48 protein-coding genes and 2 tRNA genes (2 of these 50 running past the window's edge) are annotated in these 57671 nt (G+C 43.6%); 16 read left to right on the top strand and 34 right to left on the bottom strand.

Translation table 11 applies throughout. The annotated features are described in order from the left end of the window. The 5 genes from gldM to G5B30_RS11065 all read right to left on the bottom strand — a co-directional run. On the bottom strand, positions 1-1328 hold the 5' portion of the coding sequence (gene gldM / locus G5B30_RS11085) for a gliding motility protein GldM (protein WP_165320061.1). Its footprint begins 196 nt before the window's first position; 1328 of the gene's 1524 nt are visible here — the first part of the coding sequence; it begins with the start codon at positions 1326-1328; its stop codon lies beyond the left edge, outside the window. A gap of 39 nt (positions 1329-1367) precedes the next feature. Then, a complete protein-coding gene (gene gldL, locus G5B30_RS11080) occupies positions 1368-2009 on the bottom strand; it encodes a gliding motility protein GldL (RefSeq protein WP_165320060.1) in 642 nt (213 codons plus the stop codon). A 20-nt stretch (positions 2010-2029) separates the two neighbouring features. Next, positions 2030-3328 (bottom strand): SUMF1/EgtB/PvdO family nonheme iron enzyme, encoded by a 1299-nt coding sequence (locus G5B30_RS11075; protein ID WP_165320059.1) that lies wholly within the window; start codon positions 3326-3328, stop codon positions 2030-2032. A 160-nt stretch (positions 3329-3488) separates the two neighbouring features. After that, positions 3489-4256, bottom strand: a complete 768-nt coding sequence (locus G5B30_RS11070) for a uroporphyrinogen-III synthase (RefSeq protein ID WP_165320058.1) — start codon at positions 4254-4256, stop codon at positions 3489-3491. Between the two features lie 16 nt (positions 4257-4272). Further along, positions 4273-5265, bottom strand: coding sequence for a DUF4271 domain-containing protein (locus G5B30_RS11065; RefSeq protein ID WP_165320057.1), 993 nt, complete (start codon positions 5263-5265; stop codon positions 4273-4275). A gap of 54 nt (positions 5266-5319) precedes the next feature. Between G5B30_RS11065 and G5B30_RS11060 the strand changes: the two genes are divergently transcribed. Continuing rightward, entirely contained in the window at positions 5320-5886 is a 567-nt protein-coding gene (locus G5B30_RS11060; RefSeq protein ID WP_165320056.1) for a DNA-3-methyladenine glycosylase I, read from the top strand. On the opposite strand, the gene G5B30_RS11055 is transcribed toward G5B30_RS11060, so the two are convergent. Both G5B30_RS11055 and G5B30_RS11050 read right to left on the bottom strand, forming a co-directional pair. Continuing rightward, a complete protein-coding gene (locus G5B30_RS11055) occupies positions 5876-6415 on the bottom strand; it encodes a phosphoribosyltransferase (protein WP_165320055.1) in 540 nt (179 codons plus the stop codon). The two genes, G5B30_RS11060 and G5B30_RS11055, sit on opposite strands and share 11 nt — an antisense overlap. After that, positions 6393-8456, bottom strand: coding sequence for a transglycosylase domain-containing protein (locus G5B30_RS11050; protein WP_240903186.1), 2064 nt, complete (start codon positions 8454-8456; stop codon positions 6393-6395). The genes G5B30_RS11055 and G5B30_RS11050 overlap by 23 nt, the downstream gene beginning before the upstream one ends. Positions 8457-8580: 124 nt before the next feature. Between G5B30_RS11050 and G5B30_RS11045 the strand changes: the two genes are divergently transcribed. Further along, positions 8581-9642, top strand: a complete 1062-nt coding sequence (locus G5B30_RS11045) for an Mrp/NBP35 family ATP-binding protein (RefSeq protein ID WP_165320216.1) — start codon at positions 8581-8583, stop codon at positions 9640-9642. Between the two features lie 78 nt (positions 9643-9720). On the opposite strand, the gene G5B30_RS11040 is transcribed toward G5B30_RS11045, so the two are convergent. From G5B30_RS11040 to G5B30_RS11030, 3 genes are all read right to left on the bottom strand, one after another. Further along, positions 9721-10257: a hypothetical protein gene (locus tag G5B30_RS11040; RefSeq protein WP_165320053.1), complete on the bottom strand. Its 537-nt coding sequence runs from the start codon at positions 10255-10257 to the stop codon at positions 9721-9723. A gap of 120 nt (positions 10258-10377) precedes the next feature. Next, on the bottom strand, positions 10378-11733 hold the full coding sequence (locus tag G5B30_RS11035; protein WP_165320052.1) for a SusD/RagB family nutrient-binding outer membrane lipoprotein: 1356 nt from the start codon (positions 11731-11733) through the stop codon (positions 10378-10380). An 18-nt stretch (positions 11734-11751) separates the two neighbouring features. Then, positions 11752-14805 (bottom strand): SusC/RagA family TonB-linked outer membrane protein, encoded by a 3054-nt coding sequence (locus tag G5B30_RS11030; protein ID WP_165320051.1) that lies wholly within the window; start codon positions 14803-14805, stop codon positions 11752-11754. A gap of 272 nt (positions 14806-15077) precedes the next feature. Between G5B30_RS11030 and trmD the strand changes: the two genes are divergently transcribed. From trmD to G5B30_RS10995, 7 genes are all read left to right on the top strand, one after another. After that, positions 15078-15755 (top strand): tRNA (guanosine(37)-N1)-methyltransferase TrmD, encoded by a 678-nt coding sequence (trmD, locus tag G5B30_RS11025; RefSeq protein ID WP_165320050.1) that lies wholly within the window; start codon positions 15078-15080, stop codon positions 15753-15755. A gap of 245 nt (positions 15756-16000) precedes the next feature. Further along, positions 16001-17404 carry an anthranilate synthase component I family protein gene (locus G5B30_RS11020; RefSeq protein WP_165320049.1) on the top strand — a complete coding sequence of 468 codons (1404 nt, stop codon included), beginning with the start codon at positions 16001-16003 and terminating at the stop codon, positions 17402-17404. Between the two features lie 25 nt (positions 17405-17429). Next, complete coding sequence (locus G5B30_RS11015; RefSeq protein WP_165320048.1) at positions 17430-18005, top strand: anthranilate synthase component II; 576 nt, start codon at positions 17430-17432, stop codon at positions 18003-18005. A gap of 79 nt (positions 18006-18084) precedes the next feature. Further along, positions 18085-18885, top strand: a complete 801-nt coding sequence (gene trpC, locus G5B30_RS11010; RefSeq protein WP_165320215.1) for an indole-3-glycerol phosphate synthase TrpC — start codon at positions 18085-18087, stop codon at positions 18883-18885. Between the two features lie 275 nt (positions 18886-19160). After that, positions 19161-20222: a fatty acid desaturase family protein gene (locus G5B30_RS11005; RefSeq protein WP_165320047.1), complete on the top strand. Its 1062-nt coding sequence runs from the start codon at positions 19161-19163 to the stop codon at positions 20220-20222. 274 nt (positions 20223-20496) lie between these two features. Continuing rightward, entirely contained in the window at positions 20497-21609 is a 1113-nt protein-coding gene (locus G5B30_RS11000; protein ID WP_165320046.1) for a DEAD/DEAH box helicase, read from the top strand. A 36-nt stretch (positions 21610-21645) separates the two neighbouring features. Next, on the top strand, positions 21646-21840 hold the full coding sequence (locus tag G5B30_RS10995) for a cold-shock protein (RefSeq protein WP_165320045.1): 195 nt from the start codon (positions 21646-21648) through the stop codon (positions 21838-21840). Between the two features lie 76 nt (positions 21841-21916). Here G5B30_RS10995 and G5B30_RS10990 read toward each other — a convergent pair whose 3' ends face one another. After that, positions 21917-22348: a cold-shock protein gene (locus tag G5B30_RS10990; RefSeq protein WP_206367089.1), complete on the bottom strand. Its 432-nt coding sequence runs from the start codon at positions 22346-22348 to the stop codon at positions 21917-21919. A gap of 117 nt (positions 22349-22465) precedes the next feature. Here G5B30_RS10990 and dusB point away from each other — a divergent pair, with 117 nt between their 5' ends. After that, positions 22466-23461 carry a tRNA dihydrouridine synthase DusB gene (dusB, locus tag G5B30_RS10985; protein ID WP_165320044.1) on the top strand — a complete coding sequence of 332 codons (996 nt, stop codon included), beginning with the start codon at positions 22466-22468 and terminating at the stop codon, positions 23459-23461. 16 nt (positions 23462-23477) lie between these two features. Here the strand turns inward: dusB and G5B30_RS10980 are convergent, their stop codons facing one another. The 12 genes from G5B30_RS10980 to G5B30_RS10925 all read right to left on the bottom strand — a co-directional run bounded on the left by G5B30_RS10980 (position 23478) and on the right by G5B30_RS10925 (position 40280). Further along, positions 23478-23951, bottom strand: a complete 474-nt coding sequence (locus G5B30_RS10980; RefSeq protein WP_165320043.1) for a hypothetical protein — start codon at positions 23949-23951, stop codon at positions 23478-23480. A gap of 147 nt (positions 23952-24098) precedes the next feature. After that, a tRNA-Val gene (locus G5B30_RS10975) sits at positions 24099-24176 on the bottom strand. Between the two features lie 11 nt (positions 24177-24187). Continuing rightward, positions 24188-24265 (bottom strand) — tRNA-Val (locus G5B30_RS10970). A gap of 120 nt (positions 24266-24385) precedes the next feature. After that, complete coding sequence (locus G5B30_RS10965; protein WP_240903185.1) at positions 24386-26362, bottom strand: putative porin; 1977 nt, start codon at positions 26360-26362, stop codon at positions 24386-24388. A gap of 49 nt (positions 26363-26411) precedes the next feature. Then, complete coding sequence (locus G5B30_RS10960) at positions 26412-27932, bottom strand: sodium:solute symporter (protein WP_165320041.1); 1521 nt, start codon at positions 27930-27932, stop codon at positions 26412-26414. A 3-nt stretch (positions 27933-27935) separates the two neighbouring features. Continuing rightward, positions 27936-28760 carry an N-acetylmuramic acid 6-phosphate etherase gene (murQ, locus tag G5B30_RS10955; RefSeq protein WP_165320040.1) on the bottom strand — a complete coding sequence of 275 codons (825 nt, stop codon included), beginning with the start codon at positions 28758-28760 and terminating at the stop codon, positions 27936-27938. A gap of 86 nt (positions 28761-28846) precedes the next feature. After that, positions 28847-30322, bottom strand: coding sequence for a glycoside hydrolase family 10 protein (locus tag G5B30_RS10950; RefSeq protein ID WP_165320039.1), 1476 nt, complete (start codon positions 30320-30322; stop codon positions 28847-28849). Between the two features lie 27 nt (positions 30323-30349). Further along, on the bottom strand, positions 30350-31804 hold the full coding sequence (locus G5B30_RS10945) for a DUF4623 domain-containing protein (RefSeq protein ID WP_165320038.1): 1455 nt from the start codon (positions 31802-31804) through the stop codon (positions 30350-30352). 26 nt (positions 31805-31830) lie between these two features. Continuing rightward, positions 31831-33639, bottom strand: coding sequence for a RagB/SusD family nutrient uptake outer membrane protein (locus G5B30_RS10940; protein WP_165320037.1), 1809 nt, complete (start codon positions 33637-33639; stop codon positions 31831-31833). 17 nt (positions 33640-33656) lie between these two features. Further along, positions 33657-37124 carry a SusC/RagA family TonB-linked outer membrane protein gene (locus G5B30_RS10935; RefSeq protein ID WP_165320036.1) on the bottom strand — a complete coding sequence of 1156 codons (3468 nt, stop codon included), beginning with the start codon at positions 37122-37124 and terminating at the stop codon, positions 33657-33659. 229 nt (positions 37125-37353) lie between these two features. Next, complete coding sequence (locus G5B30_RS10930; RefSeq protein ID WP_165320035.1) at positions 37354-38619, bottom strand: exo-beta-N-acetylmuramidase NamZ domain-containing protein; 1266 nt, start codon at positions 38617-38619, stop codon at positions 37354-37356. A gap of 32 nt (positions 38620-38651) precedes the next feature. Continuing rightward, the gene (locus G5B30_RS10925) at positions 38652-40280 is read right to left on the bottom strand and encodes a glycoside hydrolase family 10 protein (protein WP_165320034.1); all 1629 of its coding nucleotides are present in this window, start codon (positions 40278-40280) and stop codon (positions 38652-38654) included. A 172-nt stretch (positions 40281-40452) separates the two neighbouring features. Between G5B30_RS10925 and G5B30_RS10920 the strand changes: the two genes are divergently transcribed. Both G5B30_RS10920 and G5B30_RS10915 read left to right on the top strand, forming a co-directional pair. Continuing rightward, positions 40453-40839, top strand: a complete 387-nt coding sequence (locus G5B30_RS10920) for a RidA family protein (RefSeq protein ID WP_165320033.1) — start codon at positions 40453-40455, stop codon at positions 40837-40839. Positions 40840-40929: 90 nt separating this feature from the next. Continuing rightward, positions 40930-41334 (top strand): hypothetical protein, encoded by a 405-nt coding sequence (locus G5B30_RS10915; protein ID WP_165320032.1) that lies wholly within the window; start codon positions 40930-40932, stop codon positions 41332-41334. 12 nt (positions 41335-41346) lie between these two features. Here G5B30_RS10915 and galE read toward each other — a convergent pair whose 3' ends face one another. Then, positions 41347-42375, bottom strand: coding sequence for a UDP-glucose 4-epimerase GalE (galE, locus tag G5B30_RS10910; RefSeq protein WP_165320031.1), 1029 nt, complete (start codon positions 42373-42375; stop codon positions 41347-41349). A 13-nt stretch (positions 42376-42388) separates the two neighbouring features. Continuing rightward, positions 42389-43324, bottom strand: coding sequence for a UDP-glucuronic acid decarboxylase family protein (locus G5B30_RS10905; RefSeq protein ID WP_165320030.1), 936 nt, complete (start codon positions 43322-43324; stop codon positions 42389-42391). Between the two features lie 71 nt (positions 43325-43395). On the opposite strand from G5B30_RS10905, the gene G5B30_RS10900 reads away from it, so the two are divergent. Then, entirely contained in the window at positions 43396-44661 is a 1266-nt protein-coding gene (locus G5B30_RS10900) for a 3-deoxy-D-manno-octulosonic acid transferase (RefSeq protein WP_165320029.1), read from the top strand. On the opposite strand, the gene hemW is transcribed toward G5B30_RS10900, so the two are convergent. From hemW to G5B30_RS10860, 8 genes are all read right to left on the bottom strand, one after another. Then, positions 44651-45772: a radical SAM family heme chaperone HemW gene (gene hemW / locus G5B30_RS10895; protein WP_165320028.1), complete on the bottom strand. Its 1122-nt coding sequence runs from the start codon at positions 45770-45772 to the stop codon at positions 44651-44653. The genes G5B30_RS10900 and hemW overlap by 11 nt on opposite strands. A 9-nt stretch (positions 45773-45781) precedes the next feature. Beyond that, entirely contained in the window at positions 45782-46486 is a 705-nt protein-coding gene (gene lipB, locus G5B30_RS10890) for a lipoyl(octanoyl) transferase LipB (RefSeq protein WP_317164338.1), read from the bottom strand. A gap of 22 nt (positions 46487-46508) precedes the next feature. Beyond that, on the bottom strand, positions 46509-46865 hold the full coding sequence (locus tag G5B30_RS10885; RefSeq protein ID WP_165320026.1) for a four helix bundle protein: 357 nt from the start codon (positions 46863-46865) through the stop codon (positions 46509-46511). Positions 46866-46929: 64 nt separating this feature from the next. Then, the gene (gene hflX / locus G5B30_RS10880; RefSeq protein ID WP_165320025.1) at positions 46930-48123 is read right to left on the bottom strand and encodes a GTPase HflX; all 1194 of its coding nucleotides are present in this window, start codon (positions 48121-48123) and stop codon (positions 46930-46932) included. Positions 48124-48236: 113 nt separating this feature from the next. Further along, a complete protein-coding gene (recG, locus tag G5B30_RS10875; RefSeq protein WP_165320024.1) occupies positions 48237-50342 on the bottom strand; it encodes an ATP-dependent DNA helicase RecG in 2106 nt (701 codons plus the stop codon). 97 nt (positions 50343-50439) lie between these two features. Further along, positions 50440-51420 carry a hypothetical protein gene (locus tag G5B30_RS10870; protein ID WP_165320023.1) on the bottom strand — a complete coding sequence of 327 codons (981 nt, stop codon included), beginning with the start codon at positions 51418-51420 and terminating at the stop codon, positions 50440-50442. 236 nt (positions 51421-51656) lie between these two features. Further along, positions 51657-52208, bottom strand: a complete 552-nt coding sequence (locus tag G5B30_RS10865; protein WP_165320022.1) for a DUF6252 family protein — start codon at positions 52206-52208, stop codon at positions 51657-51659. Positions 52209-52254: 46 nt separating this feature from the next. After that, positions 52255-54117, bottom strand: a complete 1863-nt coding sequence (locus G5B30_RS10860) for a PQQ-binding-like beta-propeller repeat protein (RefSeq protein WP_165320021.1) — start codon at positions 54115-54117, stop codon at positions 52255-52257. A gap of 187 nt (positions 54118-54304) precedes the next feature. Here G5B30_RS10860 and G5B30_RS10855 point away from each other — a divergent pair, with 187 nt between their 5' ends. Continuing rightward, a complete protein-coding gene (locus tag G5B30_RS10855; RefSeq protein ID WP_165320020.1) occupies positions 54305-55117 on the top strand; it encodes a hypothetical protein in 813 nt (270 codons plus the stop codon). A 33-nt stretch (positions 55118-55150) separates the two neighbouring features. Further along, positions 55151-55663 (top strand): porin family protein, encoded by a 513-nt coding sequence (locus G5B30_RS10850; protein WP_165320019.1) that lies wholly within the window; start codon positions 55151-55153, stop codon positions 55661-55663. A gap of 97 nt (positions 55664-55760) precedes the next feature. Here the strand turns inward: G5B30_RS10850 and G5B30_RS10845 are convergent, their stop codons facing one another. After that, positions 55761-56387 (bottom strand): response regulator, encoded by a 627-nt coding sequence (locus G5B30_RS10845; RefSeq protein ID WP_165320018.1) that lies wholly within the window; start codon positions 56385-56387, stop codon positions 55761-55763. A 127-nt stretch (positions 56388-56514) separates the two neighbouring features. On the opposite strand from G5B30_RS10845, the gene G5B30_RS10840 reads away from it, so the two are divergent. Continuing rightward, positions 56515-57671, top strand: the 5' portion of a protein-coding gene (locus G5B30_RS10840; RefSeq protein ID WP_165320017.1) for a sensor histidine kinase. The gene runs 742 nt beyond the window's last position; only the first 1157 of its 1899 coding nucleotides appear in the window; the start codon lies at positions 56515-56517; the stop codon falls past the right edge of the window.

Below are 57671 nucleotides of genomic sequence, written 5' to 3'. Positions count from 1 at the left end.
TTAAATTTAGTCACACTAAATTTGGCATCGAAATCGAAATTATCCAACGACGCTGATACGACCGTTTGTCCACGTAGCTGGGCAGCTGAAATTCGTCCGCCTTCTTTTCCCGCTACCCGGGCAGTTGGTTTTGGAATACGCTTCACACGGAATTTAGAAGTACCTAAATTTTGCACCTTCCCGTCTATTGTTGCCGTAACCTGCAACGAGACATCACCTGGTGACGACACGCGGGCAATATATCTCGCATCACCCCTATCTTTCAGGTTGACTCCCGCCCCCGAAATATGTAAGCTCTCCGCCGGCACACCCGGTGCGGATATAGAAATAGGATTATCGACGCCAATATACAAGACGTTCATCGCGTCCGGCGAAACTACTGCAGAAGGTTTTGCCACCTGAAATGTCATTGGCTCCGTTTCATACATCTTAAAAGTACCATCCGTTTGCTGTACTCGGATAGCCCCTTTCCAGGTATGTGTCCCCACTCCTGGTGTCAAGGTATAGGTACCTTGTCCATCAATTACCGGAATGGGTGAGCCATTTACCATAATTTCAGGGTTGGATTTAGAATCATACGCCGTTAAAAACACTTTAGCCGTATAAGATTGCCCTGCAATCAGATAGGATGTTGGCGCTACAGCAACAGCAGCGAATTTATCCAGATTAACGACCGCCTGATCCATCTTACCGAAAATATGCTTCACCACTGCCGATTCGGCATTCTTCGCATCTGCACTGATCTTTTCCAACGCCGTGATCGCTGCTGTCAATGGTATCCCATCGCCAAAGCTAGTTTCTTCCCAACTTTTTCGCACGCCACCACGAGGAGAAGGATCTTCAGCAGCTAACGCAAAGCTTACTTCATTATTCGTCAGTTTCTTCAATTCTGCAGCTGTCGTATTGATCAGCTCCCGGAGTTTCTTGCCTCGCCCCTGGTTAATCATCAAACGCGCGGAGATATCCGTACTGCCACGAAAGGTCACATCGCCAGTCTCTTCATTGATACCACCGCCTTCTTGTGTCAATAATTGCTCATATTCACGCAATTTATTGGTCAATGCGGTAACCAATCGTTGGGCCTGTTCGGCTCTATCCAATAAAGGCTTAGCACGTTCGGGATTCTCCTTCATTTTGGTTTCCCGAAAAGCCAAAAACATATTATCAATTCCCGCCTGTGTATTCTGTGTCGACGTGTTCAAACTATTACCAAGGTTCTTAAAAGCATCCAGAATAGAATCACTTACATTCAATGCTACTAATCCTAGTAGCACCAAATAAAGAATGCCGATCATCCGCTGCCTTGGTGTCTCTTTGCCTCCTGCCATAGTATGCTGTGCTCTTCCTTAAAAATTCAGATAAAACAATTATGAACGATTTGCACTCATAGCAGACAACATATTGCCATAGATAGCATTTAATGAAGATAGATTCTTATTAAAAGTACTGACCTGTTCTTTAAACTGTTGCATATCTGCTGCGGATTCATTGAATGTTTCCAAATCTGCGGCAGCACGGTCGAAAGCATGGCTCAGTTGAGCTGCTCCCGTCGATGCAGCATTCAATCTATCCGCAAACTGATTGGTAGCCACCGCGGTATCTGCTACCGTAGAGATTGTAGCAACCTTATCCCCAAATGCGCGCAGGCCATCTCCTAAATTCCCGATCAGGTTTTCGTCGATTTTTGCATCTTGGAGTAATTTATCCAACGCAGCTGTATTGCCGACAGCCGCGGGCTGCGCCTGCTGCGCAGCAACACTACTTTTAGGCAATTCGCCTGCAAAATCTTCATCCAGCTCTGGATAGACCCGTGTCCAGTCGACCTCCTTTTCCGCAGCCATAAAGCCCATCAGAAAAAATAAGCAGGCTTCGACAGCTAATCCGATGCCAATCATCCATTCCCCGCCTTTAAAATGTAATATTTTAAACATTAAACCGATAATGACCACAGTGGCACCCCAATTGATCAAGGTATTAATTCCAAAGCCAAACTTCTTTTTCTTCGCCATTTTTCAAAAATATAATTGTACTAGTAAGTAACTCCTGCAAAATTTGTCACAGACCTAAATCCTATATACGATTTAGACGTATCCTGATATTCGTATTGTCTGGTACCATTCTGTAAAAAGAAACCGATGTCTTTCCATGATCCTCCACGAATAACCTTACGTTTCATCGATAAATCATCTCCTGCTTTTGCGTGATATGTATAGGTAGGGTTCATATCATGTACAAAGGAATATGCAGACTCATCGTAGCTAGATTGTGTCCATTCCGCCACATTCCCTGCCATGTTATATAATCCAAAGTCATTGGGAAAATAGGAATATACGGGAGCTGTGTAAGCCACGCCGTCGTCCATATAATTTCCACGCCCCGGCTTGAAGTTCGCCATCAGACAACCCCGTGCATTTCGTGCTGTGGGGCCTCCCCAGGGATATTGCATACCTATTCTTCCCCCTCGTGCTGCATACTCCCACTGTGCTTCGGAAGGAAGCTGATAATCAAGACGTGGCTGTTGACGGGTTTTTTGTGCAACGCTATTGAACAACTGGGTCCGCCAAGAATTGAAAGCCTGTGCCTGTCTCCAGGTTACACCCACCACGGGATATTCATTATAGGAAGGATGGGAAAAATATCCGCGGACCATAGGTTCATTCTGAGCATAGCTAAAATCAGCAAGCCACACCGTTGTATCCGGATAAACTGAAATCGTGTCACGGCGAATGAAATCGGACCGTCTTTTATTGGGATCTCCCTTGCCTTCTACCGCCGCCCGCAGGTCATACCATTCATAATGATAACGCAACAAACGGACGTCCAGCTCATTCTTTCCGAAAATACGATCCTCACCTTGGTAATACATACTATTCAGCTTCTCACGTGCCGCATCATCTTTCGATTTCCAAGGAGAGTTCTTACTGACTTTATCCCAATCGATGTACTTTACGTCACCATCAGCTGAGGTTATGAAATAACTATCGTCGCCTAAAAAGTTGTGGATCAAAATTGAATCTCTCACCCAAAATACAAACTGTCGATATTCACTATTTGATATCTCCGTATCATCCATATAGAATGGAGCAATAGTTACCTGTCGGTTTTTTGCCGTTTGAGAAAACGTAATATCCTCGTCCGATTGTCCCATGATAAAGGTTCCGCCCGGTATTAAAACCATGCCATAAGGCGTCTTATTCGTTTTCAGCTTATTCAGCGAAACACCCACTAATTCTCCCGAATTTCGAGGTCCTTTACAACTGGAATATAAAAAAACAACGCCGACAAACAGGACGAAACAATAGGCAAAATTGTATCTTTTTAAGTTCATAAATTTCTATCTCGCCATGAAAACACTCATTTTCAAGCTTACTAAAATAAGTTTAAGTACGTAAATGTACAGGATAAAATGTTACATTTTAAGGTTTCCACAAAAAAAAAGAAAAAAATGTAACAATTCATTAGCATTTAACATCTTTTAACAACCACCTTTACTTATTCACTTGTTTGATATACTCCTCCACAGCCATAGTCATACTTGGTGCACTCGGCGTCGGGGCAGGAATATCCAATATTAAACCTTTATCTAACAAGGCCTGCTGCGTACTCGAGCCAAATGCTGCTATCCGTGTATTATTTTGAACGAAGTCTGGAAAATTCTCATACAATGACTGTACACTTGAAGGGCTGAAAAACACGATAACATCATAAAAAACATCTTTCAAATCTGTAATATCCGTGATAACAGTCCGAAATAGCACAACCGGTGTAAAATCATAACCATTGTCCTGCAGCCATTTTTGCGTCTCTTCATTAGCTACGTCCGAGCAAGGAAATAGGAACTTTTCATCGCTATGCTTCTTCAGGACATCTTCCAGATCTTTTGCCGTTTGCTTTCCAAAGAAGATTTTGCGTTTCCGGTATTGGATGTATTTTTGTAAATACAATGCAATGGCTTCTGAGATACAGAAATATTTCATTTCTGAAGACACTTCAAAGCGCATTTCCTCACAGACCCGAAAGAAATGGTCAACCGCATTTTTACTCGTGAAAATTATAGCTGTATAATCCGCGAAATTTACGCGCTCCTTCCTCACATCTTTGGCTGAAACCCCTTCCACATGAATAAAACCCCGAAAATCCAACTTTAAATTGTATTTTGAGGCCAATGTAAAATAGGGTGACTTATCATTCTCAGGTTTAGGTAAAGTAACTAAAATACTTTTTACTTTTTTTGCTCTCGCAACATCAATCTGCATAAATTCTCTCCTTAATTTAATTATTTAGCATCTTCACTAAAATTAAAATCGGTGCTATTTCTAAGCTGCAAAGATAAAGAATTAAATAAAAGATCGAAAACTTTAATTGCCCTAGCAGGGATAAGGCTGCCACGACAAACCGGTATAGAAACAACATAAACACCACTCCGGCGAACAAAATTAACAAAAATTTAAAGTAAAAGGCAGGCACAAAAAGGAGGACCAATAATACCGGCATAAGGATCAGCATGCTATTGAAATATACCAGATACAAGATCAATACATATTCCCGGATAATCTTTTCGATTTCGAAAATCAATGCAAGCCCTCGGACAAATAGAATCTTCAATACAAACAATAAAGCGACAATCCCGGATAGATTGAAAAAATTCTTTAGCGTCAGCACTTCCATTGCATGAAAAGAGGAAGTATATACCAATAAAAATAGCGCTAACGAAAAGCTAAAAAGTATATAAAGAAAGATATAAGGCCAAGACGTGATCATATTATCCTCCTTGCTCATATTCTGCAATATTTGCTTGTCGTAATAGGCCAATACAATATTTCGGAACATGGCTGCAAAAAACAGCCTGACCATAGCTATACCCAGTGCCAGCGCGATGAATACAACCACTACCCAGGTTGGTCGGACAGGTTTATAAGCGGCTGTGGTCTTACTATATCCCACAGTATCTGCCTGAGTCAATGCGTCCATGTCATGCATCCAACGGATAAAATCATTTCCTTCCACTGTAATATACTTGCGGAGGCTGTCCAACATTGGGTTGCCAGCAGAAGGCGCGGGGTAAATATATTGTTTGGCGAGTGAGTCTTGCAGAACAGCAAACAAAGCCGCTGAATCCGCTTGTTGTACAACGCTGCTATCACGAAGAACAGGACTTATTTCTTGCGCAACGCCAAGAGATGAGGAACAAAAGAATAAAAAAAGAAGCTTTATCCATCCGCCTTTTTTATTAATTTGCACCTGTCTGAATATCTTTTGTAGCATGGCGTACCAAAGGTATGATTTTTTATCGATTCCAACTTGAATACATCAACAAATATGGCAGAACCAATAATACGTTGTCCTTGGTGCGGCAACGATCCTGAATACATGAAATATCACGATGAAGAGTGGGGCAAACACACCAAAAGCGAACGTACGCTTTTTGAATTTTTGATCCTGGAGTCCGCTCAAGCAGGTCTAAGCTGGATAACCATATTGAAGAAAAGAGCCGGATACCGAAAGCTTTTTGCTGACTTCGATGTCCACCGCGTTGCCGCCTTCGACGATGAAGAAATTGACCGTATTTGTCTGGATCCAGCTGTTGTACGCCATCGGGGTAAAATCGCTGCTGCCGTACAAGCAGCACGTATATATATTGCTCTTCAGCAGGAATATGGCAGTTTTTACAATTACCTCTACTCCTTTATGCCCAATGAGCAACCCGTCATACAGCTCTTGGACAACATGCAGCAAGCCCCTACCTCCAGTGCCGAATCGGATGCTATCGCCAAAGATCTAAAAAAGCGTGGCATGAAATTTTTCGGCACTACCATCTGCTATGCCTACATGCAAGCTGTAGGCATGGTCAACAATCATCTGGCGAATTGTAGCTTTAGGTCTTAAACTTTCGGTATATATCCGGCAGGTTGCGACATTGTCCGTTATAGTCCATACCATAGCCCACGACAAACTCAGGCTCAATTTCAAAGCCTACATACATCACGTTGTCAAAGTCATGCTGCAAGCATGTGGGCTTGAGCAACAAGGCGCAAACACTAACGCTTGCGACACCTAATTTTTCCAGACTATCCATCGTGTATTTCAGCGAATTACCCGTGTCGACGATATCTTCCACAATGATAACGTGTCTTCCTTTCAAATCCATGCCCACACCTATCAACTCTCCGATCTCTCCTCCTCTCATACCATCGTAGGAAGCGAGCTTGACAAAAGACATTTCACAGGAGATATGTATCTGTTTCATCAAGTCGGCCATAAACATAAAACAGCCGTTCAATACGCCTAGAAAGACCGGGTGCTGATGCTCAAATTTCATATTGATATCGATGCCGATCAACCGTATGCGCTTTTGTATCTGATCGTAATCGATAAAGCGCTGAAAATGGAGGTTATCTATCTGAATCTTGTCCATCGCTCTTTTGATGTAATAATTTATCAAGAATGGATTTCTTCACCTGCTCGTCAGCTTCCATTTCCCGAATGACCTGTTCATGATACTCTACAATATCAGGTGCTACGGTATCGATAGTATCCACAAACGCAGGGCGTGCAGGTCGCAGACGAGGTTGCAGCACGACTTCATAGAACCCATAATTCTCCGGCACTGCCACATTGTTCAAGTCCCCCACTTTGGACATAATATATCCGTAGGTATTGAAATGACGCTGTACCCAAGGTTTGAGATGTCCGGTATAATCAAAAGATGACACTCCCGTCTTAGGCCGGGGAATGATACTGGACAAAAACAAACTTTCTCCCAGCGTCAGCTGCCGGGCGTCCTTATCAAAATAATAGCGTGCAGCCTCCGATACACCGTACACGCGCTTGCCCCATTCAATGATATTGAGGTAAATTTCCAGCAGTCGATCTTTGCTGACTTCCCCCGACGCCTCCATCAACCACACGAGTAGGATTTCTTCGATCTTCCGATCCATAGTTTTCTTTCTATTGAGAAATACATTCTTCACCAATTGCATCGAAATCGTACTCGCTCCCCGTTTAAATTTTCGTTCTTTCAGGTTAGTCGCGATCGATAGTTTGAAAGCTTCCTCCTCGAAGCCATTATGCCGATAGAAAAAAGGATCTTCCGTATTGCGCACTGTCGTTTTCAAGACGTAAGGAATTTCCGCCAACGGCACAAAATTCGGATTTTGCGGAGCGACAAGGATATCCCGGACAAACGTCGTATCGTCGTACGCTGGATATACAAATGGAAATTTCAAGGAATCTACCCGTGCTTTTCCCCACTTGACAATCTGAAGTGCTTCATCGTCGATAGACGATCGGAACAGCACATGATCGGGGGTATCCAGATCCACCGAAAAATCCAGATCATAGGCGATATCTCCTTTTACCTCTATGCCTTCCAATGATTCGAACAAGCCTTGCGGAATAGCGTCAAAGAAATCTTGGGCAGCAAATTTTCCGGTATGCACAGCAAGCTCCAACAGTTTTTTCGGAGATCGGGAAAACTTGATGTGAGGTGTTATCCGAAAATCCTCCACCGCTACGGAGGATCCTTCGCTCAATGCTATATAATCGCTGGAAATATCGAGTCCGCCTTCTGCTTTAATCTGGGGAATAAAAATATCCGCGGCTGACAGTCTACGGTGGTTGATCAATAGGTTGTGATAGGCCATCTCCCCTTCCAGACTCAGCAGATCTTTTGCCCGCCGCTTGATATGGTGGAGGTCAAAGATCAGTTTGTCAAAACTCACCGACAGACCGTATTTATTTTTCAGAAAAGGCAGTTCTGTACCCTTTTCCTTCGAAGAGACCTCAAGTCGCAACTGCTGATGATCGCCATCCACATGCCCTTTTAATATCCATTCGGCGTCGTGATCGTTCAAAAACAAACTGGTCTCAAAATTCCCCCGGGCCATTACCGCATCGGGTATACGAATTTTTTGAACACCATTTTTATCGCGGTATGAAACTTCAACATCCTTCATGTTTAAGTTCCGCGGAATTTTTGAAAAAACTTCCTTTGCCAATTTTTCGGTCCACGTTGCAAAATTTTTCTCTGAAGGTTTCTCTACTACGGTCGAGTCCTTCTCCTTTTTACGAAAGAGAAAGTCATAGTTACTCGTGGAGTCAGCTTTGACAAAAGACACCTTTCCGGCAGTAACTTCCAGATTGCCAACTTTGACCTCTCCCCACAATAAAGGCAGCAAACGGATGCCGACCACCAATCGATGTATATCCGCAAGTGTATCACGTCCCGCGGGAATCACGGTCACTTCATCCAGAAAAACGGTAGTCAGCCCATCAAATCCATAGCTGCCGATATGCAAGTCAACAAGGTAATCTGTCTTCAGCTTCTTTTGCACCTTCGTCATAGTGCGTTCGAGCATCACTCCTCTTTTAGAAAGTCCAATGGCCAATCCGATGCCAAGCAGAATAATAAATATACCCACACCCGCTATCAGTACTTTCTTTTGTCTATCGCTCATCCTCATGTTGTTCGAAAAAAGCTTTTATTTTTTTATTTAAAAGTAGCAAAAAATAGAATAAAACATGAAAATGACACGATTATCTGACACATTCGGTAACTTCGTGAAAAAAATTACGCAAGTAATGATTACCAAAGAACAGATATTACACGCCTTAGGCCATGTCGAAGAACCCGATCTAAAAAAGGATCTGGTTACCTTAAACATGATCCAGAATATTGAAATTTATCCAGATAAAATTAAGTTTGACGTCGTACTGACTACGCCTGCCTGTCCTTTAAAAGGACATATTGAGCATGCCTGTCGGAATGCGATTGCCCTTTTTGTGAGCAAGGAGATTGCGGTAGATATCAACATGACATCTCGTGTCATAGGGGTAGATCAAAATCAACTCAAGGGTATAAAAAATATCATCCTCGTATCGTCCGGTAAAGGCGGCGTAGGGAAATCCACTGTCGCATCCAACCTCGCTTTAGCGCTTGCGGCGACGGGCGCCAAAACGGGGCTGCTGGATGCCGATATCTACGGTCCTTCGCTACCTATCATGTTTGGCTTGGAAGGCGCAAAGCCCGCTGCCACGCAAGGCCCGGATGGTAAAACCCGGATAGAACCTATCGAAAAGTATGGCCTGAAGCTATTGTCTATTGGTTTCTTTACCGATCCCAACCAACCCATTCCCTGGCGGGGACCGATGGCAACGTCAGCGATCAAACAACTGTTCAATGATGCCGATTGGGGCGAATTGGACTATATGGTCGTCGATATGCCTCCGGGAACCGGCGATATACACATTACCGTAGCACAGACCTACCCCATATCCGGAGCGGTGATTGTCTCTACACCACAGCAGGTCGCCCTTGCTGATGCCAAGAAGGGAATTGTGATGTACGGCATGGAAGGCATTAATATCCCTATTGTGGGTGTCGTAGAAAACATGTCTTACTTCACACCGGCTGAACTGCCAGACAATAAATATTACATCTTTGGAAAAGATGGTGGAAAGCAGCTTGCGGAAGAATATAAAGTACCTTTCTTAGGGGAAGTGCCTTTGGTCAAGTCTATTGCTGACGCAGGGGATAATGGCTTTCCTATCGCATTAGATCAGGACGATCCTACAGCAAAGGCTTTCGCCGATCTTGCCGGTCGTGTAGCCCAGGAATTGAGTATCCTGGCGAATAGAGCGTAAGAAATTTCAAAGTTAGGTAGCAGATATTTCAAAGTAAAGTCCCGGATATTTCAAAATTGAAAGCCAGAAATTTCAAAGTTACCCTAAAACCGTTACAGAAGCAATTGCTTTTGTGCCGGACACAGTACAGTTAGCGTCAGACACACCACACTTTGGTGCAAAGTGTGGTGTGTCTGAGTCATTTCCTATTGTGTTTGCGTCATTCCCTGTTGTGTCTGAGTCATTCCCTGTTGTGTCTGAGTCATTCCCTGTTGTGTCTGAGCCATTCCCTGTTGTGTCTGGGTCATTCCCTGTTGCGTTTGCGTCATTCCCTGTTGTGTCTGAGCCATTCCCTGTTGCGTTTGCGTCATTCCCTGTTGTGTCTGAGCCATTCCCTGTTGCGTTTGCGTCATTCCCTGTTGTGTCTGAGTCATTCCCTGTTGTGTCTGAGTCATTCCCTGTTGTGTTTGCGTCATTCCCTATTGTGTCTGGACCGTTCCCCGTTGTGTTTGCGTCATTCCCTGTTATGTTTCCGTCATTCCCTGTTATCATTGCCGCATTCCCTGTTATGTCTACGTCATTCCCTATTATCATTGCCGCGTTCCCTGTTGTGTCTGCGTCACTCCCTGTTATCATTGTCTCATTCCCTGATGTGTCTATGTCATTCCCTGTTGTGACTGAGTCATTCCCTGTTAACAAAAAATCGGCTGCTCCAATAGGAACAGCCGATCTCTTTCATGCTATGACTTCTTCAAACTATTCAGCCCACCAGACGGGAACGTCTAGTTTTATGAATTTTGCATTAGGATTATATAACGTTGTTTCTTTGGGAAAAGGCAACCGCTTAGGAATAACATCCAGTTTCGCGCCAAGGGATTCTGCTCTAGGGGTAAGTGCAGGTATCCCAGTACGTCTATAATCATTGTAAGATTCTATAGATTGATTGTACATCGCTACCCATTTCTCTGTCAAAATATCAGTTTTAGAAGGGTTAACATACGTTGCTATAGAACTACCATCTTCCTCTCCGTCCGTCACATATTCAACGGATGCCTCTATCGCATCGTTTAGCGCATCCGAAGCATCAGTCCCTTGCCGTTCTAACACTTCTGCTTCGATAAACTTCGCTTCGTAAAACGTAACAATAGGATAGCTTCTAGTTGAAGCAAAGAAGCTACCAACTGTAGAAATGTTAGCACTGATCTGTGATTGTGTAATATCGCCTCCGACATAAAGATCATCTTCATTTTTTTCTAGAAAATAAGAGATTCGGGGATCGTTAGTGGAATTTAGTCGATCAACAAATACTTTGTTAGCCCCAATATATCCCGCTCTTTGACTTTGAAAAGCATCCCATTGATTAGGCTGATCCTCATCATGCACTGCCTCGGCATTTTCAGTATTTGCTGATATACCTTTGGACAAGTAGTCTAAAATATCCGTATCGTAATCCGCCTTATTCGACAGTCTGTTCAGATAACGTGCACGTAAAGTATATGCCGTTTTTGTCCATAACCCAACATTTCCTCCATGAATCAAATCATCGTCACCGGGTAAATAGAGATTGCCGTCTTCGCTATGTTGAAAATCAGCTATCGCATCTTCCAATAAGGCGTCAATACTTGCATATATTTCCTCCTGCGCGTCCAACTTTGGTGTAAGAATGCCCTCATCATGTCGGAAGGCTTCCGAATAGGGGACATCTCCCCATAGATCGGTAGTCATCGCTATATTAATCGCCAAGACAATCTTCCCAATACCCGCGTAATAAGGATTTTCATCTCCCGCCTGATCAATCAAAATCTTTGCATTCTGCATAGTTCCCGTATACAGTCCTATCCATGAATTGGCATAATCCCCTTCTGTGATAAAATAGTCCTGCACATCAGTATATTGGTTACTGAGTCCTACAGAATGCTGTACAAAAATACTGCTCTGCCGTGCCAACTCACCTTCAACATTTACGAATGTGTTGACCTGCAACGCGGTCAACAGGGTAGGCAGGTTCGCTTCAACAGGGACGGTAGGATCGATATACAGATCATCTCCCGTCTTACATCCGACAAGCGTTGCCAGACATAATATATATATAAATCTAAAATACTTTTTCATCTTATTACGAGTTTTGAATTAAAAACCTATACGCAAATTAAGCGAATACGAACGAGTCCCTGGATTATTGTAATAGTCATATCCTGCAAAATTCTGGCTGGATCCCGTCAAACTGGTTTCGGGGTCTACACCTCTATACTTTGTAAATAACAATGGATTACGCAAATTTACACCAAGCTGCAAGTAATCTATAGCTTTTGAAATCTTTTTGAAACGATAGCTCAAATCTACAGATCTTAACCTTACCCAAGAACCATCCTCAATGGCAATTTCAGTGTTTGCGTTTCCTAAATATTTGGAGCTAAAATAATCAGCACCACTTATCGCTGTAGTATTCTTAGTGCCGTCAGCATAAACACCATCAATCACATAAGTTCTGTCTCTATCTGCGGTGATATCTGCCCTTCCCCGTTGAACCAATGTCGCATAGGTACCATTCCATATCTTGCCTCCTTTTCTTATATCCCAAAGAAACGAAAATGACAGGTTTTTATAGTTGAATTCATTGTTGATATTCATCAGCCAATCCGGAATAGTACTTCCTACATTCCCCAACGCATCCTCATATTCCGGAAAACCATCGGGCGAAACTATGATATTGCCATTTCCATCTCTTTTAAACTTCTGCGAGTACATCACACCAAAAGGTTCACCGACAATGGCATACGACTGAGGAGCCGAGAACGCGGAACCGATACTTAATTCTGTAACACCCTCGGCCAACTCTAACACTTCGTTGTCATTGGTAGACCAGTTCACTCTGGCGTTCCAACTGAAATCAGAAGATTTCACGATCGTACCTTCCAAACCCAATTCAATACCTTTGTTTTTCATCTTGCCTATATTATTATAGTAGTCGGAATAGCCTGTTGTAGGGTCTATTGGTTGTACGATTAATAGGTCAGATGATATTTGCTGATAATACGTAAAGTCGAGTCCTAATCGGCCCTTAAAGAATTTCATCTCTAACCCAGCCTCATAACCCTCGTTTCTTTCCGGGCTAAAATTGTCAGACACTGCTACAGCTCCTCTTGCATAACCAGTTCGGCCAATATATGGAAAAGAAAAACCATTGGTCATGCCGTCAGCAATAAACGGCGTTTCGTAATATGTTCTATCGGAATATACACTAGGAGCTATACCCACATTCGAATAGGCTAATCTGACTTTACCATAATCGATAATATCCTGGTTTTCTAACAGATGAGAGAAGACGTAAGAAATATCGGCTTTAGGATAGAAGAAGCCTTTTGCATTCTTACCGAAGGTTGTTGACCATTCATTACGGCCCGTCAACGTCAAGAACAATATATTTCTATAGTCGAATGTAGCATCCAAAAATATCGCTTTACTATTTTGGTATTCTTCAGAATTACTTCCATATAAGCTACTTGCGGAAGCCAAATTGTAATACCCTGCAATCGATAGATTTCTACCACGAGTGAAAGTAGAGCTATATTGTTTATAATTAAAGTTCCCTCCTAAGAGTGCATTTACAGTAAAGTCTGAAGAGATTTCTTTTTTATAGTTCAGCAACAAATCAGTATACAGATTCCTGTAATTAATACTTCTATATTTAACCTCTCCCCATCCTGCACCAAAATCATCCCCATTTGAACCTACTGCATAGATCTGTTTACCAGATGTTGAATAAGAATCCAAACCTGTTTTCCAATTGATTGAGAAGTTTTCATCCAATTTAATATCTGTATGCACATTTCCTGTGATACGATTATTTTCTTCTGTATAGGGATTATATTTCAACGACCAAAGCGGGTTGTCATAATTAGCAAAATACGTATTTTGGCTTCCATCCTCCTTGTTCTCGTAATCCGCAATATTAAACTCTGCTGGATTTCTCAACAAAGCAAGCATCACACCAGCTGGATTACTACCATTTTGAGCCGCCCTTGTATTGGAATTAGTATAACTTAAAGTTCCACCAACATTCATCCAATCCGATAATTTCGTGTCCGAACTTAATCGAGCGGTGTATCTATTGAACTTCGTGAAAGGAACAACACCTTCATTGTTTGTCGATCCTATAGAGAACCGAAAAGAAGTTCTTTCCCCTCCGGAAGTAATCGCCAAATTATTCGTATAGTTCATTCCATTTTTGAAAAAATCACCAACATTATCGTACGTTGGGGTGTTACTAGTCTCCAAGTTTGGACCCCAGCTATTTGGGTCTGCAGGGGAATACACCCCGCCTGCTCCTTGTCCATATTTACTTTGCAATTTAGGTAATCTATTGACTTGCTGTATCTCGGCTCCTGTAGAAAACGTAATACCTAATCCTGAACCTAATTTACCCTTTTTTGTAGTATATATAATAGCCCCATTACCAGCAGCCTGTCCGTAAAGTGCGGCAGCAGCCGGACCTTTTAGTATAGTTACACTTTCTATATCCTCAGGGTTTATGTCTAAAGCCCTGTTTCCAACTTGCACACCCGCTAGATATTGGTTGTATGGGTCATCGCCTGCTCTAGGAAAGTTCACACCATTGTCAATGGGCACCCCATCCACTACAATTAGAGGCTGATTGTCTCCCGAAAAAGTCGCAGGTCCACGCAAGACTATCTTGGAAGAAGCACCAGGTGTACCACTGGAAGAAGTGATCTGTACTCCTGTGGCTTTAGCGGCCAGACCTTGAATGATATTGGCTTCACCGGATTTCGTTAAATCTTCTCCGCTGACATTCGAAACCGAATATCCTACGGATCTCCTTTCTTTCGAAATCCCCAAAGCTGTCACCACCACTTCCTCCAAAGTCTCCGACTCATCTACCAACTGCACGTTGACCACAGATTGATTGCCTACTGTAACGCGCTGGCTGAGATAACCGATGTAGGAAAAGTTCAATACCGAACCATTCGATACCGAAATGGAATAATTCCCTGAACCATCTGTCTGGGTAGCTGTAGTCGACCCGACCACGGACACCGATACTCCACTCACTGGAGACCCGTCCGCTGCGGAAGTGACCTTACCACTCACCTGACGATTCTGTGCGTAGGACACTCCTGTCAGAAATGTCAACACAAAAAATAAACTGAGTAATTTTTGTTTCATGTTTTTGTTTTTTAAAAATTTAGGCGCTTGAGAACGCCTGTTAGTGTTAAAAAGTGTTAAAACATAACAAATATAGAGGTCTCTTTGTTTCGAACCAAGCTTTTTTGAAAAAATATTATGTTTGCATAGTATTTATAATCAATCTATAGAATATGATTATTTATTTCGCTTTATCAATAGTTGTTGGGTTATAGGGTTACATGAGTAGTGAGATATGAGAAAAAAAAGTAGGAGCCCATCGCGGCTTGAGCGACAATCTGTATCTTTGCCCCATGCGATTTGATATCATTACCGTCTTGCCTTCCCTGTTGGAAAGTCCGTTTGCTCATTCCATTTTGCAACGCGCACAACAAAAGGATTTGGCTGAAATACATGTGCACAACCTCCGTGACTATGCCAATAATAAACATAAATCGGTAGATGACTATCCGTATGGGGGTGGGTCAGGCATGGTCATGCAAATCGAACCTTTTGCGGCCTGCATAGAAAAACTCCAGTCTGAAAGATCCTATGATGAGATCATCTACATGACACCGGATGGCCATACCCTTAATCAAACGATGGCCAACGAGCTATCGGTGAAAGGAAATATCATGATTCTTTGTGGTCATTATAAAGGTATTGACCAACGTATTCGGGATATTTATGTGACCCGCGAAATCTCCGTCGGTGACTATGTGCTTTCTGGAGGTGAGCTACCTGCCGCTATTGTCGTGGACGCTGTCGTCCGACTGATCCCCGGTGTGCTTTCGGACGAAACCTCGGCACTCTCGGATTCTTTTCAGGACGGATTACTGGATGCGCCGATTTACACCCGCCCTGCGGATTGGCGGGGTCACAAGGTACCTGATGTGCTTTTAAGTGGACATGAAGCGAAAATAACTGCATGGCGGGACGAACAACAACTGTTACGTACGCAACAACGTCGCCCTGATTTATTAAATGACTAACGAATATTATTTTTTTATTTTTTTGTTAAAATCGCTTGGACATTTTAAAAAATAATATAATTTTGTGCTGCAATGATGAATATGAACAAATATCAATATTGGTGGCGGCCTGAGCATAACATGTTGGGCAACTAATATTTTGGTATTCATAATACGGATTTTTATAATCAACCAAAACCATTCAAATTCAAGCCCGGCAAAATAGTCGGGCTTTTATTTTTAACTTTGATTTTACTTTGCAAACCATGAGATATACATTTCAAACGAACTATAAACAAATACTGGCGGACACGACCACACCTGTAAGCATTTATTTGAGACTCCGTGATATCTTTCCGAATAGCTTACTGCTGGAAAGTTCGGAGTATCACAGTAGAGATAACAATATCAGCTATATTTGCTGTCAATCTATCGCAAGCATTACTTTAGATCAGGACAATCTGCAGATTGCCTATCCGGGTCGGCCGATTATACATAAGAAAGCATCAGAAATAAATCTGAGGGAGGAAGTGTCGGATTTTAGGAAGGCTTTTCAGCCTACCGACCTTCGGGATATACGGGTGATTTCCAATGGGCTCTTTGGATATTTCACGTTCGATGCGGTGTCGCACTTTGAAGATATTAGTCTCACGGCTGAATTGGATGAGCAGCGAGCCATTCCTTTTCTACAATACCATGTCTACCGGTATGTGATCGCCATCGACCATTTCCGCAACCAACTGTATGTTTTCGAAAATCTGCTTGATGACGAAGAAAGTGATCTGGAACGACTGGAATACTTGATCCAAAATAAGAACTTTCCCGAATATCCTTTTCATATCCAAGGCGAAGAAACGTCCAATATGACAGATGAAGAGTTCCGCAGTCTCGTCCGTAAGATGAAGGAACATATACAACGGGGGGATGTTTTTCAGATTGTTCCGTCCAGAGGCTTTGCCCGTCCGTTCGGTGGGGATGAATTCAATGTCTACCGTGCCTTACGTTCGATCAACCCTTCCCCTTATTTGTTTTATTTTGATTTCGGCGATTTTAAGCTATTCGGGTCTTCACCAGAAGCACAGCTAACCATTAAACGAGGGGAAGCAACGATCTACCCGATAGCTGGGACATTCAAGCGAACGGGTGACATGGAGAAGGATGAAAAAATAGCTGAGGAATTGAAAAACGACCCTAAAGAATCCGCGGAACATGTTATGCTAGTCGACCTGGCGCGCAATGACCTGAGCCGTCACTGCTCACAGGTTCAGGTTAGATCCTATAAAGAAGCACAATATTACTCACATATTATCCATCTGGTATCCAAAGTGTCGGGTAAACTCCATCCCGAAGCGAATCCTTTTGACGTGGTCGGTGATACATTTCCCGCAGGTACCTTATCGGGCGCGCCAAAACATATGGCCTTGACCTTAATTGACCGTTATGAAGGACTTCAACGTTCGTTTTATTCGGGCGCATTGGGCTATATGGGCTTCAACGGAGATTTTAACCATGCTATTATGATCCGCTCATTTCTAAGTAAAAAGGGGATGTTGCATTATCAGGCGGGTGCAGGTATTGTACTGGACTCAGACCCGGAGAAAGAACTGCAGGAGGTAAACAATAAAATCGCTGCATTACGAAGGGCCTTAGAAATCGCCGAGGAGATATAATTCACAATTCATAATTTAAAGAACAATGAGCAATCATAACATATTGGTAATAGACAATTACGACTCTTTTACCTATAACCTGGTACATCTTCTACAAGAGCTAAATTGCAAATACGAAGTAGTCCGAAACGACAAATTCACTTTAGATTACGTCGACAATTTCGACAAAATCCTTTTGTCTCCAGGCCCGGGTATTCCGTCTGAGGCAGGATTACTAATAGAGGTTATCCGCACCTATGCCCCGACCAAGAGTATATTGGGCATTTGCCTCGGCCAGCAGGCCATAGCGGAAGTTTTCGGAGGAACACTTTTCAACATGCCCAAGCCGCTGCATGGGGTAGCAACCGACATCATCATTACGGATGAGCAGGAAAAACTCTTCGAGGATTTCCCCCGTAATTCTAAAATTGGCAGATACCATTCCTGGGCCGTGGAAAAAAGCACACTACCCTCGACATTGAAAATAACGGCGCTCGATCCCGACGGAGTCATCATGGCCCTATCACACATAACCTACGATGTACGTAGCTTGCAATTTCACCCCGAGTCCGTGTTGACAGATAACGGCAAAAAACTCATTGAAAACTGGCTTAAGGATTAAGAATAACTTGGAATTTGTATTGAAGATTGACAACGGTGCGCAACGCCGCAATACGCAATACGCAATACGCAATACTAAAATGACTATACTCGATAAAATCGTAGAAAAGAAAAAACAGGAAGTAGCGGAAGCTAAATCAAAGGTCACACAGATTGAGTTGGAACAATATCCCCTCTTCTCCCGGACCTGCTATTCACTAAGAGAATCTATCTTAGATCCGGAACGCACAGGGATTATTGCCGAATATAAACGTGCCTCACCATCGAAGGGTTTAATCAATGGGCATTCGACCGTGCAGGAGGTCGTCCAAGGTTATCAGGCTGCCGGGGCATCGGCGGTTTCGGTGCTGACGGATCCGGATTTCTTTCAGGGAAGTTTGGAGGATCTAACCGCTGCACGCGAGGTATTGCGTATTCCCCTGCTCCGCAAAGAATTTATTGTCGACACCTATCAAATCGCAGAAGCAAAGGCCTATGGCGCGGATGTAATCTTATTGATTGCCGCTTGCCTGACTCCCGCGGAAGTCGAAACGTTCGCCACCTATGCGAAATCTCTGGGTCTGAGCGTGTTGCTTGAAGTCCATAATGTGGACGAGCTAGAACGTAATATTTTTGAGCATATCGATGCCATCGGTGTCAACAACCGTAATTTGAAAGACTTTAGTGTTTCTCTCGAACATTCTTACGACTTAGTCAACAAAATTCCGGAGCGTTATATTAAGGTATCTGAAAGTGGTATCTCAAATCCCGCTACGATACGGGACTTAAGAAACAAGGGGTTCCACAGCTTCTTAATTGGCGAGAATTTCATGAAAACAACTGATCCTGTGCGAGCTATCCAAGACTTCGTTGAGGCTCTCTCAAAAGATCTGCAAGCCTAAAAACGCGTCATTATGAGGAGTCTTAGCGACGTGATAATCTGCGTTTTTGACTGATTAACGCGTTCATCTCCTTAGATTTCTCCTCCTAACGTCGTTCGAAATGACGGTAAAGCCACTTTTGAGACAGCCTCATTACTTTAACATCATTTAACAGCGAGAGGAGAAAACATTCAATTATTAGTCTTATATTTACTGCATTATTTATATTTTATCAAAACCCTGTCTAATAATCAATTACTCATCATCTCTTTTTAAAGGACAGGTAATCACGTTCAATGAAACCAACTATCAAATTCAATAATGTAAGCACATTATTCTCAAAAGCGCTTAAAGAAAAAATAAATCTCTATTTTAAGAACAGTTCGAAGGATAAGACCGGTGACCAACGGATATTCGTTAAGGCCACGACTCTTTTTTTGACTTTTATCGCTATTTATGCTACGCTTGTTTTTCTACAGCCGCACTGGGCCATCGCGATCTTGCTGTGTGCACTCTTTGGCGTAAACCTCGCTGCTATTGGTTTTAACGTCATGCACGACGCAGGTCATAATTCATTTTCAAAAAATAAGACCCTGAACACCTTCTTATCTTACAGCCTAAATCTGCTCGGCGGTAATATCTATTTTTGGAAACTCAAGCACAATATAGCGCATCATACCTATACCAATATCGAAGGAGAGGATCACGATATCGAGGTGAAGTTCATGCGGCTCCACCAAGATCAACAATTGCGAAAACATCATAAATATCAATATGTGTACTTTGTTGTTTTATATGGAATCTCCTACCTGGCGTGGATTTTTTATCAGGATTATGAGAAATATTTCAGACAACGTCTTGGGAAACATTCGGATAAATTTCAGTTCCCGGTGCGGGAGAAAATCATATTCTGGGCAAGCAAAGTTTTTCATTTGCTGCTGTTCATTGTCGTTCCGGTAATTATGGTGGGTTGGCTCCCAACGCTGATAGGCTTACTGATAGCTGGTATGGTGTGTGGGATGTGCCTTGCTACGGTATTCCAGCTGGCCCACGTGGTCGGTGAGACTGAATTCAAAGTTGTCGACTCGGAGCGCATCGAGAGTGAATGGATGGTACATCAACTTCACACCACGGCTAATTTTGCGACGGGGAACAAACTATTGACATGGTTGTTGGGCGGGCTGAACTTTCAGGTCGAACATCATCTTTTTCCTAAAATCAGCCACGTACATTATCCTGCGATCAACCGGATTGTGAAACAGACCTGTCAGGAGTACAGCGTCACTTATCACGAATTTAAATCCTTCGCTAATGCATTTCATTCGCATTGGAAAGTGCTAAAAGGGCTGTCACGATAAGGTATTCTTTATATATAAATTGGCATTAACGGAGATAAATGACGTTCCAGAAAAATAAAAATTTGATTTACAAATAATTATAGTACCTTTGTAAAGTAATAAGGCCTCTGCCTAACGCAATTTCTGAGAGAATTTAATTTATTCTTCTCTTTTAGTTTTCGTTTTTTCAGCAGCCAAGTTTTTAGTTTATAATGTTTTATTTAATCAACAACAGCTGCTGTTATCTTTTCGAAAAAGTGCTAATCTGCACTAATTTTTACCATTAATTCACAACATGACATTCGAACAATTGGGTCTCATAGACTCCATACAAAAAGCACTCCGCGAGGTAGGTTTTTCTACTGCTACCTCTATACAGGAACAGGCGATACCCATTATTTTACAAGGTAGGGATATTATCGGCTGTGCACAGACCGGCACCGGAAAGACCGCAGCCTTTGCATTGCCTATACTGCAATCTCTCCTTCCCACGCTTCAGGATAATAACCACCGTAAGCCACAGGTGCTGGTACTTGCCCCGACACGGGAGCTAGCTATACAAATCGACCAGAATATAGCATTATACGCCAAATATACGTCATTACGACATGCCGTCATATTTGGAGGTGTATCTCAAGTTAAACAAGTCGAACAGCTTCGACGTGGTGTAGATATCATCGTCGCCACACCGGGAAGATTGCTGGACTTACTCAATCAGAAGATTATCACCCTCCAAAAAGTCAAACATCTGGTACTCGACGAAGCGGACACGATGTTGGACATGGGCTTCATTCACGATATAAAAAAGATATTAAAACAGGTCCCTACGACGCGTCAGACGTTATTCTTTTCGGCTACCATGCCTCCGGCAATCCGCACGTTTGCGAACACGATCTTACAAAACCCTGCGGAGGTCTCTGTCACTCCCGTTTCTTCAGCAGCACCCACAATCAAACAATCGGTGTATTTTATCGATAAAAAGAAAAAGACAGAGCTGTTGGTGAGAGTCTTCAATGAACAGGCTATACAACAATCGCTCGTATTTACACGCACCAAACATGGTGCTGACCGATTGGTTAAGAACTTAAAAAAGCAGGGCATTTCGGCCGCAGCTATACACGGCAATAAATCGCAGAATGCACGACAAAAAGCATTGGCAGACTTTCAAAACGGACGGATAAATATTCTTGTAGCAACGGATATCGCCTCACGGGGAATAGATATTGCTGATCTTCCACATGTCATTAATTACGATCTACCTGCCGATTCAGAAACTTATGTACATCGTATCGGACGGACAGGTAGAGCGGGCAAGGAAGGGGTAGCACTTTCATTCTGCTGTGAAGAGGAAAGAACAAACTTGAAAAACATACAGAAGCTGATTGGTTTTCAGCTCGCTATCGCATAAACAGTAAATAATTAATTAATCAAATACAGTAATACAATGCAAGAAGGAACAGTAAAATTCTTTAACGAAACAAAAGGTTTCGGTTTTATCACACCAACAGAAGGTGGTCAGGATGTATTCGTACATTCTTCAGGACTTATCAACAACATTCGTGAGAATGACGTCGTAACATACGAAGTTGAAAGAGGAAAAAAAGGGCTAAATGCCGTAAACGTTAGACTAGCACAATAAATAAGCTAGGAAAATAATTAATTTTCAAAACAGAGAGATGCAGCTTAACGTAAAGTTAGGCTGCATTTTATTTTTATTATACGTACACTTCGACCTCGGAAACTTGGTTTCCCTGTTTCGTACGGATATATTTATACTTTACTTTTTGATCGACGTTTAAAACGATACCGGCAATTTTGTCGTTGAAATAAACGGTTTCACGGGTAAGGTTGTCACGGATGAAGCCATAATGGCCTTCGGGATTATAATAAGATACTTTGCCGTGATGGTATTCTTCTGTAGGATCTTTAGGAGGTAACAGATCCTCTTCCTTAAACTCATACTTCTTTTCAGGTGGTGTATCGGAGATATTACCAAACTCATCAACGTAAGCAAACATTTCTTCCAGGGCTTTCCCCTTGTCATTGTTCACCTTGCTGAGTTCTTTTTTCTCTGCCTTTTTCTGCTTCTTCTGTTGTTGTTTCTTTACGCGTTCTTTTTTGTTGAATGTAATTTGGCTTCTAGACATTAAATGGATTTAAAAATTAAAGGAATATCCCAAACTTTGGAATACCTCAAACTTACGATTTTTTAAGGAGAATAGCAAACCGTTTTAAATTCACCGACTTATGCGTATTTTTGCACCATGTCGGTAAAGATTGGTGAAAATATTGATTTAGGTGAATTTCCACTTTTACTTGCTCCTATGGAAGATGTGAGTGACCCTCCGTTTCGATACGTGTGTAAGCAAAACGGAGTAGATATGATGTATACCGAGTTTATCTCGTCAGAAGGATTAATCCGGGATGCAGCAAAATCTCGTCAGAAATTAGACGTGTTTGAATACGAAAGACCCATCGGTATCCAGATCTTCGGATCCGATATTGAACACATGCGACAGTCGGCAGAGATCTGTACACAGGCAAACCCAGACTTGATTGATATCAATTATGGATGTCCGGTCAAAAACGTTGCCTGTAGGGGTGCAGGAGCAAGCTTGCTTCAGGATATCGACAAAATGGTCGCCATGACCAAAGCTGTCGTGGAAGCAACGCACCTCCCGGTTACGGTAAAAACCCGACTGGGGTGGGACGATAGCACAAAAAACGTGTATGAAGTAGCCGAACGGTTACAGGATATCGGAATTAAGGCCTTAGCTATTCATGGGCGCACACGCTCCCAGATGTACAAGGGACAGGCGGATTGGACCATGATCCGCGATGTGAAACGCAATCCCCGCATAAAGATCCCTATTTTTGGTAATGGTGATGTGGATTCAGTAGAGAAAGCTGCTGCATGGCGCCAGGAGTACGAGGTAGACGGTATCATGATAGGCCGTGCTTCTATTGGCTACCCTTGGGTGTTCCGGGAAATCAAGCATTTTTTCCAAACAGGTGAACGGTTAGAAGGCCCCAGCATTGCCGAACGGGTTGATGTATGTCACACGCACTTGACCAAATCGGTAGAGTGGAAAGGCCATCGCACAGGTATATTCGAGATGCGTAGGCATTATGCCAATTATTTTAAAGGTATTCCCAATTTCAAGGAATACCGCATGAAATTGGTAGAATTGCAATCTATTGAGGAGATTGTCGACGTTTTAGAAGAAATCAAATATAATTTTGCCGAAGAGATCGTTTAGTCTCCGGATGCGCCGGTTATGCCATGATACCAGCGATACCGGCAATGATGCCAACGACAATCGCTACAATATAAAAGATGATCATAAGCAAGGTCAAAATACCCCAAAATTTATAAAAGGATTTCAATCTGGAAAAAGCATACACCAGTGACTCCTGATCATGGATAGATAAAGCCTGACGCGTATAAATGGAAAAATCGTATAGATACTTCGATGGGAAATAATATAATACACCGAAGAGCAAATAAATAAAGCCGATCAGGCCTCCGAAAGCAAACTCTTCCGGCAATTGGCTCTTAAAGGCCGAACCAAAAAACATAAAACCGATACCGAGTAGGCCAAGAAAAGCCGCCGCAATAAAACCTAAGATAGCCAGGAATTTCCCCCATTTGACGGTCTCCGTTAAAAACAAGCGGATTTCCTGATCAATAACCAACATCGGTTCTTCTGGTGCGCCTCCCACCGGCTGTACATAGTTGTTTTCTTCCATAATTTTAGCGTGTTGTTTACCCTAAAGATAGGAACTTAAAAGAAAAAAGCAAGTATTACGGGGCTATTTTAGTTAATCTGAACGTCGCTTACGATCTTGCGTTAATGAAAAAGCCCCGTTTTCAATGAGAAAAACGGGACTTTTGAATGGTGGGAGATACTGGGTTCGAACCAGTGACCCCCTGCTTGTAAGGCAGGTGCTCTGAACCAGCTGAGCTAATCTCCCTTGGGAATTTTTGGTGGAGAATACTGGGTTCGAACCAGTGACCCCCTGCTTGTAAGGCAGGTGCTCTGAACCAGCTGAGCTAATTCTCCATATCTTCTATTTAAGAGCGTTTGCAAAAAGGTTTTTCTTCTTCTTTTTGCGTGTGCAAATATATATCTTAATTTCGGTTTTCAAAAAAATAAATACATTTTCTTGATTAACACCCACATCTAATCGTAGAACTTCCATGACACACCAAATCGAAAATTTGCCGGGTTCATTGGATATCGCCTGACGGTATAATAGCCCCGTGGATAGAAGTTCTGATTGAGAAAATTATAGCTGATGAATAAATTTACACGTTTGATGTTCGTCGTGAACCAAGCATCCAGAACAGGATAGGTAGAAAATTCGATATCGACATTGCTGTTATAAAACTGACCAGCATTAATTGCATACGTCGGCGCCTTAAATGGCGTATTGAACTTCCCATCCAGTCCAATTGCAAAGTCCAAGACCTTATCAAACCAAATATCCTGATAATAGAAGCTATGCCACGTATACAGTTCGGGCGTTGATAGGATATCCATCTGATCAGACTTTTGATATACCACGAGGTTATCCAGGTGAAAATTGCCAAATTTGAAATTCTGCCCAACCGTAACTTTCAGCAGATTCAAATTACCAGATTGTGCCGGTTCAATAAGCCGATCCAGACGTTCATTATCGTTCGGGTTGTCTACCTCCCGGAAGTACAAATAATTATTGATCAGAAAATACTCAGCCTTCCCGGAAAACCCGAGTTTATCGTTCTTGTAACGGAAAGACAGGTTTTGTGTTTTGGTCTTGTTCAAATCATTACGTAACCACTGATGATAGGTGTAATTCATACGCGTAAACACCATCTCGGGCGACTTATTTTGAGTATAAGCTCCCAAGGTGACCTTGCCGATTTTCTGTCCCATACCCACATCAGCCGTCGCCTCGTAGAGGTAATCGCCAAAATTTTCGCCGACAACGATCTGATGGCCACTCACCGCTACGTCGACTTTGTCGCTAAACTGATACCGGATATCCCCTTTAACAGCATTGTTCTGAAAAAAATCACGCGTCAGATTATCCGCATACCAGATCAGATCATTTTGAAAACCAACATTGACCTTCGCTTCATTTTTTAGTGATTTATTACGCAGGTAGAAAGTATAGGTAAACTCATTGGAGATATTGGTGACCTTGGTGGTATCATGTACTTCCACAGCGTCACCAAACGGAAAGGCACTATACAGGTCTTCTTCATTTTTAAAGAAGATATATTTACGCTGCCGGATCGAGGTATTGTGTGCAAAGGCATTGGTCGGATGGATTTCCATCTCCGGCTTACCGGCATGCACGGTATCTAATCGTCCGAGGTAGAACGATTGGCGTAAAAACACCCCATTATCCAGCCATTTATTAAATGGTCTATTCTGTTGTTGTCCCCGCAATTTGGTCTGGATGGAAAAAGGAGATTGTATCTCTCCTTCAAATATACTTGTAGTATCGTTTGTAACCGAACCGTTTTCCGAAGCATCCACTTTATTGAAAGTGGCATTCATCAATAGGTTATAACGTCGGCTTTTTGACTCGTACCATGTGGAAACACTCCCTTTCCGATCGGAATAAGCCTGATTGTAATAAAACCCATCCGTATTGGCGGCATGGTATTCTGCGGCGATATTCCATTGCGGATTGATATTCTGCGCCAAGCGCGCACGAAAAACCTGATCGTCGAAAAAGAAGCCTACGGCATACAGCTCCGAATAACGTGCCCGAGCACGATAATAGCGCACTGAATCGGGCAAAATCAAATACCTTTCCAGCGCATGAAAGCCCGGCTGAAAACCGATAGATTTATCGGGTGTAAAAAGTAAATCCCGGGTCGCCAAACCGTATGAGCCCAAATGTATACTCGGATTCCACGGAAGGTTCTGTTTATTATAATATTGGAAATTACGATGGGAAGTGTCGATCTGTTGCGTGTAGCTGGCATGTTTCAACATATCCAATGTCGCATAGCGGACGTATTTAGCTGAAAAAACAACCGAATCTTTTTTGTTATCTTCTAATGCACGGGCGGAGTCCAACGCACTGCTAAACTCATCGTCCACCTGTCCATAGCTATAAAGCCCTATTAACATAAGGATACACCAACCAAATAAACCTCTCATCAAACTACGCATGTATATATAGCAATATCTGGCAAAAATACAGGATAAATTAGACTTTATTGCCATGCTGTTGCGTAAAACCATCTATTTTCTTGCCGCGAGAAGTTATTCCCAACAATAAGAAGGTAAGAAGACCGTTGTATACAATCAATTCAAACCCGATTTTATAATTCGTATAAGGTAAGACATACAGCGCCAGCAAATAAATAAGAAGTGGCGAGAGAATACATATATAAGGTACAGCCGCATCGTTTACCTTATATCGGGTCAGTATGCCGAATGAAAATAATCCCAAAAGAGGACCATAAGTATAACCTGCTACCTTAAAGATTGCGCTTACAACGGATTCATCGTTGATGACATGAAATAAGAGTATAACGAGTAACATGACTATAGAAAATGCAAAATGTACCACATTTCGCTGCCGAACCAGACGGGGATCGTTTGGATTCGCTTTCTTATTGAAATTCAGAAAATCGACACAATAGGATGTCGTTAACGCCGTAAGTGCCGAGTCGGTCGTTGCGAAAGTCGCTGCCGTCAACCCCATCATAAATACCATTCCCGGGACGATGCCGAGGTAGTTTAACGCTATTTCGGGATAGAGGTAATCGGATTTACCCAGATCTGCTATTTGTATTCCATTGGCTTCGGCATAAAAATACAGCAAGGCACCTACACACAGAAAGAAGATGTTAATGACAACAAAAACACCGGTAAACGTCATCATGTTTTTCTGCGCCTCTCCAATCGTTTTCATGCTTAAGTTTTTCTGCATCAGATCCTGATCCAGACCCGTCATGGCAATAGTGACAAATATTCCTCCGATAACATGCTTTAGCACATGCCGGGTGTCGCCCAGCAAATTCTCCCAGACAAATATTGTCGAATACGAGCTTGCCTTCACGCGCTCAAAAGCTTCCCCCACGCTCCAACCCATGCCATCTGCCATGAAATAAATGGACAAGATGACCGCGGACACCAGGAAAGTCGTCTGCAAGGTATCCGTGATGATAATGGTTTTCAAGCCCCCTCGATTGGTGTATAGCCATATCAACAGTAAGCACACCGCAACCGTCACGATAAAGGGTACGTCCCATGCATCGAATATATAGCGTTGCAGTACAATAGCGACTAAGTATAGCCTGAACGCTGATCCTATCGTTCTGGAGATCAGAAAGATCATGGCGCCGGATTTGTAGCTTTTATGTCCCATTCGCTCCTCCAGATAGGTATAAATGGAGGTCAACTGCATTCTATAATAAAGCGGCAACAAGACGTAAGCGATAATGACAAACCCGATTGCATTACCTAAAATAAACTGAAAGTAGCTGAAATTATTGGGTTGTAATCCCGCTGGTGCATTACCGATATCGCCTGGTACCGAAATAAAAGTCACGCCTGATAGCGCCGTACCGATCATACCGAAGGCGACCATATACCACTTGGCGTTACGATTGGCTACAAAGAAAGTCGAATTGTCGGCGGTCTTCCTAGAGGTAAAATAGGCTACACTGAGTAATATACCGAAATAGACGACTAAAAAGGAAAGTAAAACAATAGGGGACATATATTAACGCTTATTTTGGTGAAATTGATCAACAGCTTTCCGGACACTTCCAAATTCTTTAATCCATGCAGTCGCGGTTTCTTCATCTACACCGGTTTCATGCATAATCATCCGTACACCACGACTTACCAACTTATGATTCGATAGCTGCATATCCACCATCTTGTTCCCTTTCACCCGACCTAAGCGAATCATAACGGAAGTACTAATCATATTCAACACCAATTTTTGTGCTGTTCCCGCTTTCATCCGCGTCGAGCCTGTGACAAACTCTGGCCCTACGATAACTTCCACGGGATAAACAGCTTCATTGGCTACTGCTGACCCGCTGTTGCAAACAATACAACCTGTAGCGATGCCATATGCATTGGCAGCCCGCAAGCCGCCGATAACGTAGGGTGTAGTTCCCGAAGCGGCTATTCCAATCACAACATCGTCTGTATTCACCGCATGCTTTTCTAAATCTTTCCAGGCTTGCTCATCATCATCCTCAGCAAACTCCACGGGATTGCGAATGGCTTTGTCTCCTCCGGCAATTAAGCCCATCACCCAATCGGGCGGTACACCAAAGGTCGGTGGACATTCGGAAGCATCGAGTATCCCCAAACGTCCACTTGTACCCGCTCCTATATAGAAAAGCCTGCCGCCGCCTTGCATGCGCTCCGCGATTGCATCGACCAGCTTCTCGATCTGTGGAATAGCTTTTTCAACAGCATCCGGTACCGTTTTATCTTCCTTATTTATATTCGTCAGTAACTCATGCACGGACATCTTGTCTAAGTCCTGATAATTTGATTCCTTTTCTGTCGTATTTATTGCATCCGTCATTCCGTCCTATTTTAGCATTTTTAACTTCATTGTCGGATAAATATCTAATTTTTAGCCCATGATTTAAAAAAATCCCGGGCTAAAAATTATTTTTTCTCGACAGGATCAGCTGGGGCACTTTCCAGATGGTCTTCATTTAACGTTGTCACGACGTAATATCCCGGTTCACTCACCATTAGTGAGGTTGTTGTGACCACATCCAACAACATGCCCTCTTGCTCCAGGTCTTCAAAATAATATACCGCGGACCGTATACCGCTGCCAGAGGCTGTCCAACTCAGCTCGTTTCCGGTAATTTTAACATTGCCAGGCACCGGCGGTTCCGCAGCAATTTTGCGACCAGCAAAAGGAATAATAGCTTCGTGGCTATAGAGTTCTTCGAGCTTATCGGTAATACCTATCCTATTGTAATATACATCCCTCGCGCTGTACATGACGCTTCCAACAGCTTTTTTATTTTGTTTAGTCAGGTTAAACTGGCGAACCAATTCTTGAGTCGACTGAAAAGCAGCAGGATTATCCGATACACCAAACTTATACAAAGCATGACCTATGACTAATTTTGCGCTATAAGCATATTGCGCCCAATAAGCCAGATTAAACTGAAAGTCGTTCGATGCGTTGCCAATTTCCTGATACAACTGTGGGATCAGGATATCCACCCAACCTTCTTTTGTCCATCTACCCACATCCGCATAAAGCGTATTATAATTATACGTAAAGCTCGCCGCAGGCGATATCGAAAATACCACCTCTGGTTTTGTTTCTACAATCGTATTGTGAATGAGCTCGATCGCCTTGCTCACGTTGTCCCTCCGCCAATCACCCTTACTTGTAAAGCTGCCTTTATATTGTTCGAACTCCTCGTCGTCAGATTGCAATGTTCCTGATGAAGTCGGATCCGGATAAAAATAATCGTCCATATGGAGACCATCTACATCGTATTTAGTAATCAGATCCTCCACGATGTCGGCCAGCCGCTGTCGAACTTCGGGCAACGCTGGATTGTATATTTGTATCTTCTCGTGATCGACCACCCACTCGGGGTCAATGGTGGAAGGCAGAGCCGGATAGGGTGTTGTCGCCGCGGCTCTCGTGGCGATCCGATATGGGTTTATCCAGGCGTGGAACTCCAAGTCTCTGGCATGCGCCTCGTCGATCATAAATTGTAACACATCGTAGCCAGGGTCTTGTCCACGCGTGCCGGTAATACTTGCACTCCAGGGTTCATAAGGCGAGTCATAAAATGCATCCGCCATACCCCTGACTTGCACAAAGACCGTATTAAAACCCACCGCTTTGAGATTATCCAGCATCGTGGTATAGCTGGCCTTTTGCACCGCTGCATCGTATGCCGGACTCGAAAAATCAGCTGTCCGCGGCCAGTCTAACGCGTAGACCGTAGCGATCCAAACACCACGCATCTCCTTTTGAGGAAGCATCAGTCCAGTCTCTTCATCCTCTCCCGGATCGGTCGGATCAAGAATAGGATCATCCTTACATCCGATCAGGAGAACGGATGCCCAACACAATATTATCAGATAATTGATGAATCTTTTCATTATTTCCAATCTTAAGTTTATAAATTGTTAGTCTTCATATTGCACATTCTTCGGAAACTCTACGATAGCGAATCCAGCATCGGTCAAAGAGCCAAATATCTGCAATATACTATCGTTGCCCTCATCATCTTTGATTATATTCCAAGCAGTCCGAGCAATTTGAGCACCACCACTATTACCTGTATAATCAAAAGAATGCTCAAATATCGGATGTCGATCTATCGGGTCTTTTTTTGCAAAAAATTCTAACGCTTCCACTACATTTTTGCCTGGTGTGATATCATATAGACATAATGTTGTATTTAACAAACCCGTTCTCGGTACAGATAAAGCTAAGAGATATCTCGCCCCGTTGAAGGTAAGAACTCGTGCATCTGATAAATTTGCGGGGAAAACAGTACCGTTATCTGTATAAAGTATAGATCCCTCGGAGTCCATGACACGCATCGCTATATCATAAGAAGTCATAATATATTCTCCCGTACGGCCCACTCGGTTGTAAGACATGTTCAACGTAGTATACTGCGGCATTGGTAGTAGTTTTGCTCCCGTTATCTGTGTAAAATTAGAGACCGAAACGCGTAGAATCACGGCGGGTGATGGATTATTTATAGAAATAATATTGCCATTTCCGTTTTCATCGAGATTATAGGACAAGTTATCACCAAAACGGGTTTGCGTGACGCCATCCCCATTAAAAGAAGTTTTTATTGGCGGTTTATTGTAGTTCGTTTCATAGTCTTCATAGTAATACATACTTAATGTATGTCCAAAAGCCCATGAGCCAGACAAATTTGTCACGATCATATCTCCCCCAATCAACGCTCCGGTTTCTATAGCGAATGTTCCTACACCCATTCCTGTTGTATTGACATCCATTTTATTGATTATTCCCTGTTTCAAATCAGAAACTTTCAAGAGGTGGGGATTCGTTCCCCCTTGTCGGCTAACTACTAAAACGTGTTTCCCGTCAAAACCAGCGCTTCTCGTTAACTGCCCCACATATGTTGGATAAAGCGGATTACCTATAGGATTATTCGTAAAATCATAAATCGAAGGTGTGGAAAATTCAGCACCTATCGGAGGCAACTTCAATGCGATCTTGGAGAGATATTCCCCGGTTCGGGGTGAATTGACCACCTTGAACACAATAGAGCGCTCGGTTTGTCCTTCTCCAAATTGAATGGAATAGGTATTCTGTTCCAATACGGCGCCATCTGACACCACAGCTTCAAACTTCAAAGCCGAAAAATCAGTCAGGGGATCGATACGTGGAAAAGTCACGAGTTTCTTATCCTGATCGATTACTCCCTCTAAGACCAAGTCACCGTTTTCTCCGGCATTGAGCAGTTTGATCGATTTAAGTTCCGTGTATTTATCGCTCGAATCAATGCCTTCTGGCAGTTTATCTTTACACGCTACGATTGAGCTTACCGTCAACAGTAACACGCAGCTTTTTAAAATATAATTGATCGTTTTCATGTTAAATCACTTTAGTTCATTCCTTACTAATACCAACCCTCCGTCTGCTTCAACTCATAACCCTGCAATCTGTATTCGTTGATCTGGTTCAGTCCGATAGGCTGCAGATAAGGATTGAGATTGACTTGATTCAAGAAAGGCAATCTTCCGACATTGTTAAGATTACGATAAAAGCCCACCATAGACGAATTATTTCCTCCTGCATATTCCGTAATATTGCCGTCTAAATCAACGACCGCAAATACGCCTACATTATCATCGTTTAGAAAGCTCGGTAGTTCCACCGGAAAGTTGACCCACCCTCCGGATAATAAATCAGGGTTTGCCTCTGTATCTAAGTATTCTATCTTGCTCCATCTTCTTATGTCGACCAGACGTGAATACTCAAACGTAAATTCCATGCGTCGTTCCCGGCGTATTTCCCACAACAATTCCGAGACGTCGCCGTCTTTATTGGGGTCTGCTGCAATATTTCCCAAATCTAAGGGAGCCGTTTTCTGTGCCCCTCGACTTGCTGCTTCAGGAGCCAAAGGCCTGTTCCGAATTTTATTGATGCTCACATCGATATCCGATTGCGTTACCGCATCGCCGCCCAATTCAGCAACTTCAGCCTTCGCCTCAACCCAATTCAACAATACCTCTGCATACCGCAATACGGGATAATCGGTATCATTAAAACTGCTCGTATGTTGAGGTAACGGTGCCAATCCTTCTTCTTTCACCCGTCTTTCTCCTTCACGTGGTAAAAATTTGGTCACATACACTAACGAAGCCCTGCTCAATGGCTCCGGCTTGCTATAAAACGTGGCCTCAAAACGGGAATCTCGGGTTTTAATCAGGTTCTCCAATTCAAAGTTGTCCGCATCCGGTTCAGACGACACCTGCCACGGCCTTCCATCTGCACAGATATAGGCCTTAATCAAATCCGTGGTTGGTCCCACATTTCTGGATTCGACCAGGTTGCTGACCGATATAACAGAATGTGTGACGCCCACCCCGGCATCATATTTCCGAAACAACAGAACATCCTTTTTACCCGAAAGATCTTCCGATGTGAATAAAGACCTATAATCCATCTCAATATCGTATTTGTTACTCGAGGTAACCATTCCTCCGGCCTCTACGGCTAAATCCAGAAATTTCTTCGCCTGATCTGGATTATTGTAGTAATATTTCTGCCAAGTACCTTCGTAAAGCGCTATTCGCGAGATGAATCCCGCCACGATATACCGATTGACATTCTGGGCGCCATCATTCAGCCGGACATTTTGTAGGGCAAATCGCAAATCATCATATACCGCATCCATCACGACATTTCTCGGATCACGCGGTTTATATAACGCATCCCGATCGGTAGAAGGCACTTCAACGCCATAATAAGGTATATCGCCATATTGCAACACCAGCTCTGCATACCGAAGTGCCCGAAAGAAACGGCCAATACCCAGCCAATGTGCCTTCGCTTCTGCGGTAAGGACACCGTCCATCCTGTTTTCAACCCGATCCAATAGGATATTGACCGATCGGATCATCGTATAACTCCATATACCGCTGTTTGGAACAGCTCGCGTAATATTGGCCTGAGCACCTAACGTAAGCACATCGTCACTGTTGTTATAACTCAATAATGGTGCGCCACCTTGTGCATCGAAATTCAAGCCGTAGCCACTAAAAAAATCGGTATAATACTTATTGGCATACAGCCGCACATTATCCTCGCTGTTCCACGCCGTTTCGTCGCTTTCTGACGTTAACGGTGTCCTGTCCAAAAATTTTTCACAACTACTGAAAGCCACAATCCAAGAAGCTAATAGTATGTTATATATCGTTTTCATATTCTCTCAGATTAATATTAAAAGCTTATTTGCAACCCAGCCGATGCTGACTTAAAGGGTGGATTACTGGTACCTGTACGCCCCAGATTATAATTATCTTCTCGCAAGGATGAATATCCGGAAATGGCCTCTGGATCGATTGGCAAACCTCGCAGATTGTCAAATGAGATAAAATTTTCCAACGATATATACACCCGGGCATTTTTCATTTTTACACGATCTAAGACATTTGTGGGCAGGTTGTACCCGAACGTAATATTTTTGATCTTCAAATAGGACATATCCAACATATAACGGGATTGGGCACGCATGACATACCCTTCATTTGCTCCACCAAGCTCCCAAGCTCTCGGATAGAACGCATCAGTACGATCCGGTCTCCAGTAATCCTGAGCGATAGCTAAAGGCATAGAACCTTCTTTGGCCGAATAGCCCGGGATAGCCAATTGGCCTGCACCCCAGATACTGCGTTTACCAATGCCTTGTAAAAACACCGAAAGATCAAAGCCTTTGAAATCTGCTCCCAAACGGAAACCATATTCATAACGGGGCGTGATATTACCGATCACGACACGGTCTCCGGGATTACCGTTGGTATTGTCACCGGCGTCAATAAAGCCATCGCCATTAACATCGACAAATTTGACATCTCCAGGAGCAATCATCATCACCGCACCACCGTCTTGAAAATAAGTTTGATAGACGGGATTATCTCCCGCCAGTACATTAACGGTCTTGGCTGTTCCATCCCGTACGATAGTCGTCGTCATAAAATCGCCATTAGTATCATATACAAAATCCTCCGCCTGGTATAGACGATCTGTTACAAAACCATACACATCCCCGTACCGTCGTCCAGTAGAGAAGGTGGTTCCCAAGGAACGATTCTCCCACGGTGTATTCCAATCTGCACCTCTCGTAGTGACCGTCACCGCATCCGAAATATTCGCGTTGATGGTCAACCGTAAGCCATTGTCAAAGCTATGCGTATAATCAGCGGACAACTCCCATCCTCGGGTCCGCAGATTCCCAAAATTACCAATAGGAGCAGACGTTCCGAAAGTTGCAGGCATAGCTTCTCCTGCAATCAACATATTCTTTGTAGATCGCTGAAACCATTCCGCGGTAAGGCCAACTTTATTATTCCAGAAACGAAAATCCCCACCGACATTCAAGTGTTCGATATCTTGCCAGGCGATATCGGCCTGTATAGCCCCAGGTGTACCTAACTGATAAAACTTCGCACCAGATCCTCCAATCCACGAATTCTCCACAAAATCCATCAGCGGGATATATAGACCATTCGGCACTGTCTGGTCACCAATTGTTCCCCAGGATGCCCGAAACTTGGCAAAACTCAACACAGGGTTGAGCGCCTGCATGAAATTTTCGTTGGAAATGACCCATCCTGCCGAGACGGAAGGAAACCATCTCCACTTGAGATGATCCGGAAACATCGATGACCCGTCGTAGCGCAGATTGGCTTCCAGCAAATATTTATCTTGAAAAGCGTAGTTGAAACGTCCGAAAAACCCGGCTTGCGATTCCCAATAATTATCGCCGCCCACAACTCTCTCTCCTGTCGCAAAATCAAATTGGGGATTATCAGGGTTTGTCAAAAACTCTCTTTGCAATGCGCTTTGGCTAATATATTCATAGGCGACGATATTGGTACCCAACATAAACTTGAAATCGTGAGCATCATCTAACCTGAGATTGTACGTCGAAAACGCGTTAAAGGTGTGTCGTTTGGCTTGCCACGAACTTCTGGACACATAGGTGTTTTCTTTGAGTGTATGATCGGCCAAAGGAAACTCATAGGCAGGCACACCACCTTCATCTGTTATCTGTCCGTTTTCATCCACAAAGATGGGGTTACCATTGGCATCCTTACGCATATTGACACTATACCATGTTGACTTGGCTTGTACATAGGGTACTGCCGAAGTATTCAGCCTATTTTCTGCATTGTAGGAGTAATCAACCTGAAGGTCCCAGTCCGATGTAAAATCTACCGTAGTACCGATATTCAGATTGGTAAATCGGTCCAGTTTGACCGCATCAGGCGAAGCTTGGGCAGAAAAAGCCGGATCTATGATATCTTCTCCATTTTCCTGCACTCCGATCGGGAACAACCTGCTCCACCGGTATAGATACAGCCAAGGATCCGCTGCGAAAGCCGAAATATTTAACGACGTAGGATAGCGTTTCTTCCCTTCGGAGTACATCACTCCACCGCGCACCGTCAGAAAGTCATTGATCTTACTCGACAAGCGTATAGAAGGGTTTAACCGCATGAAATCATCGTGGCGAGCAGCCTTCATCATACCTTGTTGGCCAAGATACCCCACTCCCATGTTATAGGTCGTGTTGCCACGTCTCCCGTTAAGACTCAGGTTATGCATATGCGAAAGTGGATGTTCTTTAACCATGACCGCGACCGGATCATAAATACGCACACCAAATTTTTGGGTACCATCCCAATACCAGTCCCGGTTATACAACACCGGATCACCAGGCCCCACTGTATTGCCATATAGCCGTTGCCATTCTTTTGCCCGCTCCAGACTCGTCCGGTCTATACGCCAAAATCCGCCAGCTGGTCCGGCCTGTTTCATATTCTCATGCGCATCTAACGTGTACTCCAACCCTTCTATTCCTGCTATTTCAATTTTTTTGAAGGGTGACTGGACGATAAAATTGTTGGAATATGTAAACTCATCACTTTCAGTCTTTGCGCCTTTCTTTGTCGTGATCAGCACGACACCAAACGCCGCCTTGGCTCCATAAATAGACGCCGAAGCAGCGTCTTTCAGTACCGTCACCGACTCTATGTCGTGCGAGTTGACATATTGCAGGCTGGGCACTTCTACATTATCAACTAAGATCAGCGGAGCACTCCCTCCTTGTACCGAACCCACTTGCCCACGAATGCGCAACAACGGATCCGAACCGACCTCACCACTCGGAACACGGATATTCAACCCCGGTACTGCACCTTGCAACCCTCGGGCAGCATCGGCAATCGGCCTATTTCCGAAAACCTCATCCGCGTTTACGGACGACACTGCCCCCGTCAAATGTGCCTTCTTTTGCGTTCCATATCCTACGACAACGACCTGTTCCAAGGTATTGTCGTCGGTTTCAAGCACCACATTCATGTCCAAAGAGGACGCAGGAAGGTCTTTGGATTGATAACCTACGCTTGAAAACCGAAGCGTAGCCCCCACCGCAGCCTGGATAGAAAACCGACCGTTAGCATCGGTTGCCACTACGGTATTCGTTCCAACGACAGAAACAGTCGCCCCGACAAGAGGGCCATTCGCATCCGAAACCGTACCTTGTACGGCCTGCTGGATTGCTTTGTCCACCGTAAAGGTGGATGTTGGACTAGATTTAATCAGATTATCTTTTGCCTGCACCACAGAAGCAGGCCAGGTAATCATTACACCTAATGCAACAGAGAACAGTAAATTATTTCTCATTGGTAATTAGTTAGTTAATGTGTTAAAGAAATATCACAATTCAGTTCCAAAAGCGTCTATATCTGAATTTATCACAAAACAATAACACACATAGGCTGTTCAGCGATAGACGTTTATCTCATTAACACAGAGAAATAAATATTGTTCACGAACTTCCGATTTATTTTTTGTTCGTGCAGCTGAGATTATCGGTTAGGGATCCCTTTAGGCGTTCGGAATGACTATTATTTTACTCAAAATCTGCGTACAGCAGATACTTCGCACGCATTTTCTTATAGGCCTCTAAATCCTCTTTCCAGGATGCGCTGATTTCTTCTTCGGTTTTACCGGCTACTATCTGTTTTCGGAGCTCATCCGTTCCCGCAAGCTTATCAAAAAAATCTGCTCGTGTAAAGAATTTGGACTTGTCAGGCATCTTGTTATAAAAATATAAAATATACTTTAACGTAAACTGCTGCCGATGGGCATCGACATGTCGCAGATCTAGCCCATAATTTTTGACACCTTTTCCCTCTACATGCTTGGCCATGCCACTGCGTTCCGTCGGTGTAAATGTAAAGTCACCGAAAATGGGATCGGGATATCCCACCACCTGAAAAGGCCAATCGGTACCTCTACCTACGGATACATCCGTTGCTTCGAACAAACATAAGGAAGAGTAAAGACGTACGGACAAGTAATTGGGCAAGCTCGGCGAGGGTATTACGGGAAGTTCATAGGGCACTGTATGATCCCAATTTTTCACGGGGATCACATGGAGTTTACATGTCCTCCCGGCTTCCAACCAACGCTCACCGTTTATCATCTGCGCCAACTCCCCGATGGTAAGACCGTGTATCATAGCGATTTTATGGAAGGATACGCCTGACTTAAATTTATCGTCTTTCCGCACAGGCCCATCGACCTGATCGCCACAAGGATTCGGCCTGTCGAGAACCAAAAGTTCTTTATTGTGTTTGGCACAAAGTTCCATCACTCGGTGTAGGGACGTAATGTAGGTATAAAACCGTGCGCCTACATCCTGCAAATCAAAGACCATGATATCGATGGAACTGATAATCGAATCCTGCTTCTGATTACCGCCGTATAAGGTAAAAAGAGGTAAGCCCGTTTTTTCATCCACTTCATTAGAGACTTTTTCGCCCCGTTCGATATCGCCACGAAAACCATGCTCGGGTGCAAAAGCAAACTTTAAGTCTACTTCTTCACGTAGCAACACATCGACCAGATGTTCTTTTTCTTCTCCCACAATGGAAGTTTGGTTTCCCATCAGACCCACTTTTTTTCCTTTCAGTAAAGGCAAATAGACCGATAATTGATCGGCACCGGTCAGGATAGCAGCATTTGCTGCCGTATCCACTTGTACTTCCGAAGCGTGCTGGGCACCATCCTTTTGAATGGAATGACATCCATAGCAAAATGTTATCGCAAATACGCTGATAAAACAACAAATAGTTTTATTAAAAAGCGTGAGACTGGAGTGCGTACGTGCCATAATCATTGATTTAGAAATAAAAATACAATTATTTATTTTACCGGCTTCGCTATATATTCACTTTCGTTGCCAAGACGGTCGACAGCCTGCACGGCAACGGCATTGAGTTTTTTTCCGTTTCTGTCTTTTACAATCTCCCGGGACGACACAGCGGAGTCCAATATCTCCATGTGCCATTCCTGATCATAACGTGTATACAACACCCAATGGAACACTTGATCGGGCTGTTTATGCAGCCATTTTGCAAAGGTATAGTGCTGCTGATCGGTCAGCAAGAGCGAGGGCTGTAATAAGATATTGGCCTTTAACCAAGGTGTTTTGGGCACCAATGCTTTGGACGCATAGGGGCCGTTTTTCAATTTCCGGAGCAGGTCAGGATTTTGGGTGAGACCTGCAATGCTCCAGTGGACAGCGCCGGTAGAATTTGGCAAAATACCTCGGGTCAACAACACTTGGTTTATGATTTCGGAAGACTTATCGGCTACGTTGATGCCCACTGTATTAAGACCGGGCCACAAATGACGATGATGTGTATTTTCGGACTCCCACCATTTCAAGAGTGCAGTGAAGCTTTGTCTTGCCGGTTGTATCGGCCAGTACAGCTGTGGTGTAAAATAATCTATCCAGCCTTTATTTAGCCAGAGCTTGGCATCCGCATACAGTTCATCATATTGCGATGACCCGGTTATCCCCGCAGGATACCCCGGCTTCCAGATACCGAAAGGGCTAAGGCCGAATTTGACAAAATTCTTCTCTATCTTGATTTCATTATAGATACGCTGAATAAATTTATTCACATTCTCCCGGCGCCAATCTGCTCGCGTGAGCGTACCGCCACTACGTTGGTAGGCGCTCCATGTCTTATAATCGGGAAAATCAGCACCACCGTTATACGAGGCATAGGGATAAAAGTAATCGTCAAAATGAACACCGTCGATATCATATCGTGTCACGATATCGTTGACTACCGCAGCAGCATGGTCTTGCGTACGGGGATCGGAGGGGTCAAACCAATACATGCCATTTTTTAGCCGTACGATATAATCACTGGCTTTTCGGACCATCGATTCGGATGTCACAGCACCTCCATTGGTGTGATGCGCGCGGTAAGGGTTCAACCAAACATGGAGCTCCAGCCCTCGTTTATGCGCCTCTTCCACCCAAAATTCCAACGGGTCATAATACGGTTGGGGTTGTCTGCCAATCTCGCCCGTCAAAAAATAAGACCAGGGTTCGTAGGAGCTGCGATATAAAGCATCTGCAGAGGGACGGGCTTGAAAGATGATGGCATTAAAATTATTCTCTTTCAGGAGATCCAGTAAATAAATAGCTTCCTTTTTTTGTTGTTCAACGGAAAGATTATTCCGAGAGGGCCAGTTGATATTAGCGACAGTCGCTATCCACGCGGCTCTAAATTCCCGTGGAATCGGTGGAAGCTGAACCGAAATAGTTTCATCGATAGGTATGACCTTTTCATTGGCCGATGGGGTCATCCGCGACCTGACTACAGGTTCCTGAATATTTTTTACCGTATCCAGATAAGGGGTTGATACCGTGGCTTTGGGCACGGGGTGAGAAAGCGTCGTACCTTTCCTCGAACGGCAGGAAATATGAACGAACACCAGCAACAGGACGGAAAATATCAATACATATCTTTTCATACAAAGCAAAACTACATTTAATAAACAGCTATCGCTACAAAAGTTAATGTTTACCCCAAAAACGTCATAATTTTTACAATCATTGTGCCATTTGCTGTGATTGTTATTGACATTTACAATACACTCCTGTATCTTCGTATTTGTTTAGTTCACCCATATCACCACAAATCGCATGGCAAAAAAAGAAATACTCAATACGGAAAAAGCTCCTGCAGCGATAGGACCTTATAATCAATCCATCAAAGCGGATAAGACCTTATATGTTTCCGGTCAAATTCCACTAATCCCTGAAAGTATGGAATTGATCACCACTGGCATCGTCGATGAGACACATCAAGTGTTAAAAAATATCGATGCGATACTGCAACATGCAGGATACAGCTTTGAGGATGTGGTGAAGACGTCTATTTTTTTAAGTAGCATGGATTATTTTGGTGCGGTGAATGAAGTGTATGCACAATACTTTAACACCAATCAGCCCGCACGGGAATGCGTGGCCGTCAAAACCTTACCTAAAAACGTAAACGTAGAAATCTCGGTTATCGCCTGGAAAGCTTAACAGCTTATTTATATAGCGGAAAACCCGGTTTGGTGTAGCATTCCTATGCCTTCGCGCGTTCTCTAATAAATCTTTATAAACGATACGATTATGAGAACAGGTAGTTTATTAGCACTTTTTGCGGTTTTCTTCTTCTTTGCCTCTTGTCAAAAAAGTCAATCCACCTCGCGGGCCATCGACGAGGAAAGTTTGGCCGATCTCCGTAAAAAAATCATGGAGCAGGTCGATACGGCCATATGTACCGATCCGTCGGCATGGAGTTTTACCGCACTGGGCAGCAAAGCCTGTGGTGGTCCGCAGACCTACATTGCTTATCCCCACTCGATCGATACCGAGGCTTTTCTGCAGCTGGTGAAAAAATATAACGAGGCTGAACGTGCTTTCAACGAAAAGCATGGCGTTATATCTGACTGTATGATGATCCTTCCGCCGGATGGTATTAAATGTGTCGATGAAAAACCGGTATTAGTGTATTCGAACGAGCACCTGAAATAATGAGGCTATCGGTTATGCCATCGGATTATCCCTTAGATATTGCTCCCATTTCCAAGCGGAGGCCATCATCTCATCGATACCCAATTCAGCTTTCCATCCGAGCTCTTGCGTGGATTTTGTTACATCCCCCCATACTTTAATGATATCGCCTTCACGACGAGGGCCGATGCTATAATTCAACGGCTGTCCAGATACTTTTTCAAAAGCAGCAATGGCTTCCAACACGGAGTAACCGTTTCCGGTTCCCACATTAAACACATCGTATTTGCCATTTGGATTGCCCTTTTCGAGCAACTTGATAGCAGCGACATGCGCTTTAGCCAAATCGACAACATGGATAAAATCACGGATACAGGAGCCATCCGGCGTATCGTAATCGTCTCCGAATACCGTTAGCCGCTCCCGCTTACCGATAGCCGTCTGGGTAATAAAGGGCAACAGATTTTGGGGTACTCCAATAGGTAGTTCTCCAATTAAGGCGGATTGATGGGCACCGACTGGATTAAAATAACGCAAGGCTATCACATTATAATTGGAATAGGCATTCGCCGTTTCTTCTAATATCTCCTCTGCAATCTGTTTGGTATTGCCATAAGGCGACGCTGCTTTTTTGACCGGGGCAGCTTCCGTAACAGGAAGAACATCCGGTTCGCCATAGACCGTACAACTGGATGAAAAAACAAAGTTGATGGGTTTATTCCGGTAGGCATTAAGCAGGTTAATCAACGAAAAGAAGTTATTTCCATAATATTTTAAGGGATCGATAACAGACTCCCCCACTGCTTTTGACGCAGCGAAATGGATAATACCTGTGATGTCGGGATTATTTTGAATGAATTCCGTGGTCTTTGCTGTATCACAAAGATCAAATTGATGAAATTCCGGCTTCGTTCCAATGATTTTTTCAATCTGATCCAGAATTCGAATATTGGAGTTGGAGAGGTCATCTACAATAACAGGTGTGTATCCTGCCTGAAAAAGTTCGACCACTGTATGCGAGCCTATATATCCTGTCCCGCCGGTTACTAATATCTTACTCATGTATTAAAACGTTTTATAGTGCAAATTTAAAGTATTCAATTGTTTTGAGGAGTCCCTCCTCTCGACCAACCTTCGGCTCCCAGGCCAACAGGTCCTTCGCCCGTGTAATATCCGGCTTCCGTTGCTTCGGGTCATCCGCAGGCAGTTGCTGAAATACAATTTTAGAACTACTGTCCGTCAACCGAACGATATCTTCAGCCAGCTCCAATACAGTAATCTCATCCGGGTTTCCGATATTTACCGGCAATGCATAATCTGCTTGCAACAGGCTATAAATTCCCTCCACCTGATCCGAAATATAACAAAACGAACGCGTCTGCAAACCATCTCCATATACGGTAATATCTTCACCACGAATGGCCTGTCGTATGAAGTTAGGTAAAGCCCTCCCATCGTCTATGCGCATGCGGCTGCCATAGGTATTAAATATGCGAACAATACGGGTGTCCAAGCCATGAAACCGGTGATACGCCATGGTCATGGCTTCCTGAAATCGCTTGGCCTCATCGTATACGCCACGAGGCCCGACAGGATTAACATTTCCCCGGTAATCTTCCGACTGCGGTGACACCAACGGATCTCCATATACTTCCGACGTCGACGCCACCAATATCCGTGCTTTTTTATCCTTTGCTAATCCCAGTAAATTATGCGTCCCCAGTGACCCCACCTTCAACGTCTGGATGGGGATACGTAGATAATCGATGGGACTCGCCGGCGAAGCGAAGTGCAAGATAAAATCCAAATGTCCCGGCACGTGCACAAACTTGGACACATCATGGTGATAAAACTCAAAATTCGGCAGATGAAACAAATGCTCTATATTACCGATATGTCCGGTAATCAGATTATCCATGGCGATCACATGATAATCTTCCTGGATAAAACGATCACAAAGGTGTGACCCTAAAAAACCCGCTGCTCCCGTAATTAATATTCTTTTCTGCACACTCGATTGCACTTGGTCGTGAATTTGAAAAGGTTTAATATCTTTGACGAAGATAAGTAATATTTCACAATATGCGATTATTATATGACCTCGGCATCTTCCTTTATGGCGTATTGTTACGTTGCGTTTCTCCCTTTATACCTAAGGCAAAGCAGTGGGTAGAGGGGCGTAAAAACCTCTTGCGACATATCGATCAAACGGTTGAACAAGGGCAAAAACCCATTTGGTTCCATTTCGCCTCCTTGGGTGAATTTGAGCAGGGAAGATCTGTCATGGAGCAGATCAAAAAAAATTTTCCCCGGGAAAAAATTATCATTACTTTTTATTCCCCTTCGGGTTATGAAATAAGAAAAAATACACCTTTGGCGGACTATGTCTTTTATCTGCCAGAAGATACTGCCGCACATGCGCGTAAATTTTTGGATATCGTCAGCCCTAAATTTGCAGTATTTACCAAATACGAGTATTGGTTCCATTATTTCCATGCATTACAACAGCGACGCATCCCCTTATTGATGATCTCCGCCATTTTTAGGGAAGAGCAACTGTTTTTCAAACCTTACGGTGGTTTTTACCGTTCGATTTTGAAAAAAGTATCTTACTTTTTTACACAAAATATGGAGAGTGTGCACATGCTCAAATGGATCGGTATTACCAAGGCGGGACTGGCGGGGGATACCCGTTTTGATCGCGTTGTCGAACTACCCAAACAGCTTCAGGAAATACCTGAGGTGCAGAAGTTCGTGGGCAGCCATCCCGTACTGGTGGCCGGTAGTACATGGCAACCGGATGAAGAACACCTGCAGTCTTTAGCACAACAGCATGCGCAATGGAAATTTATCCTTGCACCGCATGAAGTGCATCGGGAGCATATCGATGCTTTATCGCAACTCTTTCCTTCGTCCATACGCTTTTCCCAGCTAAACAACGCTTCAGCCGAGGCGATGCAACAAGCACAAGTCCTTATCATTGACAATATCGGTATGCTTTCTTCGTTGTATCACTATGGTGACATGGCCTATATCGGAGGTGGGTTCGGAGTTGGCATCCACAATACCTTGGAAGCCGCTGCGTATGGCATACCCGTTATTTTTGGCCCTAAATACGAGAAATTTCAGGAAGCCATAGATCTATTGGTATTAGGTGCAGGGTTCTCCATCGGTAGTGCAGAAGAATTGCAACGCGTGTTTGAAGCACTTTTAGATGAAGAAAAAAGAAAAGAGGCGGGCCATGCAGCAGCCAACTACGTACAACAGCGAGCCGGAGCGACACAAATTATCATGAAGTATCTGGAAACGGAGAAGTTGTTGGATATCCAAGAGGATGTTAAATCCTAAATAACGCACTGATAATATGATCGGCCATCAGTTTCCCCTGTTTGCTCAAAATTAGCGCGGTATCATCCTGCACCAGCTGCCCGCTTATTATAAAAGGTTGCGCTTCCTTCAATATACCCTGTAGTGAATCCTTTCCAAATTCATGCTCAAAATAAGATAAATCTACTCCCCACATCGTACGCAACGACGTCATCACATACTCATTTGTGCGATCTTGCAAAGAGAGGAGTTCTGTCTCTTGAAAGGAAGTTCCTTTTCCTATAGCTGAAATATACCGTGCATTGTTAGCGATGTTCCAGCTCCGGGAGATACCGTTAAACGAGTGTGCAGAAGGGCCTATACCCAAGTAATGCTTTCCTTTCCAGTAATTCGTGTTGTGTCGAGCATACATACCTCCTTTAGCAAAATTCGATATTTCGTAATGCTCAAAACCATTGCCGGTCAAAGTCTCGATAAGCATCAACATCTGCTCGGCGCTCTGTTCATCATCCATTGGTGATGTTTTCCCCTGCCGTATAAAATGATCCAAAGCCGTCCTTTTTTCTACAGTCATGGCGTAGGAAGAGACATGCGGCACCTGAAGTTCGATAAGCTTAGACATGTTCGTGGCCCACTTTTCGTTGGTCAGCAAAGGATAACCATAAATCAAATCACAGGTAATATTTGCAAACCCGGCATCTTGGACCCGTTTAATAGACGCATCCGCATCCTGCGCATTATGCGCACGGTTCATCCACCGTAGATCCTCTTCATAAAACGACTGTATACCAATACTGAATCGATTGATAGGCGTCGCTCGAAGTGCCTTTACCTGATGAATATCCAAATCATCCGGATTCGCTTCGAGGGTAATTTCAGCATCGGGTGTGACATCGAAGCGTATAGCGATACTATCGATCAGTTTTTGGATTTCCTCCGGCTGCAGGATAGAAGGGGTACCTCCGCCAAAGTAAATGCTCTGCACCGACCGATCTTCCAGATAATCTGAGCGGAGCTCGATTTCTTTATGCATGGCGGCCAACAATTCGTCCTTGTACTTCAACGAGGTGCTGAAGTGAAAGTCACAGTAATGACAGGCCTGCTTACAGAAAGGGATGTGAAGATAAATCATTGTTACAGCTTACAGCAGTTCCATCTTAAACAATGCGGCAATGTGCCCCTTCAACTTATCTTTTACCTCATCCATATCCATCTTATGACCCAGCTCGCGCTCCATGGAGGTCACGTCCTTGTCGTCGATACCACAGGGGATAATATAACCAAAATAGTCCAGATTGGCATTGACGTTGAAGGCAAAACCGTGCATAGTAACCCAACGGGAAGCCCGCACCCCCATCGCACATATCTTACGTGCCTTTTCATTATCGGCATCCAACCAAACACCCGTATAACCCGGGTAACGCCCTGCTTCAATACCATAGTCGGCCAAAGTCAATATGATAGCGTCTTCTAACGTCCGTAAGTATAGATGGATATCGGTAAAAAAGTTGTCCAGATCCAGAATGGGGTAGCCGACGATCTGCCCTGGTCCATGATAGGTAATATCACCACCTCGATTAATCTTGTAAAAAGTAGCTTCCTTCTCTTTTAACCCCCCTTCATCCAAGAGTAAGTATTCTTCATGACCACTTTTACCCAACGTATAGACATGAGGGTGTTCGGTAAACACCAGGAAATTAGGCGTAGGGTTTTGCGTATTATTTATCCGGTTCGCATTTTTGATAGCCACCGTTTGCGCAAAGATTTCCTCTTGCCTGTTCCAGGCCTCTTGGTAGTCCACCAAGCCCCAATCCACATATTGTACCTGTTTGTTCATAGTTCTTATGCTGTAGGCTTTAGGCCATAAGCTATAGGCTCTTTAATTTTTGACTTAATGAAAACAGTTGTTTTTTGACCATATTTATTTCTTCTATTAACGTTGAAGATATGGCTGTATCAAGAAAGTTTAAATCTGTCGATAGAATTACAAAATATTCTAATTCGTGAGCTGAACCTAAACTTATTTGTATAAACCGATCAAAATCTTTATCAGAACGTCTTCCACACCCTTCTGCAAAATTACTTGGAATAGAATAAGCTGCACGCTGCATTTGAGATATTATTCTAAACTTTTCATCAGATGGAAAACATTTAGTCACTTCGAATATATGTAAAGTCAACCTATGACTTTTTTGCCATACTTGATATCGTTTAAAATCCCTCATTATTTTGAGTTTTGGCTGTATGCTTTAAGCTTATAGCCTATCGCTTACAGCTTATTGCCTAAAGCTAATACAACAAATTATCATACGGATACCTCGCCGTATGCAATTCCGAAATGATATCGTAAAGCTTCTGCTTGAATTCTTCTATGTTTGTTTTCTCAGTCGCCGAAAGGAATATAGCCGGATCGGAGTTTCGGGCCATCCAGGATTTCTTAAAATCTTCTAATGTGACCTTTATTTCTTCCCCTTCTTCATCTCTTTCAACAGGAGGTTTGTAGGCATCTATTTTGTTAAACACCGTAATCGTGGGTTTGTCTAAAGCATCGATATCTTTCAAGGTTTCGTTGACCGCCACGATATGGTCCTCAAAATTGGGGTGTGAAATGTCTACAACATGGATCAGCACATCGGCTTCACGAACTTCATCCAGCGTAGACTTGAACGACTCCACCAAGTGATGGGGCAGCTTACGGATAAACCCAACGGTATCCGAGAGCAAAAATGGTAGGTTATCAATGACTACCTTACGTACGGTCGTATCTAACGTTGCAAAAAGCTTATTCTCAATCAATACATCCGACTTGGAAATCCGGTTCAAAATTGTCGATTTACCCACGTTGGTATAACCTACCAACGCCACACGAATCATCTCGCCACGGTTCTTACGCTGTGTTTCGTTCTGCTTGTCGATGACTTTCAGCCGCTCTTTCAACAGCGATATCTTGTTGAGAATAATTCGTCTGTCCGTCTCGATCTGCGACTCCCCGGGTCCACGCATACCGATCCCCCCGCGCTGACGCTCCAAGTGCGTCCACATCCGGGTCAATCGAGGGAGTAGGTATTGCAGCTGTGCCAACTCGACCTGTGTCTTCGCCTGTGCGGTTTGGGCGTGGTTGGCAAAAATGTCAAGGATCAGATTGGAGCGATCCAGAATTTTACATTTCAGTTCGCGTTCAATATTACGCAATTGTGATGGAGAGAGCTCATCATCAAACACCACCATATCGATTTCTTCCGCGTCAATATATGCTTTAATCTCTTCCAGCTTACCACTTCCCACAAACGTAGCATGTTCCGGCTTCGCCAGCTTTTGTGTAAAAATATGTTCGGTCTGCCCCCCTGCTGTTGTCACTAAAAACTCCAGTTCCTGCAAATAATCCTTTGCCATCTGATCCGACACATCCGGTGTAATGACAGAGACCAGAACAGCGGTTTCACGTTTCGGTGCGGTGTCGTGTATTTTAAATCGTCTTCCCATGAATATCTTCTCTTCAGTATATGATATACTTCATATTTCTATCTTCAACTGTTAAAACTTTGGGATCTCCTATCCCATTGTCCAATAACAGGGATACAAAGGTAAATGTTTTTTTACGAAATCTTATCCCAGGAAATACCGGGAGAACGTTGGTTCACGTACTGAAGCAGCAATACGTTTTGGGGTAAGGTAAGCGTAGGATCTTCGGCGAATATTACCATGACCGATTGACGGGCTTCGGTCAAGAGCTGCTGGTCCTTAGCCAGATCAGCAATTTTCAAATCCAGAACCCCCGATTGTTGTGTACCGGAGATATCGCCCGGGCCACGAAGCTGCAAGTCCACTTCGGCAATCTCAAAGCCATCATTGGTGCGTACCATGGTCTCCAATCGGGTTCTTCCTTCTTTGCTTAGTTTATTTTTTGACATCAGGATACAGAATGATTGCTCCGCTCCGCGCCCTACCCGGCCCCGTAGCTGATGGAGCTGTGACAGCCCGAACCGCTCGGCATTTTCAATGACCATCACCGACGCATTCGGTACATTCACCCCCACCTCAATAACAGTAGTAGCCACCATAATCTGGGTTTCGCCTTTGACGAAACGTTGCATCTCAAAGTCCTTGTCTTTCACGGGCATCTTACCATGAACGATGGATATCCGATAGTGCGGCAACGGAAATTCTCGCTGTAAACTTTCCAGGCCCGCTTCCAGATGAAGCAGGTCCATTTTTTCACTTTCCTTAATCAGCGGATAAACAATATACACCTGTCGACCTTTAGCGATCTCCTCCCGCATAAACCCGAAGACACGCAAACGTTGGTTTTCAAAAAAATGAACCGTCTTAATCGGCTTACGCCCTGCCGGAAGTTCGTCGATAATCGAGATATCCAGATCTCCATACATCGTCATAGCTAAGGTACGCGGGATAGGTGTGGCGGTCATGACTAACATATGGGGGGGAATAGGATTTTTTCGCCAGAGCTTGGCCCGCTGTTCCACGCCAAAACGGTGCTGCTCATCGATAACCACAAAGCCGATATTTTTGAATTTGACCTTATCTTCAATCAACGCATGTGTTCCGATCAGGATGTCCAACGCACCTTCTTCCAGCTCCTGATGGATGATACGTCGTTCTTTTGTTGTCGTAGAGCCTGTAAGGAGTCGGATCCGACAGATATCTTCGCCGACCAGCTTCTTCAAGCCGTGATAGTGCTGTGTTGCCAATATCTCTGTAGGAGCCATCATACAAGTCTGATAACCGTTATCGATAGCGAGGAGCATACTCATCAACGCAACCACGGTCTTGCCCGAGCCTACATCGCCCTGAACGAGCCGGTTCATCTGGGCACCGGTGTTCGTATCCTGACGTATTTCTTTAATGACTCTTTTCTGCGCTTTAGTCAAGGGGAAAGGAAGCCGTTCGTTAAAAAAAGTATTGAATTTTTCGCCTACTTGCGCGAAAACATGTCCCTTATATTTCTGCGTATTGAGCTGCTTGTTGCGGAGTAAGCGCAGCTGAATAAAGAACAACTCTTCAAACTTCAGCCGGCGGATGGCCGCACGGAGTCCTTCTTCATGTTGTGGAAAATGGATGGACAACAGGGCCTTATCATAGTCTATCAGGCGATGCTTCGCTACAATATAGGATGGCAGGTTTTCGGTCAGCGAACTGTAAACGGTTTCTAACGCTGTTTGCTGCAGCTTTTGTAAACCTTTGCTATCCAGATGAAACTTTTTGAGTTTCTCGGTCGACGAATAGACGGGCTGCATGGTCATATTGCCTACCCTCTTCTCGGAAGCTTGATAAAGCTCCATTTCCGGATGTGTCATCGACAACATCCCGTTGAATTCGGACGGCTTGCCGTAAATAATATAGGCTGCACCGACCTTCAGGCTTTTTTTGAGCCAAGATACACTTTGAAACCAGACAAGCTCCATCTGGCCGGTATCGTCCTTAAACTGCCCGACCAGCCGCTTAGCTCTTTTTTCACCTACTTCCTCCAGAGACACCAGCCTACCAATAATCTGCGCACCCATCATATCGGCATTGACTTGTCGTATCTTATGAAATTTCGTACGGTCGATGTAGCGAAACGGGTAATGTTGCAGAAGATCACCAATGGTAAAAACCTGTAGTTCCTTTTTAAGCACATCGGCTTTTTGCGGACCTACACCTTTGAGATATTCGATGGGCGTTATGAGCGATAAAATAGCCATTCCTACGAACGGCTAATTTACGAAATATTGCAAACAAACAAGCCCTTCCCATTAGGAAGAGCTTGCTGACTTATAAGGGTTGTTGTATTGTTTCCTATTAGTTGAGTGCATTAATCAAGCTTACGATATTATTTTTAGTAGTTGTATCCAGATCGTCACTGCTGATAGCAATGGTACCATTAGCTACAATAGTCGCTTGTTTGATCGCATAGACCACAGAACCGTTGCTTTCGGACACGAAAACTACATGTAACGTCATGCCAATTGGAATAAATCCGTAGTGTTCCGAGAAAAATTTATCTTCGGTGTCATAGGTATCCAATTGTGCCAACACATTAGGCTCGCCTTCGTATGCCAGGTATACCGCTGAGTTATTATTATCATAACCTTCAGGGACAGTAACCTTAATCTGCGTTTTATCTCTTGGGTCGTTGTAGAATCGATCCACGTTGGCCCATCCAAACTCATTACCCCAGATATCATAACCTGCACTCTGCTCATTCGGCCGTATGCCACCTTCTTTGCCATCCCCACCAGCTTCTTCCCATACCAGATTGCCGTCATCATTGATTTTTCCGGTCCATAAGATCATAGCGCCATCCAGGTCGCCGGTATTTGCTGCAGGTATATGTACCTGAAACTGACAACCAGATTTAAGTTCCTTACCGTCTTGTTCGATCTTGATGTTATACTCTCCCCCTGTAACCAACGGAAGTAGATTACCGTCACCATCCTTACCCATTACTGGCTTGTTGGTCGCCACCATATTTCCACGGTCATAGATTTCAATAAAGGACAACGTTACATTGCCATCGACAGCATTATTGTCCTCATCCACAAGACAGTTCGGATCAATAGTTAATTTTGCTCCTTTTTTAGAAGTAAATACGATACCGTCTTCTGCTTTGAATACTTTGGTCTGTGTCAGATCGGCAAGTGCCTTTTCCCGCATGGCCTTAAAATTAGCTGACGATGCCGGTGCTATGCCAATTTCTGTTCCGTCGTTTTTACAAGAGGAAGCGAATACCGCTACGCTACATGCGATAGCGAATAATTTGAATGTCAATGTCTTTTTCATGATGTTTTATTTTAAAGTTTGCAATTCGTTTATCTTTATATCATCAATCGAAAGATATTGTTACCTCCTTTTTTGAAATAAATTTTAGGCTATAGGCGGTAGGCTATAAGCTTTAGGCAGTAGGCTTACAGTCTAAAAAGAAAAGCGTGCAGCAACGAAGTGCAACACGCTAATCTAGAGTTATGAAAAAAATCGGTTTACCCGATTGTCCTCATCGAAGTTCTTATCCCTTGTTATTATTGAACTTTTAACCTAAACTTGCCTTCGGCAACTTTCTTCGTGGTTTCGTCGGTGTTATTGTAACCATCAAACTGGAATGTTCCCTCCACCACACCACTCTTATCGGAAGTCACCACAATGCTCCCTTTTCCAATATCATTGGCAGATGATGCACTTCCTGTTTCGGCAGCCCAGAAATTCAGATTGCCCGTACCCATAGAACCGATCGTGTAACGCGCATAGTTTTTGACATTTCCACCTACGCCTACCTTGTATGTTCCCGCACCCTTATAGCCATCCAATATATTGAGCATAATAGTACCTTCTCCTACATTGGCTATATTATCTGCCACACTGATCGTTAGGGTACCTTGATGGTATTTAAAGGCTCCCCAGGTTTCGGCATCACTCAGATCAGCCGTAAAGCTTGCTTCGCCTATTTCGGCCGTAAGATAAAAATCACCGTTTTTGTCCTTGTCACCATCCTCGCCTTCTTTCTCACAAGACATCAGTCCTGTCATCATCACGGCTATAAGCCCGATCGAAAATTTTAAAATACTATTTTTCATCATATTTATTTTAGTGTTTAATATTTTAGACTTCATTCCCTAATTGTCAAAGCTTAAAAGCCGAAACCTCACCATTTCCCGATTTGTAATACAAATAACCACCCCAGTCATCGACTTTATATTCTGGCTTTTTATCTTTCAATACGATTTCCTTTTCTGCTTTTCCGGTATCTTTATTGATCTTAACCAAACCAATACCAGCATCCAATGCCGTAAGAATAAACTGTGCATTCTCCGTCGCCGATGTCGCCTTAAAACGTTTGTTCATTGCCGTAAAAGAGACGGAAGCGATATTGGCAAAACCTTCTTGATAGGCTTTCATTTGTTCGCCGTAACTGTTCAATTGGTTGCTACCGGCATACGTACCATAGCGTCCACCCTGATAGGCTGCAGCTGAAGACATGGCCATCGAAGCTACAGCTAACACGCCATATGTCGCTTTGAGAAAACCTCCTTGACCAGGGGATTTATAATATCCATGGAATTTTTCTTTACCTTCAAAATCCAGCATGCAGAGGTTTTGGTCGGCAGCGAGCAATATACCTCCGTCCCTCACGACAATCTGACCCGGAACTTCTTTTTCCTTAAATTCAATTTTTGCGAGCGTACTGACTCCACCGTCTTTTTCATCAATGGCCAATACCTCGTCTCCTGTACTAATCAGATAGCGCCCATGGTCTTTGTCATACGTGCTCACCACACCTCTTGCTTTCTTATATTTAATCGGATTATTCCATACCGATTCACCTGTACTAAGATCAATGATATTCGCATCGGTATCCGTAATATAAATCACGCCCTGTGGCGTACGAGCCATGGTATGAATATTCTCTCCTGTTTTTAAGGGTTTTTTGAACAGCGTTGTACCGTCAAAAGATATTTTATTAATACCACCTGAATATATGCCAAACAGAATGCCGTCTTCTAGAATATAGAAATGCTGGACATATCCCTTAGTTTTTGGTGCCTTTTCCCACAGATCTTCGCCCGTAGCTGCATCCAGAAATGCAATCTTGGATTCGGAATTTCCAACAACTAATTTTGCTATCCCACTTTTCCCAGAATTGTCTACATCACTGACGATCGCCAAACCTTGTGGTAGAATCTCAAAACGGGAAATTTTCCCTTTTATCTTCCGTTCTTTCTTCCAAAGCAGCTCGCCCGTGTTGCTGATTTTATGGATACGGGTATCGCCATTTGGTCGCTCTTCAAAGCCGTAAATTTCTCTACCGGTTTTGTCGGCCGACATCCAGCTGATTTTATCCAGATCAGCCGTCCACACAATCTCTCCATTTTTGAAATTGGCACAGACCATACTCTTCGTCGTCGGCACCAACACCCGGTCACCGCTCAAAAACGGCTCGCCCGAACTTTGTGGTACGGAATTACCCATGCGTACCTTGCCCGCTTTGGGATCTAAGGAAGCAAAACCGTCCTGCTTTCCTGTAGCCAGATCATAAATACCTGTAGCCAACAGATAATCTTCCTTTTTGCTTCTGTTCCCGATGACAACCAACTTATTTTGAGGTAGGAAAACCTTGGCCTGCGCTATATTACGCCAGCCGTTGTCTTCGGTAGCAAAAAGTACTTTACCGGTAACTAAGTCAATAACCGTTTTCTTCGATGTCAACAACGAACCCTGGTTGACAATCACATACGGAGATGCTGGAACAAATTCCAATTCCTCTTCTTTTACTTTTCCATATTCCGTAAAGACAAAATGTGGTTTTTCTGCTCCAGGGTGTATACCCGCCAGTCCGCCGCCACCAGCGACAAGCAATACGCCACTTTCCGAAAGCGTAAAAAAGTCAATTTTGCCACCCATATCATATAAGTGTTCAGGTGTCGTTTTTTGTCCCCATGCATGCATCATGAAAACAACGAGAGGTAATACGAGTAATCTTTTCATGGTTTCTCTAGATTTTATTTGATTGGGAGTAAAGTTAGCGGAGAGAATAAAAGATAGACATCTGTAAGATTACGGAATTTAACATCCGTAAAATTACGGATACGAACCCGTGGATGTACGGATTGCCCCCTGTAGCAAACCCTTCTACCTTTGGCATAAAACCAAATCATTAAAAGAATATAACATCATGAAAAAGCAAACTAACCCCAAATTAAAACCTTTACTCGTACTCGTATCTATGTTCATTCTATTTGCGGTAAGCACCTTAGCCGCGTTGACACTAACGTCATGTGACAAGGAAGATCCCGATCCGCAGAACGCCACCACGTTTCCCGTACCGAGCTACCCGGAGACACCAGAAGATGCGGATGCAGTGTTGATTGCCATTAAAGCTTCCACGCCCTTTGCCATGCAGACTCCCATAGAGATCCCGGGAATGCCCGGAGGTAGCAGCGAAATCACAATGGAATATGGAATGGGAGTAGCCCTATTCAAAGGAAATGCACAAGCGGGATCTGTCAAATTGAATAATACCACATTAAAATTCAGCAACGGTGTGTACATGTGGCAACCCGACTTTACAGACCTCACCAATCCGAGCTCCATTACGGGTGTGGATTTGAGTGGTAACATCTCTTGGGAAGTAACAAGCCCGAATATTGAAAAGACACTAACCGGACTTCCGGGAATGCCAAAAGTCACCAGTGGTAAGGTCATGACAAAAATAGACGGCTATACATTGACCAATGTGTCTGTATCCGGCGCAAACAAAATATTGTATGGCGTTTATTCGTCCAACGGAAAGTATGTTCTGAAAGAAAAGGCTGGAAACAGCACCAGCATCACCTTCTCCAAAGAGGAGCTTGCCGAATTGGGCAATACGAAGAATGGCATTATTCAAGCTAATGCGTATGTTATCACGAACGAAACCATAGGAGGCAAAAAAGTATACTTTATACGCCAGTCTTCTTATAGCCTTACCAACGTAGAGATTAAATAAACCAATAATATATTAACACTTAACAGAATAAAAATGAATCTAAAACAAATCTTGACAACCGCTGTATTGACAGCTTGTGTTTCCACAGTTGCTATGTCGCAAACGTATGAGAAAGGTGACAACCTATTGAACGTCGGTGTTGGAGTCGGCGGAGCCTTCGGTATGCCGATCGGTATCAGTTATGAACATGGTTTTTCAGACAAAATCAGTGGTGGTGTCTATGTCGGTTATGCTAGCAAAACAGAAAATCTGGTTTGGGCAGACTACAAATGGACCTACATTCTTGGCGCCGCTAGAGCTTCGTACCATTTTGATTTCAACGTCGAAAATCTGGATCCGTACATCGGTGTGATCTTAGGTTATAATTATGCAAAAGGAGAATGGGATGGCGGTGGAAATAATGCTTGGCCAGCACCTTCAGCAGGAGGTGTTGTGTACGGTGGTCATGCCGGAGCACGGTATTTTTTCTCTCCGAAATTTGGGATCTTCGCGGAAGTAGGCTATGGTCTAGGTAACGCGAATGCCGGTTTAGCCTTCAAACTATAAACACATATAAATCCGACCCTGCCCTAACTGACGACGGGCGGGGTCTCCTCTTTTTAATCATCTTTATCTTTATAAAAGGAAAGCCTCTCGGAAACAACTATACCAGACGGTTCGAAAGTGCATACTTTAAAAGGCCGATAGTTGTCACACAATTGGTTTTACGCATCAGATTTTTCCGGTGTGTTTCTACGGTACGTTCACTGATGAATAATTTCTCGGCTATCTGCCGGCTCGTATATTCAGAGGCCAATAGTTTGAGTACATCCAACTCCCGTTCAGTCAATTCCGTATTGTTGGACCGGATATCACCGTTGAACTGAACCAGAGCGCGTGTGACTTCTACACTCCAGTAATGACGGTCATTCATAACGGCTTGGATCGCTTGATAAAGTTCCTGACAGGCATATTTTTTCAGAATATAAGCATCAACACCTGAGGCCATGACTTCACGAACCAAATCGGGTTCATCATGCATGCTAAGTACAATGACTTTTAAGGTGGGACATAGCACTTTTGCTCGTTGAATCAACTCAAGTCCAGACATATCTGGCATGCTGTGGTCGGTGATAAGCAGATCAAATTCCTGTTGCTCCAGATAAGACAACGCGAAACGGGCTGAAGTGGTTGTTGCTGATACACCAATATCGGGGTGGTCCTCCAGCAAAGCTAAAAGACCATCTACTATAATGGCATGATCATCGACTAATAAGGTATTTAGACTCATGATTGTATGTTTGGCTCTCTAAATTTAGAAAAAAAAATCCTTTTATATTTATATTTTTACATAAAGCATAACCAATTGCGGTTCATGAGCTTATTTCATGGCTTGTAGAGCCACAGACCTTTAGAATATGGATGTAAAAAAATACATTTTATGCCTGTTTTCCCTTTCTGCCTTTCTTTTTACAGGGGTGGCACAAGAGCGTGCTGTCAAGACGAAGAAAGTACTTAAAGAATGGTTGGATAAAGCGTTTGAGTTCAGATATACGCAGCTTGACTCTTCCTTTCATTATGGTCATAAAGCGTTGAAAGTAGCACAGGAAATCGGGTTACGTGATGTAGAGGCCGATGCACTTCGCAGTCTTGCGACCACTTTCCAGGCCAAAGGGGACTATGAACCGGCATTAGCGTATGCATTTCAGGCTTTGGGATTGTCAAAAGAACTAAAAGATAAGCTCAAAATAGCACACTGTGATAACATCATCGGTATGATATACGATCAGCAGGGCAACTTTCCAGCGGCGTTGAGTCATTATCGCGATGCATACGACACCTACAAGACCTTGGGACAGGAAGAGTGGTTAGCCATGATCGCAACAAATCTGGGTATCCTGTTCAAAGGACAGGGAGAGTACAAAAAAGTTATCCCTTATTACCGGGAGGCTTACGCCATCTATACGAAAATAGACCATCCGATCGAGGCAGCTTTCTGCGAAACCAATCTCGGCTCTGTCTTTTACTATACACAGCAATATGACAGCTGCGTGTATTATTCCCTTAAAGCAGAAAAGGCGCTTGCTGTACATAATTATACCCAAATACAACCGGTAGCACAAGCGAATGCCGGCCTTGGTTATTTTGGCTTAGGAAAGATTACCGAAGCACGGCAATACCTAGAAAAGGCATTGGAGGGGCACCGCAAGAATAGTAATAAAAAGGAAATAGCCTTTACCCTGATACACCTCAGCAAGGTCTACAATAAGCTGCAACTCGGTCATCAGGCTTTTGAATTGCTCCGGGAAGCCAAACAACTGGCGCAGGAAATTGGTTCTTCGCGGGAAATCATGGATGCTTCAGAACTGTTGGCGGCTTACCACAAAGCCCGGCAGGATTATAGGCAGGCCCTGTCCGAGTATATAGACTATAGCCAAGTAAAGGATACGCTGTTTAACCAGGAAAAGATGCAGGCCATCACCAACTATCAATTTCAATATGATACGGAGAAAAAGGAACAACAGATTGAATTACTGAGCCGGGAAACGGCTATTCAGCAGCTGCAGCTTAAACA

Source organism: Sphingobacterium sp. SGG-5 (assembly GCF_011043525.1).
Classification (GTDB): domain Bacteria; phylum Bacteroidota; class Bacteroidia; order Sphingobacteriales; family Sphingobacteriaceae; genus Sphingobacterium.
This window is presented reverse-complemented; position numbering and strand designations above follow the sequence as displayed.

What these genes read in the sequence shown, in the direction of transcription:
- gldL (WP_165320060.1), bottom strand. Translation starts at nt 2,009, where the DNA reads ATGGCGAAGAAAAAGAAGTTTGGCTTTGGAATTAATACCTTGATCAAT.
- G5B30_RS11075 (WP_165320059.1), bottom strand. Translation starts at nt 3,328, where the DNA reads ATGAACTTAAAAAGATACAATTTTGCCTATTGTTTCGTCCTGTTTGTC.
- G5B30_RS11070 (WP_165320058.1), bottom strand. Translation starts at nt 4,256, where the DNA reads ATGCAGATTGATGTTGCGAGAGCAAAAAAAGTAAAAAGTATTTTAGTT.
- G5B30_RS11065 (WP_165320057.1), bottom strand. Translation starts at nt 5,265, where the DNA reads ATGCTACAAAAGATATTCAGACAGGTGCAAATTAATAAAAAAGGCGGA.
- G5B30_RS11060 (WP_165320056.1), top strand. Translation starts at nt 5,320, where the DNA reads ATGGCAGAACCAATAATACGTTGTCCTTGGTGCGGCAACGATCCTGAA.
- G5B30_RS11055 (WP_165320055.1), bottom strand. Translation starts at nt 6,415, where the DNA reads ATGGACAAGATTCAGATAGATAACCTCCATTTTCAGCGCTTTATCGAT.
- G5B30_RS11050 (WP_240903186.1), bottom strand. Translation starts at nt 8,456, where the DNA reads ATGAGCGATAGACAAAAGAAAGTACTGATAGCGGGTGTGGGTATATTT.
- G5B30_RS11045 (WP_165320216.1), top strand. Translation starts at nt 8,581, where the DNA reads ATGATTACCAAAGAACAGATATTACACGCCTTAGGCCATGTCGAAGAA.
- G5B30_RS11040 (WP_165320053.1), bottom strand. Translation starts at nt 10,257, where the DNA reads ATGATAACAGGGAGTGACGCAGACACAACAGGGAACGCGGCAATGATA.
- G5B30_RS11035 (WP_165320052.1), bottom strand. Translation starts at nt 11,733, where the DNA reads ATGAAAAAGTATTTTAGATTTATATATATATTATGTCTGGCAACGCTT.
- G5B30_RS11030 (WP_165320051.1), bottom strand. Translation starts at nt 14,805, where the DNA reads ATGAAACAAAAATTACTCAGTTTATTTTTTGTGTTGACATTTCTGACA.
- trmD (WP_165320050.1), top strand. Translation starts at nt 15,078, where the DNA reads ATGCGATTTGATATCATTACCGTCTTGCCTTCCCTGTTGGAAAGTCCG.
- G5B30_RS11020 (WP_165320049.1), top strand. Translation starts at nt 16,001, where the DNA reads ATGAGATATACATTTCAAACGAACTATAAACAAATACTGGCGGACACG.
- G5B30_RS11015 (WP_165320048.1), top strand. Translation starts at nt 17,430, where the DNA reads ATGAGCAATCATAACATATTGGTAATAGACAATTACGACTCTTTTACC.
- trpC (WP_165320215.1), top strand. Translation starts at nt 18,085, where the DNA reads ATGACTATACTCGATAAAATCGTAGAAAAGAAAAAACAGGAAGTAGCG.
- G5B30_RS11005 (WP_165320047.1), top strand. Translation starts at nt 19,161, where the DNA reads ATGAAACCAACTATCAAATTCAATAATGTAAGCACATTATTCTCAAAA.
- G5B30_RS11000 (WP_165320046.1), top strand. Translation starts at nt 20,497, where the DNA reads ATGACATTCGAACAATTGGGTCTCATAGACTCCATACAAAAAGCACTC.
- G5B30_RS10995 (WP_165320045.1), top strand. Translation starts at nt 21,646, where the DNA reads ATGCAAGAAGGAACAGTAAAATTCTTTAACGAAACAAAAGGTTTCGGT.
- G5B30_RS10990 (WP_206367089.1), bottom strand. Translation starts at nt 22,348, where the DNA reads ATGTCTAGAAGCCAAATTACATTCAACAAAAAAGAACGCGTAAAGAAA.
- dusB (WP_165320044.1), top strand. Translation starts at nt 22,466, where the DNA reads ATGTCGGTAAAGATTGGTGAAAATATTGATTTAGGTGAATTTCCACTT.
- G5B30_RS10980 (WP_165320043.1), bottom strand. Translation starts at nt 23,951, where the DNA reads ATGGAAGAAAACAACTATGTACAGCCGGTGGGAGGCGCACCAGAAGAA.
- G5B30_RS10965 (WP_240903185.1), bottom strand. Translation starts at nt 26,362, where the DNA reads ATGAGAGGTTTATTTGGTTGGTGTATCCTTATGTTAATAGGGCTTTAT.
- G5B30_RS10960 (WP_165320041.1), bottom strand. Translation starts at nt 27,932, where the DNA reads ATGTCCCCTATTGTTTTACTTTCCTTTTTAGTCGTCTATTTCGGTATA.
- murQ (WP_165320040.1), bottom strand. Translation starts at nt 28,760, where the DNA reads ATGACGGATGCAATAAATACGACAGAAAAGGAATCAAATTATCAGGAC.
- G5B30_RS10950 (WP_165320039.1), bottom strand. Translation starts at nt 30,322, where the DNA reads ATGAAAAGATTCATCAATTATCTGATAATATTGTGTTGGGCATCCGTT.
- G5B30_RS10945 (WP_165320038.1), bottom strand. Translation starts at nt 31,804, where the DNA reads ATGAAAACGATCAATTATATTTTAAAAAGCTGCGTGTTACTGTTGACG.
- G5B30_RS10940 (WP_165320037.1), bottom strand. Translation starts at nt 33,639, where the DNA reads ATGAAAACGATATATAACATACTATTAGCTTCTTGGATTGTGGCTTTC.
- G5B30_RS10935 (WP_165320036.1), bottom strand. Translation starts at nt 37,124, where the DNA reads ATGAGAAATAATTTACTGTTCTCTGTTGCATTAGGTGTAATGATTACC.
- G5B30_RS10930 (WP_165320035.1), bottom strand. Translation starts at nt 38,619, where the DNA reads ATGGCACGTACGCACTCCAGTCTCACGCTTTTTAATAAAACTATTTGT.
- G5B30_RS10925 (WP_165320034.1), bottom strand. Translation starts at nt 40,280, where the DNA reads ATGAAAAGATATGTATTGATATTTTCCGTCCTGTTGCTGGTGTTCGTT.
- G5B30_RS10920 (WP_165320033.1), top strand. Translation starts at nt 40,453, where the DNA reads ATGGCAAAAAAAGAAATACTCAATACGGAAAAAGCTCCTGCAGCGATA.
- G5B30_RS10915 (WP_165320032.1), top strand. Translation starts at nt 40,930, where the DNA reads ATGAGAACAGGTAGTTTATTAGCACTTTTTGCGGTTTTCTTCTTCTTT.
- galE (WP_165320031.1), bottom strand. Translation starts at nt 42,375, where the DNA reads ATGAGTAAGATATTAGTAACCGGCGGGACAGGATATATAGGCTCGCAT.
- G5B30_RS10900 (WP_165320029.1), top strand. Translation starts at nt 43,396, where the DNA reads ATGCGATTATTATATGACCTCGGCATCTTCCTTTATGGCGTATTGTTA.
- hemW (WP_165320028.1), bottom strand. Translation starts at nt 45,772, where the DNA reads ATGATTTATCTTCACATCCCTTTCTGTAAGCAGGCCTGTCATTACTGT.
- G5B30_RS10885 (WP_165320026.1), bottom strand. Translation starts at nt 46,865, where the DNA reads ATGAGGGATTTTAAACGATATCAAGTATGGCAAAAAAGTCATAGGTTG.
- hflX (WP_165320025.1), bottom strand. Translation starts at nt 48,123, where the DNA reads ATGGGAAGACGATTTAAAATACACGACACCGCACCGAAACGTGAAACC.
- recG (WP_165320024.1), bottom strand. Translation starts at nt 50,342, where the DNA reads ATGGCTATTTTATCGCTCATAACGCCCATCGAATATCTCAAAGGTGTA.
- G5B30_RS10870 (WP_165320023.1), bottom strand. Translation starts at nt 51,420, where the DNA reads ATGAAAAAGACATTGACATTCAAATTATTCGCTATCGCATGTAGCGTA.
- G5B30_RS10865 (WP_165320022.1), bottom strand. Translation starts at nt 52,208, where the DNA reads ATGAAAAATAGTATTTTAAAATTTTCGATCGGGCTTATAGCCGTGATG.
- G5B30_RS10860 (WP_165320021.1), bottom strand. Translation starts at nt 54,117, where the DNA reads ATGAAAAGATTACTCGTATTACCTCTCGTTGTTTTCATGATGCATGCA.
- G5B30_RS10855 (WP_165320020.1), top strand. Translation starts at nt 54,305, where the DNA reads ATGAAAAAGCAAACTAACCCCAAATTAAAACCTTTACTCGTACTCGTA.
- G5B30_RS10850 (WP_165320019.1), top strand. Translation starts at nt 55,151, where the DNA reads ATGAATCTAAAACAAATCTTGACAACCGCTGTATTGACAGCTTGTGTT.
- G5B30_RS10845 (WP_165320018.1), bottom strand. Translation starts at nt 56,387, where the DNA reads ATGAGTCTAAATACCTTATTAGTCGATGATCATGCCATTATAGTAGAT.